Raw genomic sequence first — 57,671 nt, 5'->3', positions numbered from 1 at the left:
TTTCAAACTGAATTACTTTTGAAACTTTTAAATCTTTCAAATAAGGAGCGTTCATTACGTCTTCTAATTTACTCAGAGCGGCATTTTTAAACAACATTAATTCAGGGATGTCATGAGAGCTTGAAACAGCATCATTGCCCGAAGTAGGTAATTCTAACATATGTATTAATACTATCTCGCCATTATTTTTTCTTGCTATTTGAGCGGCTACTTTTAAAGCATATTCGGCACTATTTGAAAAATCGGTAGGTACTAAAATTTTTTTCATTTTAAGGATATATTGATTTAATATTTTTATAACATAAAGGTATGAAAATTAATTATATAAATCAATGATTTTATTTATTTAAAAAATTATGTATATTTGCACCGTTATTTGTATGAGAATTTAGATAATGAGGGAAGCACTGCTTCCCTCTTTTTATAGAATTATGAGTTTTAAAGATAAAGTAAAAGTTCTTTTAGATGAAGCCTTAACCCAGAAGCCATCTATGTTTTTGATTGATTTAGTTGTGACAGAAGACAACAAAATTTCCATAACTTTAGATGATGATAACGGTGTAATTCTTCAAGATTGTATGGATATAAGCCGTACAATTGAACATAAATTAGATGAAGAAGAACTGATTTATTCAATTGATGTAGCCTCAGCTGGAGTTTCTACACCTTTAAAATTTATCAGACAATATAAAAAAAATGTAGGTAGAAATATAAAAGTTACTACTAAGGAATTAGAGAAAATAGAAGCCCAATTAACTAATGCTGATGATAAAAAAATCACTTTAGAATGGCAATCAAGAGAGCCAAAAAAAATTGGTAAAGGAAAAGAAACAGTTAACAATAAAAAAGAAATTGCTTATTCAGAAATTAAAGAAGCAATTGTTTTAATATCATTTTAATTATTTAGAATCAACATGGAGAATATTGCATTAATCGATTCGTTTTCAGAATTTAAAGACGACAAACTCATAGATAGAGTAACGTTAATGGCTATTTTAGAAGATGTTTTTAGAAACGCATTAAAGAAAAAATACGGATCAGATGACAACTTTGATATAATCATAAATCCTGATAAAGGAGATATGGAAATTTGGAGAAATAGAGTTGTTGTAGCAGATGGAGAAGTAGAAGATGAGAATTCTGAAATATCATTATCTGAAGCAAGAAGAATTGAACCAGATTTTGAAGTTGGTGAAGATGTTTCTGAAGAAGTAAAATTAATTCAATTAGGTAGAAGAGCTATTTTAGCTTTGCGTCAAAACCTAATTTCAAAAATACATGAACATGACAATACAAATCTTTACAAACAATTTAAAGATTTAATTGGAGATATTTATACAGCTGAAGTACATCATGTACGTCCAAAAGTTGTAATTTTGATGGATGATGAAGGGAATGAAATTGTTCTTCCAAAAGAAAAACAAATTCCAAGTGATTATTTCAAAAAAGGAGATAATGTAAGAGGAGTTATTGAAAGTGTTGAATTAAAAGGAAACAAACCTCAAATTATTATGTCTAGAACAGCACCATTGTTCTTGGAAAAATTATTTGAACAAGAAATTCCTGAAGTATTTGACGGATTAATTTCTGTTAAAAATGTAGTTCGTATACCAGGAGAAAAAGCAAAAGTTGCCGTAGATTCTTATGATGACAGAATTGATCCAGTTGGAGCTTGTGTTGGTATGAAAGGTTCTCGTATTCATGGAATCGTTAGAGAATTAGGAAATGAAAATATTGATGTAATCAATTACACAACAAATACACAATTATATATTACAAGAGCATTAAGTCCTGCAAAAGTTTCTTCTATTAAAATTAATGAAGAAAAGAAAACGGCAGAAGTGTTCTTAAAAGTAGAAGAAGTTTCAAAAGCAATCGGTCGTGGAGGACACAACATTAGATTGGCTGGGCAACTTACGGGATACGAATTAGATGTAATTAGAGAAGGCTTAACGGAAGAAGAAGATGATGTTGAATTAAGAGAATTCTCTGATGAAATTGAAGAATGGGTAATTGAAGAGTTTGAAAAAATTGGATTAGATACTGCTAAAAGTATTTTAGATCAAGATGTAGCTGACTTAGTTAGAAGAACAGACCTTGAAGAAGAAACCGTTTTAGAAGTAGTTAAAATTTTAAAAGAAGAATTTGATAGATAGTTTTCAATAACTATTAACCAAAAAAAGATTAAAAAAAGATTATATTTACAATAATATAGTTTAGAAGAAATAGTAAATTAATTTATGTCTGAAGAAAGAGCAATACGAATAAACAAAGTTTTAAGAGAATTAAATATTTCCTTAGAAAGAGCAGTGGACTACTTAAAAGAGAAGGATCATAACATTGATGCAAGTCCTAATGCAAAAATTTCTCAAGCGGAATACGATATTTTATGCGGTCAATTTTCTGCTGATAAAGGAAAGAAAGTAGCTTCTCTTGAGGTTGGTGAAGAAAAGCGTAAAGAAAAAGAAGCCCTTAAAAAGCAACTCGAAAAAGAACTTGAAGAAAAAAGATTGCTAGAAGAAAAGCAGAAACAAGAAGTTGTGAAAGCTAGAGCAGAACTTTCAGGACCAAAAACTATTGGAAAAATAGATTTGAATCCAAAAAAAGCAGACAAATCTCAAGAAAAAACGGAAGCACCTAAGACAGAAACTCCAAAAGAAGAAGTTGTTTCTCAAACTAAAGAAACTTCTAAAGAAGAGGTTAAAGTTGCTTCAGAACAACCTAAAAAAGAGAAAAATATTTCTGCAGTTGAAAAAACTGAAGTAGTTTCAAAAGAAAATAAAAAAGAGGAATCAAAAGGAACTTCTGAAGAGGTTGAAGAAGAAAAAGTTGAAACACAATATCAAAAATTAGCAGGAGCTACTTTTACAGGAAAAACAATTGATTTATCACAATTCAACAAACCTAAAAAGAAAGACCCTCGTAAAGAAGTTAAAAAAGCAGGTGATGTTAAAGCAGCTGGAACTCCAGGTGCAAACAATGCTAATAAAAATAAACGTCGTAGAATCGCTAAACCAGGAACATCTACTACACCTGGTGTAAACAACACCGGTGGAAAGAAAGAGTTTGTAAGAGGCGGTGGTGGTTTCAATAAAGGAGGAAAGAAACCTGTTGTTCAAAAGGTTGAACCTACTGAAGAAGATGTTAAAAATCAAATTAAAGAAACTCTAGAAAGACTTCAAGGTAGAGGTAAAGGAGGAAAATCCAAAGCTGCAAAATACCGTAGAGATAAAAGAGATTCACATCGTCAACGTTCAGAAGACGAGCAACAAGCACTTCAAGAAGGAAGTAAAACTATTAAAGTAACAGAATTTGTTACTGTAGGAGAAGTTGCAACAATGATGGATGTGCCAATTACAAAAGTAATCGGAACTTGTATGACGCTTGGTATCATGGTAACTCAAAACCAACGTTTAGATGCTGAAACTTTAACCATTGTTGCTGATGAATTTGGATATGAAGTTGAATTTATTTCTGCTGAAATTGAAGAAAATTTAGAAGTTGTTGAAGATAAACCAGAAGATTTAAAACCACGTTCTCCAATTGTTACTGTAATGGGACACGTAGATCACGGTAAAACATCTTTACTGGATTATATCCGTGAAGCCAATGTAATCGCTGGAGAATCTGGAGGAATTACGCAACATATTGGTGCTTACGGAGTAACTTTAGAAGGTGGTCAAAAAATTGCTTTCTTAGATACACCTGGTCACGAAGCCTTTACAGCTATGCGTGCTCGTGGTGCTCAAATTACTGATATTGCAATTATTGTAATTGCTGCCGATGATGATATTATGCCTCAAACAAAAGAAGCAATTAGTCACGCTCAAGCAGCTGGTGTACCAATGATTTTCGCTATTAATAAAATTGATAGAGAAGCAGCAAATCCAGAAAAAATAAAAGAAAAATTAGCAGCTATGAACTTGTTAGTTGAAGATTGGGGTGGAAAATACCAATCTCATGATATTTCAGCTAAAAAAGGTACTGGTGTAAAAGAACTGCTTGAAAAAGTATTACTAGAAGCCGAAGTTTTAGAGTTAACAGCTAACCCAGATAAACCAGCAGTTGGTACTGTTGTTGAAGCACAATTAGATAAAGGTAGAGGATATGTTTCTACTATTTTAGTACAAGCAGGTACATTACGCGTTGGAGATTATATGTTGGCTGGTAAAAATCATGGAAAGATTAAAGCAATGCATGATGAAAGAGGTAATGTAATTACTGAAGCTGGTCCATCAACTCCTGTGTCTATATTAGGTTTAGATGGAGCACCAACAGCAGGTGATAAGTTTAATGTATATGAAGACGAAAGAGAAGCAAAACAAATTGCAGCAAAACGTACTCAATTACAAAGGGAACAATCTGTTCGTACTCAAAAGCATATTACACTTGCCGAAATCGGTCGTCGTATCGCATTAGGTCAGTTTAAAGAATTAAATATTATCCTTAAAGGAGATGTGGATGGTTCTGTTGAAGCACTTTCCGATTCATTTTCTAAATTATCTTCAGAAGAAATACAAGTAAATATTATACATAAAGGTGTTGGAGCAATTACTGAATCTGACGTATTGTTAGCTTCTGCTTCTGACGCAATTATTATCGGATTTAATGTTCGTCCACAAGGAAACGCGAAACAATTAGCTGAAAAAGAAGAAATCGATATCCGTAACTACTCAATTATTTATGATGCAATTGATGATTTACGTGATGCTATGGAAGGTATGCTTTCTCCAGAATTAAAAGAAGAAATTACAGGTACTGCCGAAATTAGAGAAATATTTAAAGTTTCTAAAGTAGGATCTATTGCAGGTTGTATGGTTACTGATGGTAAAGTATACAGAAATTCTAAAATTCGTCTTATTAGAGAAGGTGTTGTAATTTACACTGGTGAATTAGCTACATTAAAACGTTTCAAAGATGATGTTAAAGAAGTAGCAAAAGGATACGATTGTGGTATGCAAATTAAAGGATATAATGATATTCAAGAATTAGATATCATTGAAGCTTTCCAAGAAGTTGAAGTTAAGAAGAAACTGAAAAAATAATTTCACTTTAACATATAAAAAAATCCTAAGTTTGTAGCTTGGGATTTTTTTGTTTTTAGGAGTTTTGTTTTTTAAAAATCATATTTCAAGCCACCATAAATATTCCTGCCAGGAGCATTTATACCGGAAGCAAAAACTCTATATTGAGTGTCTAAAATATTTTCTATTCCAGCAAATAATGTTGCTTTTGGTAAGATGGTAAAAGCTGTTTTTAAATTATAAGTTTCCCAAGCTGGCATTCCTCCATTTGGAGCATATTGCTCATTATCTTCACCATTTAAAAAATATTCATCAATTGGTTTTTTGCCATTGTATAAAACATAACCTTCAATTGTTCCCCATTTTTTGGTATAATTCAAGCCTAATTTTCCGTAATAAGGTGGAATGTGATCTAATGGAGTTCTACTTTCTTCACTTGTTATTCTACCTAATGTGTAATTAAAATTAGCGGTGTATTGCAAACTTGAAACTAAATACCCTTTTATATTTGTAGAAAAACCAGTTACAAAAGCTCTTCCTTTATTTTGATTAGCTAAAACTTGACTTTCACTTCCGTTATAAATAATTGTAGATTGATTATTGTACAGATAATCATCCGTAACAATAGCATCAATAAAACGAGTAAAATAATAAGTATTTTCAATTTGAAAACGTTTGTTATTTGATTTTATAACCATTCCCAAATCAGTAGTAATTGTTTTTTCAGGTTTTAAATCTGCATTGGGAACAATTACAAAACCACCACCAGATTCAAATATTTTAGCTAAGTCATCAATATTTGGAACTCTAAATCCTGTGCTTATGTTTGTTTTTAAATCAATATTTTTTGAAGGTTTGTGAACCAATCCAGCAGTTCCACTATAAGTAAAATTCTTTTGGTTAATGTCATTAAATGGAAGAGGAAAAAAGGAATCATCTGAAATGTTACTATTTAGAATAGTATAACCAGCTCTTGCACCAATATTGAAAGTAGTCATTTTGGAAAACATAGAATTATAAGAAACATATAAATCATTTCTCATCATATTATTTTTTCCGTTGGGATAACGAGTGTCGATTGTTTCAATTTCTCCGGTATTGATATTGTTAGAAAAAGCAGATGAATTTAGATTCTCTAAATAGCTTTCAACTCCATAAAATAAATCGCTTTTTGAAAATTCTTTATGCAAATCAACACTTATTGAGTACATATTTACTTTTTCAGTTCTGTTTTGTAAGTTATAATTACCAAACCTTCTATTATGACGACTTTCTTCTATATTTTGATAAGCAAAATCCACTTTTAAATCACTTTCTAAAAATGCTTTTTGTTTACTCAAACTATAAATAGTTAAAAGTCTTTTTTGTGGACCATAGAACCATTCAGCATTTTTTAAACCATTTGTTGAGGCATCGGTTAATCTATCATATCGAGGAATATCTGTACTATTTGAAAATTGAAAATTTAAGTCATGTTCAAAACCTTTTTGACTCTTATAAGCCAATTTTTGCATGAAATTATATTGCTTAAATCCAGATTGTTTTTGAAGATGCTTGTCTGAGTTTTCAACTAAAACATCAACTCCATTTGTAGTTTCAGCATAAAATGGTCTTTCGCCAAAAAAATCTCCATTATGGTTTTTCTTTTTTCCCATTTTTAAATCTCCAAAATCATTATAGGAAAATGAAGTTAAAGAAGCCCAGTTTTCTTTTGCAAAATTAAAATCAAAATGTCCCGATTTTTCCTCGTTAACAGAAGAGTATCTTGTTGAAATTGTACCGCTAAAAGTTGATGTTTTTGCAGATAAAAATTTTGCTTTTTTTGTTGTCATGTTAATAGTTCCACCTAAAGCATCACTTCCAAAAAGCGTTGAAGTTGGGCCATAAAAAATGTCTACGTTTTCAAGTAGATTTTCATCAATTGTAATTACATTTTGCAAATGACCTGATCTAAAAATAAGGTTATTCATTCTAATTCCGTCAACTAAAAGCAGAACCCTGCTAGCTTCAAAACCTCTAATTGTTGGACTTCCACCTCCTTGTTGCGACTTTTGAACCACTAATGTTCCAGAATTGGATAATAAATCAGCTGTATTTTGAAAATTTTGAAACTCAATTTGTTTTAAATTGATGGACTCAACTTGTATTGGTAAAACTTCTTTTTTCTTGGGAACTCTAACCGAAGAAAGGATCACTTCTTCAAGTTGATTAATTTTTGTAGTATCTTTTGTTGTTTGTGAAAAAGAAATCGTACCTAATAATAGGAAGGTAAAACAAAATAATAATTTCATATTTATTTGTTAGGTTTTATCAATAAAGCCAAAGGATATTTCTTTTTAATTTCAATCAATGCATTTTCGGCTTCAATTCTGGTTTTGAAACTTCCTACCCAAACCTTAAATGTTGGATTATTATAGATTATTGTGCCGTCAATTTCCTTAAAAGCACTTTTAAATTCATTTAAATTTTTTAGAGCTTCATCTTTTTTGCCATTAAAAATCTGAATTTTATACAAATCATTTATGGTAATTCCGGTGTTAATCCTTCTTTTCTCTTTTAATAAAGCGTCAATTTTTGGATCTTGTTCAATTGTTTGAGAAAAAGTTTTATTTGATATAAAGCTGAATATCAGTGTTAAAAAAAGCAATTTGTAAATGGTTAATTTCTTCATAATGAATATTGTTTAATGCAAAATTACATTTTAAATGGATTTGTTAAAGTTAATATTTTATTTAGAACAAATATAAATTACATTTTATGGTAAAATTAAGGTTTTGATAATAATTCTATTATTGTATTTTTGTCGGAGTTTTAAAAAAGGTGTGAGATTTATTAAGCACATTTATATCTAAAACTATACCAATTATAGTCGATAATCATTTTAAATATGAAAAAGGTGGGTAACCATAAATCGTTTTCTAGGATTTTCTTCAGTTTAGCTTTAACGCTATCCTTGTCATTAGTTTCTTATTCTCAAGATGCAGCTCCTGCGGAAACATCTGCTGTTGTTGAAGCACCTGCTGGTGGAGGTAATGCTGTAAAAGGAAAAGAATTATTCAATGCAAATTGTGCTGCATGCCACAAATTAGACGGCAAATCTACAGGTCCAGCTCTTCGCGATGTGGCTAGTAAGTATGATAGAGAATGGATTTACAAATGGGTTCATAATAGTGCTGATTTAATTAAGTCTGGTGATGCATTAGCAATAAAAGTCTTCGAAGAAAATGGAAAAGTGCCAATGACGGCATTTCCTCAATTATCAAATGCTGATATTGATGATATTTTAGCCTATACTTCTGAAGTTAAAGCTGAAGTTCCAGTGGTAACTAATGCAGAAGGTGGAGCAGCAAGTTCTGATTCAGGAATTTCTAACAACATTATATTAGGAGCTTTGGCATTAGTGTTGATGATGTTAGTTGTGATGTTGTTTTTAGTAAGTAATGTACTTAATAAAATAGCAAAAGCTAACGGTATTGAAGTAGCTACTAAAGAAAAATCATTACCAATTTGGAAAGCATTCGCTAAAAACCAATTTTTAATGGTTGTTTCTGCGATCATGTTCTTATTAGTTAGTGCTTATTTTATGTATGGATACTTTATGCAAATTGGAGTTGATCAAGGGTATGAGCCAATTCAGCCTATTCATTATTCACACAAAATTCATGCTGGTGATAATGGAATTGATTGTAAATATTGTCACTCAGCTGCAAGAGTTAGTAAACATTCAAATATCCCTTCATTAAATGTTTGTATGAATTGTCATAAAAATATTTCTGAAGTAGCTGAAACTACTGCTACAGAAGAGCATTCAAAAGCTTTCTATGATGAACAAATTGATAAATTATACACTGCTGTTGGTTGGGATAAAGCTACACAATCATATACAGGAAAAACAAGTCCAGTAAAATGGGTTCGTATTCATAATTTACCAGATTTTGTATATTTCAATCACTCACAACACGTTTCTGTAGCAGGTATTGAATGTCAAACTTGTCATGGTCCAGTAGAAGAAATGGAAATAATGAGACAACATTCACCATTAACAATGGGTTGGTGTATCAACTGTCACAGAGAAACAAATGTGAAAGTAGAAGACAACGAATATTACAAAAAAATACACGAAGAATTATCTAAAAAATATGGTGTTAAGCAATTAACAGCAGCGCAAATGGGTGGTTTAGAATGTGGTAAATGTCACTATTAATAATAATTTAAGAAGCTAATATTTATATACAATGGCATCAAACAAAAAATACTGGAAAAGTGTTGAAGAGCTAGACGAAAACAGCTCTATTGTTGAGACGCTAAGAAGCAACGAGTTTGTGGAGCAAATCCCTGTTGATGAATTTTTAGGAGATAAAGATAATTTGTCTTCTTCATCAACTTCTCGTCGTGACTTTTTGAAATACGTTGGATTTAGTACTGCAGCTGCTTCATTAGCTGCGTGTGAAGGTCCAGTTGTAAAGTCAATTCCTTATGTACTTCAACCAGAACAAATTATTCCAGGAGTTGCTGATTACTATGCAACAACTATTGCTGATGGTTTTGATTTTGCTAATATCTTAATCAAAACCCGTGAAGGTCGTCCAATTAAAGTTGAAAACAATAAGTTAGAAGGAGCAAGATCTGGTGCAAATGCTAGAGTTCATGCTTCTGTTCTTTCATTATATGATAGTCTTCGTTTAAAGCAACCAAAGATTGATCAAAAAGATGCTGATTGGAGTCAAGTTAACGCTAAAATCAAATCAAGCCTTGAAGATGCAAAGGCAAAAGGGGAAAGTGTAGTTGTTTTAACTAACTCTACTGCAAGTCCTTCTACAGATGCTTTATTAGCTGATTTTATGGTTAAGTATCCAAATGCTAAGCAAGTCGTTTATGATGCGGTTTCTGAATCTAATGCACTTGATGCTTTTCAAACTGTTTATGGTGTAAGAGGATTGGCTAATTATGACTTTTCTAAATCTGATGTTATTGTATCTATTGGTGCGGATTTCTTAGGTGATTGGCAAGGTGGTGGATTTGATGCTAGTTATGCTAAAGGTAGAATTCCTAAAAACGGAAAAATGTCTAAGCATATCCAAATAGAGGCAAATATGTCTTTAGCTGGTGCAAAAGCTGATAAAAGAATTCCTTTGACTGTTTTTAATCAAAGACAAGCCTTAATTAAAATATATAATTTAATAGTTGGAGCAACAGTAGGGACTCCAAAAATTGATAAATATGAAGCTGATGTTTTAAAAGCAGCTCAACAATTAAAAGCAGCAGGTTCAAAAGGTGTTCTTGTGTGTGGAATTGATGATGTTGATGCTCAATTGTTAACATTGGCGATAAACAATCAGTTGTCTTCAGAGGCATTTAATACAACAAATGCTATATTAACAAGAAAAGGTAACGCTAAAGATGTTAGCCAATTAGTTTCTGATTTAAAAGCAGGAAAAGTTCACACAATCTTAATGAGTGGTGTAAATCCTGTTTATACTTTACCAAATTCAAAAGATTTTGTTGAAGGTCTTAAAAAAACAAAATTATCTGTTGCATTTTCAATGAAAGAAGATGAAACAGCATTAGTTTCAAATATAGCAGCTGCAACTCCACATTATTTAGAGTCTTGGGGAGATGTAACTTTAACAAGAGGAAATTATAGTATTCAACAACCAACTATTAATCCTTTATTTGATACTAAACAATTTCAAGAAGTATTGTTGTCTTTAACAGATAATACTACATCATATTACGATTATTTAAAGGCTTATGCATCAGTTGGTTTAAATGGAAAATCATGGAATCAAGCGGTTCATGATGGTTTTGCAACGAGTGAAGTAAGTGCTTTAACGGCAACTTCTACTGACTATACTGCTTCTGCAGTTAAGCTTGCACAAGTAAAATCTAATGCTTTAGACTTAGTATTGTATACTAAAGTAGGATTAGGTGATGGTCAACAAGCAAACAATCCATGGTTGCAAGAATTTCCAGATCCGATTACAAGAGTTTCATGGGATAATTATGTTACAGTATCTAAGAAAGATGCTGAAAAATATAAATTAGAGAATTGGAATGTTGCTAATGGAGGTCTTAACGGAAGTTATGCTGATATTAAAGTTGGAAATAACACTCTAAAAAATGTACCAGTAATCATTCAACCAGGTCAAGCGGTTGGTACAATTGCATTAGCATTTGGATATGGTAAAAAAGAATCAATGAAAGCAGAAATGCAAGTAGGTGTTAATGCTTATGAGCTATATGCTAATTTGAACGCTAACCAATCTGCAACAATTTCTAAAGCTAGTGGTGAACATGAATTTGCATGTGTTCAATTACAAAAAACATTAATGGGTAGAGGTGATATCATCAAAGAAACTACATTAAGCACTTTTGTAAAAGAATATGAAAATTCTGAAATTTGGAATCCAACTCCAATGGTTTCTTTAGATCATAAAGAAGTTCCTGCTAAATCTGTAGATTTATGGGAGTCATTTGATAGGTCAACAGGTCATCATTTCAATTTGTCAATTGATTTAAATGCTTGTACTGGATGTGGAGCATGTGTAATTGCATGTCACGCAGAAAACAATGTGCCAGTTGTAGGTAAATCTGAAGTTAGAAGAAGTAGAGATATGCACTGGTTGCGTATTGATAGATATTATTCTCACGAAGAAACTTTTGCTGATGATGTTGAATTAAAAGAAAATGCACACGGATTAACAGATGTAATAGGTACTTTAAGCGATATGGAAGATCCTTCAGAGAATCCACAAATTGCTTTCCAACCAATCATGTGTCAACACTGTAATCACGCACCATGTGAAACAGTTTGTCCTGTTGCTGCAACTTCACACAGTAGACAAGGTCAAAACCATATGGCTTATAACAGATGTGTAGGTACTCGTTACTGTGCTAACAACTGTCCATATAAAGTAAGACGTTTTAACTGGTTCTTATACAATAAAAACAGTGAGTTTGATTATCACATGAATAATGATTTAGGACGTATGGTTCTTAATCCAGATGTGAATGTTCGTTCTCGTGGAGTTATGGAGAAATGTTCAATGTGTATTCAAATGACACAAAAAACTATTCTTGATGCAAAACGTGATGGAAGACAAATCAAAGACGGAGAATTTCAAACGGCTTGTTCCGCAGCTTGTTCAAGTGGAGCAATGATTTTTGGAGACGTTAACGATAAGGAATCTCAAGTAGCTAAATTAGCAGAAGATAAAAGAATGTATCATTTACTAGAGCATATTGGAACTAAGCCAAATGTGTTTTATCATGTGAAAGTTACAAACGATAAAGAAAAAATTTAATTAACAGAAACAATATAAAGGATTATGTCGTCTCATTACGAAGCACCCATTAGAAGACCTTTAGTAGTAGGAAATAAATCTTACCACGATGTTACAGTAGATGTTGCTAGACCTGTTGAAGGTAGAGCAAATAAACAATGGTGGACAGTTTTTACAATCGCACTTATTGCATTCCTTTGGGGATTAGGTTGTATGACTTACACTATAACTACAGGTATAGGTACTTGGGGATTAAACAAAACAATTGGTTGGGCATGGGATATCACTAACTTCGTTTGGTGGGTTGGTATCGGTCACGCTGGAACCTTAATTTCTGCAGTATTATTATTATTCCGTCAAAAATGGAGAATGGCAATTAACCGTTCTGCTGAAGCAATGACGATTTTCTCTGTAATGCAAGCAGGTTTATTCCCAATCATTCACATGGGTCGTCCATGGTTAGGTTACTGGGTACTGCCTATTCCAAATCAATTTGGGTCATTATGGGTTAACTTTAACTCTCCATTATTATGGGACGTATTTGCAATTTCAACGTATCTTTCAGTTTCATTGGTTTTCTGGTGGACTGGTTTACTTCCTGATTTTGCTATGTTAAGAGACAGAGCTGTAACTCCTTTTACTAAAAAGATCTATTCAGTAGTATCTTTTGGATGGAGTGGTAGAGCAAAAGATTGGCAACGTTTTGAAGAAGTTTCATTAGTATTAGCTGGTTTAGCTACTCCTCTTGTACTTTCTGTACACACGATTGTATCTTTTGACTTCGCAACATCTGTAGTTCCAGGTTGGCATACAACTATCTTGCCTCCTTATTTCGTTGCAGGAGCAATTTTCTCAGGATTTGCAATGGTAAATACTTTACTTATCATCATGAGAAAAGTGTCTAACTTAGAAGAATATATTACAGTTCAACATATTGAATTAATGAATATTGTAATCATGATTACTGGTTCTATTGTAGGAACAGCTTATATTACAGAGTTATTCATCGCTTGGTATTCAGGTGTTGAATATGAACAATATGCTTTCCTAAATAGAGCAACTGGACCTTACTGGTGGTCATACTGGTTGATGATGACTTGTAACGTTTTCTCTCCACAGTTTATGTGGTCTAAAAAATTAAGAACAAGTATTACTTTCTCTTTTATAATTTCAATTGTTGTAAATATTGGAATGTGGTTTGAGCGTTTCGTAATTATCGTTACCTCATTGCATAGAGATTATTTGCCATCATCATGGACAATGTTCCAACCAACATTTGTTGATGCAGGAATATTTATTGGAACTATCGGATTCTTCTTTGTATTGTTTTTATTATATTCTAGAAGTTTCCCAGTAATTGCTCAAGCAGAAGTTAAAACAATATTGAAATCTTCTGGAGATAATTTCAAAAGAGCAAGAGCACAACACGATCATAATTCAGATAATCATTAATAATATCATGAGTAATAAAGTTATACACGCTATATACAATGATGATGATGTATTATTAGATGCAGTTCACAAGACTAGATCTGCACATCATCACATAGAAGAGGTTTATACACCTTTTCCAGTCCATGGACTAGATAAAGCTATGGGATTAGCACCAACAAGAATTGCAATTGCATCGTTCCTTTATGGATTAGTTGGTTTGTCTGTTGCAACTACATTGATGAATTTTATAATGATTCAAGATTGGCCACAAGATATAGGAGGTAAACCAAGTTTTAGTTATTTGCAAAACATGCCTGCCTTTGTGCCAATTATGTTTGAATTAACAGTGTTTTTTGCAGCTCACTTAATGGTTATTACTTTTTACATGAGAAGTAAATTATGGCCATTTAAACAAGCGGAAAATCCTGATGTAAGAACAACAGATGATCATTTTTTAATGGAAGTTGGTGTTCATGGAAATGAAGAAGAATTAGTTTCTTTCTTTATGTCAACTGGAGCCGTTGAAGTTTTAGTAATAGAAAAGCATTAATACACGATATGAAAAGCTTATATAAAATAGTAGCAATAGTAAGTTTGTCAATTTTGACAACATCTTGCTTTGATAAGTCTAAACCAAATTATCAATTTTTTCCTAATATGTATGAGTCTGTTGGGTATGAAACTTATTCAGAAACTGATGCTTTTAAAAATGGAAAAGAAGGACAATTAGTTCCTGAAGGAGCTATTAAAAGAGGTTTTATTCCTTACGAAATACCTAATACTCCAGAAGGATATAACGAAGCTAAAGCAAATTTAAAATCACCTCTAGATTCATTATCAGCTAATCCTGAAAATGGAAAACAATTATACACTGTATACTGTGCGATTTGTCACGGTGATAAAGGAGATGGAAAAGGAAAATTAGTTGAAAGAGAAAAATTTCTTGGAGTTCCTAGTTATAAAGATAGAGAAATTACAGAAGGAAGTATTTTTCACGTAGAAACTTACGGATTAAACGCAATGGGTTCACATGCAAATCAACTTTCTCAAGAGGAAAGATGGCAAGTAGCGGGTTACGTTTTAAAATTGAGATCAGAATTATAATTGTAAAACACTTTTTTGAAAATAAAAGATATGTACACTTTTTCAAGTAAATTAAAAACTTTTTCATTTATTCTTATTGCATTAGGAATAATAGGAATTGCTTATGGATTCTTATCTGTACCAAAATCCACTGAAGAGGTTGAAAAGATGTTGACCGAAAGCCATCATGATGGACACGGAGAAGCTTCTAAAGACGCTCATTCAACTCATGATGCACATGCAGCTCACGATGCAAAAGACGTTCACGCTGATGCCGAACATAAAGAACATGTTGAACATGTTTATCATCAGTTGCAAAACAAACCATGGTCAGCATTTTATGTAGCATGTATTTTCTTTTTTCTTTTAACAATGGGTGTTTTGGCATTTTATGCTATCCAAATTGCTTCTCAAGCAGGTTGGTCTCCAGTATTGTTTAGAGTTATGGAAGGTATAACAGGTTATTTATTACCAGGTTCAATTATATTCTTTATTTTATTATTGCTTTCAGGTTTTCATGTAAACCATCTTTTTGTTTGGATGGATCCGGAAGTAGTAAAAGAAGACCACTTAATTCAAGGAAAATCAGGATTCTTAAATGTACCTTTCTTTTTAATAAGAGCTGTAATTTTTATTGGAGGTTGGAATTTATATAGACATTTTTCTAGAAAATATTCTTTAGCTCAAGATGAGTCTAATGATAATTCAAATTACAAAAAATTATTTAAGGCTTCTGCTGCATTTTTAGTATTCTTCATTGTTACTGAATCTATTATGTCATGGGATTGGATTATGTCTGTTGATCCACACTGGTACAGTACTTTATTTGGTTGGTATGTTTTTGCAAGTTTCTTTGTAAGTGGAATTACTGTTTTAACAATGATTACTATTTACTTAAAATCAATAGGCCTGTTACCAGAAGTAAACAAGAGTCACATACAAGATTTAGCTAAATTCATGTTTGCATTTAGTATCTTTTGGACATACTTATGGTTCTCACAATTTATGTTGATTTGGTATGCAGATATACCTGAAGAAGTAACATATTTTGTCACAAGAATTGAACATTATAACTTGCCTTTCTTTGGTATGTTAGCCTTAAACTTCATCTTCCCTATTTTAATTCTTATGAATGCTGACTTTAAGCGTTTAACTTGGATTGTAATTGGTGCAGGTGCAGTAATATTATTTGGTCACTATTTAGATTTCTTTAATATGATTATGCCAGCTACTGTTGGAGATCAATGGTTTATTGGAGCATCAGAGATAGGGTCAATACTTTTCTTTACTGGGTTATTTATTTTAGTAGTATTTTCAGCTCTAACAAAAGCTCCTTTAATTGCTAAAAAGTATCCTTTGATGGAAGAAAGTAAACATTTTCATTATTAATATTTAAAGAGATAAACAAATGACGAGTTTATTGGTATTTTTTGTTTTAGTTTTAATTGGAATTGCTGTTTGGCAATTAACTAAAATATTTGATTTAACTCAAGTTGGTGAAACTTCAGATAATTCTGGTGTAGCAACTGATAAGGATAATAGTGTTAATGGTTATTTAATGTTTGGATTTTTAGGATTCATTTACATATTTACTATTTATTCACTTATTGCTTGGGGAGATTTTGTATTAGGAACTCCAGCATCTGAACATGGTGTGGAAGTTGACAATTTGATGGAAATTTCAATGTGGTTAATCTTCTTTGTTCAAACAGTTACTCAATTTTTATTGCATTATTATGCATTTAAATATAGAGGTAAAGAAGGACAAAAAGCTCTTTATTTTGCCGATAATAATAAATTAGAAGCGATTTGGACAATCATTCCTGTGATCGTTTTAGCAGTTTTAATTTTATACGGATTGTATACATGGAATCAAATCATGTATTATGATGAAGATGAAGATGTAATGTATGTAGAATTATATGCTAAACAATTTGGTTGGGAAGCACGTTATGCCGGTGAAGATAATACACTTGGTAAAGCAAACGTAAGATATATTGAAGGAATCAATACAACTGGTTTAGATTTAGAAGATCCAAATGCACAAGATGATAAAGTAGTTACTGAATTACACTTGCCAAAAGGTAAAAAAGTAGTGTTCAAAATACGTTCTCAAGATGTACTTCACTCAGCTTATATGCCTCATTTTAGAGCACAGATGAACTGTGTGCCTGGTATGGTTACTCAATTTGCTTTTGTTCCAACAGTTACTACTGCTGAAATGAGACAAAACGAAGCAATCATGGCTAAAGTTGATAAAATTAACAAAATCAGAGCTAATAAAAGTAAAGATTTAGTAGCTAAAGGAGATTCAGCTTTAGATCCTTATACTTTTGATTATCTTTTGTTATGTAATAAAATTTGTGGGGCTTCTCACTACAACATGCAAATGAAAATTGTAGTTGATACTCCAAGCGATTTCAAAAAATGGTTAGCTGATAAGCCAACTGTAACTGCTCAATGGAAAGAAGCGAATACTCCAGCTGCAGAAAAAATTAAAGAAGAAATAATAGAAACGATAATAGATACTACAAAAGTAGTAGCTCAAGTAGAAAAATAATATAGAAGATTTCAAATAATACAATTATGTCACACGAACACGGTCATCATAAAGAAACTTTTATTACTAAATATATTTTTAGTATAGATCACAAGATGATTGCTAAGCAATATCTAATCACGGGTCTATTAATGGGAATTGTAGGGGTAGTTTTATCACTTTTTTTCCGTATGCAAATCGCATGGCCAGAAGAATCTTTTGAAATTTTTAAAATCTTTTTAGGAGATAACTTTGCTCCAGGTGGAGTAATGAGAAATGATATTTATTTAGCATTAGTTACGATTCATGGTACTATAATGGTATTTTTCGTATTAACAGCTGGACTAAGTGGTACTTTTAGTAACTTATTAATTCCACTACAAATTGGAGCTAGAGATATGGCTTCAGGATTTATGAACATGCTTTCATATTGGATGTTCTTTATTTCTTGTATAGTGATGTTGTGTTCGTTGTTTGTTGAAACAGGACCAGCTTCTGCAGGTTGGACAATTTATCCACCTTTAAGTGCATTACCACAAGCAATTCCAGGTTCAGGATTAGGTATGACTTTATGGTTGGTTTCTATGGCAATATTCATTGCTTCATCTTTAATGGGTTCTTTAAATTATATAGTAACTGTTATTAATTTAAGAACTAAAGGAATGTCAATGACAAGATTGCCACTAACAATTTGGGCTTTCTTTGTTACAGCCATTATTGGTGTGGTTTCATTCCCAGTTTTATTCTCAGCAGCTTTATTACTTATTTTTGATAGAAGTTTTGGAACATCATTCTTTTTGTCTGATATATTTATTAGTGGAGAAGTTTTACATTACCAAGGAGGTTCACCAGTATTGTTTGAACACTTATTCTGGTTCTTAGGTCACCCTGAAGTATATATTGTTATTTTGCCAGCAATGGGACTTGTTTCTGAAATTATTGCAACAAACTCACGTAAACCAATTTTTGGATATAGAGCGATGATTGCTTCTATTATAGCAATTGCTTTCTTATCAACTATTGTTTGGGGTCACCATATGTTTATCTCAGGAATGAATCCATTCTTAGGTTCGGTGTTTACTTTTACTACTTTATTAATTGCAATTCCATCTGCTGTAAAAGCATTTAACTGGATTACAACGTTGTGGAAAGGTAACTTACAAATGAATCCAGCGATGTTGTTTTCAATAGGTTTCGTATCAACATTCATCACTGGTGGTTTAACAGGAATTATTCTTGGAGATAGTACATTAGATATTAACGTTCACGATACGTATTTTGTAATTGCTCACTTCCACTTAGTAATGGGTATTTCTGCACTTTACGGTTTCTTTGCTGGTGTTTATCACTGGTTCCCTAGAATGTTTGGTAGAATGTTGGATAAAAACTTAGGATACGTTCACTTTTGGGTAACTGCAGTTTGTGCTTATGGAGTTTTCTTCCCAATGCACTTCATTGGAATGGCAGGATTACCAAGACGTTATTATAGTAACACAGCATTCCCATTGTTTGATGAATTAGCTGATGTTAACGTATTAATTACAATATTCGCAATTGTTGGAGCTGCTTTCCAAATACCTTTCTTTTGGAACTTCTTCTACAGTATATTCAAAGGTAAGAAAGCACCATTGAATCCATGGAAATCAAATACACTTGAATGGACTGCACCAGTAGAACATATTCATGGAAACTGGCCAGGTGAAATTCCTGAAGTATATCGTTGGCCATATGATTACAACAAACCAGGTCATGATGTTGACTTTGTTCCTCAAACCGTTCCTATGAAAGATGGTGAAGAAGAATTACATCACTAAGATCTAAAAAATATAATATTAAAACCTTTCCAAACGGAAAGGTTTTTTTGTGTAACTTTATTTATATTTGCTATATGAACGAGAACCTTGATCCAACAAATTCTAATTACAATCACGAAGAACTTGACCTTGAAAAAAAGTTAAGACCTCTTTCGTTTGATGATTTTACAGGTCAAGAACAAGTTTTAGAAAACCTGCAAATTTTTGTTAAAGCAGCCAATCTTCGTGGTGAAGCACTTGATCACACCTTATTTCATGGACCACCAGGTTTAGGAAAAACTACTTTAGCCAACATCTTAGCAAATGAACTTGGAGTTGGAATTAAAATTACTTCTGGTCCAGTTTTAGACAAACCCGGAGATTTAGCTGGTTTACTTACAAACCTTGAAGAAAGAGATGTTCTTTTTATTGATGAAATTCACCGTTTAAGTCCAATTGTAGAAGAATATTTGTATTCAGCAATGGAAGACTTCAGAATAGACATCATGATTGAATCAGGGCCAAATGCACGTTCAGTTCAACTAAACTTAAATCCTTTTACACTAGTAGGAGCAACAACACGTTCGGGATTACTTACTGCTCCAATGAGAGCTCGTTTTGGGATTCAAAGTCGTTTGCAATATTATAATACCGAACTATTAACAACAATTGTTCAACGTAGTTCAGCTATTTTAAATATGCCAATTACTATGGAGGCAGCTATAGAAATTGCTGGTAGAAGTAGAGGAACACCACGTATAGCTAATGCCTTATTACGTAGGGTTAGAGATTTTGCTCAAATAAAAGGAAATGGTAGCATTGATATTGAAATAGCTCGTTTTGCTCTTAAAGCACTTCATGTAGATGCTCATGGTTTAGACGAAATGGACAATAAAATCCTAACAACTATTATTGATAAATTCAAAGGTGGTCCAGTTGGTCTTTCAACTTTAGCAACTGCTGTTTCTGAAAGTAGTGAAACAGTCGAAGAAGTTTATGAACCTTTTTTGATTCAAGAAGGATTTATAATGCGAACCCCAAGAGGTAGAGAAGTTACTGATAAAGCGTACAAACATTTGGGAAAAATTAGAAATAATATCCAAGGAGGTTTGTTTTAATATCTAAAGCAATACTAATCAATATGAATTTACCTAATAAAATCCCTGAAGTTTCTTTTTTTAGGTTCATAAATCATGCAAATAATATTTTAAAAAATCCTTTGCCATTTCATGCAGAAAATTTTAAAAAATTTGGAAATATTTTTCGTTTAAATGTTGGTTTAGGTAAATCTGTTTTATTTTGTAGGGATGCCTCTTTATTGCAACATGCTCTTCAGAAAAACCAAAAAAATTATACCAAATCTCAAATTCAAACTAGAGATTTAGCAAAATATGTTGGAAAAGGACTTTTGACTGCTGAAGGTGAACATTGGCAAAAACAGCGCAAATTAATTCAACCAGCATTTCATAAAAGTCAGCTTAACCTTTTGTTAGACACTATTCAAAAAACAATTTTAATAGAATTAAAAAATATCAAGACAGGTAATCCAATTGACATTTTTCCCATTTTTAATGATTTAGCTTTTCAAACTGTTGTCAAATCTATTTTTAATATCAATATTTCTGATTCAGATATTGCTTCATTACAACATACCACTGAAGCTACTCAAAAAATGTTGGTGCAAGAATTAAGACAACCTTTTTTTGTTTGGTGGTTTAATTTATCTGGAAAGACGAAAAAACATCTAGATTTAACACAAAATTCAAGGGCTATACTAAAAAGATTGGTTGAAGAAAGAAAACAAAGCAACAATAAACATGATGATTTATTGGATATGTTATTAAATGCGAGGTATGAAGACGGTTCAAGTATGGATGAAAATCAATTGGTGGATGAAATTTTAATATTATTTGCGGCTGGTCATGAAACTACTTCAAATGCATTGACATTTACTTGCGAATTGCTAGCTAGAAATCCAGATGCTCAATTAAAAATTTTAAATGAAATTAAAGTAATAAAGGAAGCATCAGACGACATAATGTATTGGATAAAAAATGCTAATTATACAAAATTAGTTATTGAAGAATCCATGCGATTGTATCCACCAGCTTATTTTATTGATAGAGTAAACAAAGAAAAAGAAGATTTCAACGGAATGGTTTTGCCAAAAGGTTCTAATTTATTGTTTTCAGTTTATGAAATTCATCGTCATCCAGATTTTTGGAACAACCCTGATGCTTTCTTACCTGAACGCTTTTTAGATGAAACCATTAAATTTTCTAAAAATTATTACCCTTTTGGAGCTGGACCAAGAATGTGTATTGGCAATAATTTTGCTATGTATGAAATGATTTTGGCTATTATTGCATTGGTTGAAAAATTTGAAATTATTGAAAAAAAAGAAGCTATTCAAATAAAACCACTCATTACGTTGAAACCTCACGAAGCAATTTTGGAATTTAAAAAAAGAAAATGAACGCTAAAGAAAAATACACAAAGATTATAAAAGAAGAAGCTAAGCGATTAGGGTTTTTATCTTGTGGGATCTCAAAAGCAGGTTTTCTAGAGAAAGAAGCACCAAGATTGGAAAACTGGTTGAATAACAACAGAAACGGTCAAATGAGTTATATGGAAAATCATTTCGACAAACGTTTAAATCCAACTTTATTAGTCGATGATGCAAAAAGCGTTATTTCATTACTCCTAAATTATTATCCGTCAGAATTTCAAAATCCAGATTCATATAAAATTTCAAAGTATGCATATGGGCAAGATTATCATTTTGTAATTAAACAAAAATTAAAAGAATTATTGCATTTCATTCAAACAGAAATTGGAGAAGTTTCTGGAAGAGCTTTTGTAGATTCTGCACCTGTTTTAGATAAAGCTTGGGCAGCCAAAAGCGGTTTAGGTTGGGTAGGAAAGAACACTAATTTAATTTCAAAAAAAGTTGGTTCTTTTTATTTTATTGCCGAATTAATTGTTGATTTAGAATTAGAATATGATGTTTCAACTACAGATCATTGTGGTTCTTGCACTGCATGTATAGATGCTTGTCCAACAGAAGCAATTGTTGAACCTTATATTGTTGATGGAAGCAAATGTATTTCGTATTTTACCATTGAGTTAAAAGATAATTTGCCAACAGAATTGAAAGATAAATTTGATGATTGGGCTTTTGGTTGTGATGTTTGTCAAGACGTTTGTCCGTGGAACAAGTTTTCTAAATCTCATAACGAACCTTTATTAAAGCCTAATGATAGTATTCTGAATTTTTCTAAAAAAGATTGGGAAGAAATTACAACAGAAACTTTTAATCAAGTTTTTAAAAACTCTGCAGTCAAAAGAACTAAAATAGAAGGTTTTAAAAGGAATGTCAATTTTTTAAAATAATAACTATTCTATTTATTATCTTTGACTTTTATAGTTAAATGCAATGAAAAACAACTTATTTCTATATTTATTTATAACTTCTTCAACGTTTTTATTTGGTCAAAACCTTCCAAATGATTGTGTGAATTTTATTCAAGCGTGTGATAATCAAAGTATTTCCTATAATGTTTCAGGAGCTGGTATTCAGGAAATTATACCTCAGTCATGCAGCAGTCAAGAAAACAATTCACTTTGGCTTCGTGTAACGATTGAGCAAGGTGGAACTTTAGGATTTACTTTAATTCCAAATAGCACGAGTATTAATGAGGATTATGATTTTTGGGTTTTTGGTCCTAATTCTAACTGTGGTAATTTAGGAAGTCCAATTAGATGTTCTACTACAAACCCAGCAGGAGCTGGACAAGCAAATAATCATACAGGTTTAAATGCAACTTCTACAGATACTTCTGAAGGGCCAGGACCTGATGGTGATAGTTTTTTAAAACAACTTGATGTTTTAGCTGGACAAAGTTATTTTATAGTTATTGATAGGCCAATTGGAAGTTCTCCTTTTAGTTTAAATTGGACAGGTACTGCTACTATTGCCAATCCTTTTTCAATCCAAAACTTTGATGCTTTTGAAGATATTGTTTTATGTGACGATGGAGCAGATAATTTAGAACCTTATGATTTTTCAGTGCTAACAGCACCTTATTTAGGAAGTGTTGTTGGTTATACAATTTCTTATTTTAATTCAAATCAAAATGCTTCATTAAATACAAATGAAATTTTAGGCCTAAATAATGTTTCTCAAGGAACTTATTTTGCAAGAATTCAACACACTTCGTCATCATGTTTTGTAGTAATGCCTGTTAAAATTGTTTTTAATAGTTTGCAACCTCTTCAGATTGTGAGTTGTGATGAAACACCTGATGGAATATTTAATTTTGATACTACAAACTTAGAAGTAGATTTGTTAAATGGCTTAACGGGTTTCGACCTGTCCTATACTGACGAAAACGGTATGGCTTTACCTAGTCCTTTACCGAATCCTTTTATAACTTCAGAACAAATCATTAATGTTACATTGACAAGTAACACAACTAATTCATGTACTTTTAATACAACTATTGAATTTATAATTAATAATAAACCGCAATTTTTTCCTGTTTCATCAATCTTAACTGAGTTATGTAATCAAAATGACCCACAACAACAAGTTGAGTCTGCAGCTTTTGATACTTCAAGTTTTCAAGCAACAATTTTAAATGGACAAACAGGAATGTTAGTAGAATATTACGATGAAAATAATGTACAATTGAGTAGTCCATTGCCAAATCCTTTTACAACTTCAAGTCAAAACATTTCCGTTAAGATTATAAATGCAAATGACCCAACATGTTTTACTACAGGAATTGTTTCTTTTAATGTTCTTTCGGTACCAGATATTAATGAACAAGGAACTGAAAGATTTGTCTGTGCTAATTTGCCAAATTACTTTGTAAACTTAAATGCAGGTTTAATTAATACAAATCAAGTAGCTGATTTTACTTACCAATGGTTTTTAGATAATAATGTCATTGCTGGAGCAAATTCATATAATTTACAAGTTAATGAAGCAGGAACTTATTCTGTCAAGGTAACTAATTCAAATAATTGTGAAAATACTAGGGCAATTGAAGTAAAAGAATCTAATATTGCTACAATAGATAATGTTGAAGTTTATGATTTAACAGATAATAATACATTGATCATAGCTTCTTCTGGAGTTGGAAATTATTTATATAGTTTAGATAACGTTTCTTATCAAGAATCTAATGTTTTTAATAATGTTTCTCCTGGAATTTATACAGTTTATGTTAAAGATATAAATGGTTGTGGAATTGCAGAAAATGAAATAAATGTATTAGGTGCTCCTAAATATTTTACTCCAAATGGAGATAGTTATAATGACTATTGGAATATCAAAGGAGTTGATGCGAAACTTAATTCAAAAACTATTATCAGAATTTTTAATCGCTATGGAAAATTGTTGGCAGAAATAAATCCATTAAGCCAAGGTTGGAACGGGATTTATAACAATAATCAATTGCCAGCAGACGATTATTGGTACACAATCGAACTAAATAATGGACGAATTGTAAAAGGGCATTTCTCGTTGTTGAGATAAGATTTTTTTAAGTAAAAGAACTTCATTAAAATTTTTTTCTTTCAATCCTTATTTTAACTTTGTAGGTTCATATATAATCTGTTATATGCACAAAGATACAAAACGAAGAGAAGCCCTTTTATACCATGCAAAACCAACACCTGGAAAGATTCAGGTTGTTCCAACAAAAAAATATGCTTCACAAAGAGATTTGTCGTTAGCTTATTCACCTGGAGTTGCAGAACCTTGTCTGGAAATTGCCAAAGATGTAAACAATGTTTATAAATACACTGCTAAAGGAAATTTAGTGGCTGTTATTTCAAATGGTACGGCTGTTTTAGGACTTGGAGATATTGGTCCAGAAGCTTCTAAACCAGTAATGGAAGGAAAAGCTTTGTTGTTTAAAATTTTTTCGGATATAGATGTCTTTGATATTGAAGTTGGTACAAAGGATATTGAAGAATTTATTGCTACAGTAAAAAATATAGCTCCTACTTTCGGAGGAATAAACCTGGAAGACATCAAAGCTCCAGAATCGTTTGAAATTGAAAGACGATTAGTAGAAGAACTGAATATTCCTGTAATGCATGATGATCAACATGGAACAGCGATTATTTCATCAGCTGCTTTGTTGAATGCATTAGAATTAGCAGATAAAAAAATTGAAGAGGTAAAAGTTGTAGTTTCTGGTGCTGGTTCTGCTGCACTAGCTTGTGCAAATTTATATGTGCTTCTAGGAATTAAATTAGAAAACATAGTAATGTTTGATAAAGATGGTGTTTTATCATCAGATAGAACAGATTTGTCAGAATTACAAAAGAGATATTCTTACGAAAAAAAAGGAACAACTCTATCAGATTCTTTAGTTGGAGCAGATGTGTTCTTGGGACTTTCAGCAGGTAATATTTTAACTTCTGAAATGTTGTTAACAATGAATGCAAATCCAATTGTTTTTGCAATGGCAAACCCTGTTCCAGAGATTGATTACAATGTGGCGATTAATACACGTAAGGATATCATCATGGCTACGGGTCGTTCTGATCATCCTAATCAAGTTAATAATGTGCTTGGTTTTCCTTATATTTTTAGAGGTGCTTTAGATGTGAGAGCTACAAAAATTAACGAAGCTATGAAAATGGCAGCCGTTAAAGCTTTGGCTGAATTGGCAAAAACTCCAGTGCCTGAGCAAGTGAATATTGCTTATGGTGAAACAAAATTAAATTTTGGTAGGGATTATATTATTCCAAAACCATTTGATCCAAGATTGATTGCGGTTGTGGCTCCAGCAGTGGCAAAAGCAGCTATGGAATCTGGTGTAGCTCAAATTGAAATAACAGATTGGGAAAAATATGAAGAAGAGTTATTAGAACGTTTAGGTTCTGATAATAAAATGATTAGATTGTTAATCAACAGAGCAAAAACAGATCCAAAACGAATAATATTTGCAGAAGCAGACCATTTAGACGTTTTAAAAGCAGCTCAAATTGTTTTAGAAGAAGGTATTGGTACTCCTATTTTGTTAGGGAATAAAGAGATTATTCAAGAGTTAATGTTGGAAATAGGTTTTGAGGGTGATATTAAAATTATTGATCCAAAAACTAGTGAAGAAGATGAAAGAAGACACAAATACGCTAAAACATTCTGGAAGACACGTCAAAGAAGAGGAATTACATTATTAGATGCTGAAAAATGGATGCGTGAGCGAAATTATTTTGCTGCAATGATGGTGAATGAAGGTGAAGCTGATGCAATGGTTACAGGTTATTCAAGAAGTTATCCTTCTGTAGTGAAACCAATAATGGAATTAATTGATAAAGGTCCTGGAGTTACAAGAATTGCTACTACAAATATGATGATGACTTCTCGTGGACCGATATTTTTATCAGATACAGCCATTAACGTAAATCCATCAGCTGAAGATTTAGCCAAAATTGCTCTAATGACAGCAAAAACGGTTAGAATGTTCGGAATGGAACCAGTAATTGCAATGGTTTCATTTTCTAATTTTGGTTCTTCACACAATGAAAGTTCTAAAAAAATTAGGGAAGCTGTAGACTATCTGCATAAATATTATCCTGATTTAATTGTTGATGGAGAAATACAAACAGATTTTGCATTAAACTCAGAAATGTTAAAAAGCAAATTTCCTTTTTCTAAATTAGTAAATAAAAAAGTAAATACGTTAATTTACCCTAATTTAGATGCTGCAAATATTACCTATAAAATGCTTAAAGAATTAAATAAAGCTGATTCCATTGGTCCAATCATGATGGGATTAGATAAGCCAGTTCATATTTTTCAATTGGGCGCAAGCGTAGAAGAAATGGTTAACATGGCTGCAGTTGCAGTTGTTGATGCTCAAGAAAAAGAACGAAAAATTAAGAAAATTAAAGTCAATAAATAGAAATAGTTTACCATAATGATAACCCATATCCAAGGAAAATTAGTTGAAAAAACACCAACAGAAGTTGTAATTGATTGTAATGGAGTTGGATATAATATTAATATTTCATTGCATACGTTTTCATTATTACCAGATTCTGAAAGCTTAAAATTGTATACTTTTTTACAAGTCAAAGAAGATTCTCATAGTCTATATGGTTTTGTCGAAAAACAAGAAAGAGAATTATTTAAGTTATTAATTTCTGTTTCTGGTATTGGAGCTAATATTGCTAGAACTATGCTTTCTTCACTTTCACCAACAAATATTATACAAGCTATTGCTTCAAACGATGTGACTACAGTACAGTCCATAAAAGGAATTGGAGCAAAAACAGCTCAAAGGGTTATTTTAGATTTAAAAGATAAAGTGTTAAAAATATATAGTTTAGATGAAGTTTCAACATCTAATTACAATACAAATAAAGAAGAAGCGTTATCTGCTTTGGAGGTTTTAGGATTTGTTAGAAAGAATGCAGAAAAAGTGATTGATAAAATCATTAATGAGAATCCTAACGCATCCGTTGAGAACATCATCAAACAAGCATTAAAAAATTTATAATTACTTGGAAAAGAATAATTTATCGTATAACTTATTTAAGTTCGTAGCAACAGTTTTCATAACACTAATTGCTCCTTTTGCGTTTGCACAAGAAATTGAAAATGATTCAATAAAACCAGGATATAGTCAGGGAAGTTTAGTTATACCAAATCCTAGCAGTATTTTGGAAGCCTATACATATGATCCAATAACTGATAGATACATTTATTCTAATACTTTTGACGGTTTCAATATCAATTATCCAATAATACTTACTCCACAACAATACGAAGAATTGGTTTTAAGAGAATCAATGCGTGAATATTACAAGCAAAAATTAAGTGCTGTTGATGGAAAAAAAGAAGGTTCTGAAGAAGCTAAAAGAGATTTGTTGCCAAGATATTACGTTAATTCAAAATTATTTGAAACTATTTTTGGAGGAAATACTATTGATGTAAAACCAACTGGTTCTGTTGAAATGGATTTAGGAATGCGTTTTACAAAACAAGATAACCCAGCTCTTTCTCCAAGAAATAGAAAAAACTTCACTTTTGATTTTAATCAAAGAATTAGTATGGGTTTACAAGGTAAGGTTGGAACTCGTTTAAATGTGAATGTGAACTACGATACACAATCTACTTTTGCCTTTCAAAATTTAATTAAATTAGAATACACTCCTACTGAAGATGATATAATTCAAAAAATTGAAGTAGGAAATGTTAGTTTGCCTATAAACAGTACACTTATCCGTGGTGCTCAAAGTCTATTTGGTGTTAAAGCACAATTGCAATTTGGAAAAACTACAGTAACAGGAGTTTTCTCTGAGCAAAAATCACAAACAAAAACAGTAAACGCTGAAGGTGGTGCTACAATTCAAGATTTTAGTTTATTTGCTCAAGAATATGATAATGATAGACATTATTTCTTGTCTCAATATTTTAGAAATAACTATAATAATGCCTTGAGGAATTATCCTTATATAGATAGTAGGATTCAAATTACTCGAATAGAAGTTTGGATTACAAACAGACAAAACCGAATTAACACTCAAGATAACAATTTAAGAAACATTATAGGTCTTCAAGATTTAGGAGAAGCTCAGTTAACTAATATTCCAGATTCAGAAATTGTTGGTTTAAACCCGCTTCCTGCAGGTTTCTTTAATGTAATTCCAAACACACCTTCTGATAACGGGAACAATAAATTCGACCCTACAAATATTGGAGGAGCTGGTTCGTTGTTAAATAATGGAATTAGAGATATAGCTACAGCAGGTAATGGGTTTAATGTTGCTGGAGTAACAGAAGGGCAAGATTATGTTAAATTAGAAAATGCTAGAAAACTAACCGCAAATGAGTTTACCTATCATCCTCAATTAGGTTATATATCATTAAACCAAAGGTTGTCAAATGATGAAGTTTTAGCTGTTTCATATCAATATACAATTGGTGATGAAGTGTATCAAGTAGGTGAATTTGGTACAGATGGTGTTGATGCAACTCAAGTAGATAACTCAACAGGTATAGCAACTCCTTCTTCTCAGAGTTTGATTTTGAAAATGCTAAAAGGAACTTTGGTTAATGTAAACAAACCGGCTTGGGACTTAATGATGAAGAATATTTATCAAATTCCTGGGGGTTATCAACTAGAGAGTGAAGATTTTAAATTTAACATTTTATACACAGATCCTTCTCCATTAAATTACATTACTCCAGTTGGAAGTACTCCTTTTCCTGATGAGGATAATCCAAATTTAAATCTACCTTATACTATAACAAGCACTCCTTTAATTAAAGTTTTTAATTTAGATAAATTAAACTATACCAACGACCCACAACAAGGAGGTGATGGTTTTTTTGATTTTATTCCTGGAATTACAGTTGACGCACAATATGGTAGAATTATTTTTACAAATGTAGAACCTTTTGGAGAATTACTTTTTGATAAATTACGCTTGAGTCCTTCTGAAGATTACGATGGTGGAATATACAATGCCAACCAAACTAAGTATGTTTTTAGAAATTTATATAAGCAAACTCAAGCCGCTGCCTTACAAGAAAGTGAAAAAAATAAATTCCAATTAAAAGGAAGATACAAGTCAACTTCGGGAGACGGAATTCCAATTGGAGCATTCAATGTTCCACAAGGTTCTGTTGTTGTAACTGCTGGAGGAAGAGTTTTAGTTGAAGGAATTGATTATACTGTAAATTATCAATTAGGTAGAGTGTATATTACTGATACTTCTTTGTTAGCTTCAAATACTCCTATTCAGGTATCATTAGAAAATAATGCCGTTTTTGGGCAACAAACAAGACGTTTTTGGGGGTTAAATGTGGAGCATCAATTCAATGAAAATTTCCTTATTGGCGGTACAATTTTGAATATGTCGGAAAGACCTTTTACCCAAAAAACAGATTATAATCAAGATGCTGTAAATAACACAATTTTTGGATTAAATGCCAATTATGCAACTGAAGTACCTTTCTTAACAAGATTAGCAAATAAATTACCAAATATTGATACTGATGTGCCGTCCAATTTATCTTTTAGAGGTGAAATTGCATATTTAAAACCCGGAGCGTCAAAGACATCTAATTTTAACGGTGAATCAACGGTATATATTGATGATTTTGAAGGTTCACAAACTACCATTGATATGCGTTCAGCTTCTGCTTGGAGTTTAGCAAGTGCACCAATAGGTTATGGTGGTGAATTATTGGAAGGAGATTTGGAGTATGGTTACAAAAGAGCAAAAATGTCATGGTATTCTATCGATCCAGTTTTTTATACACAAGCACCTGCAGGAATTTCAAACACTGATTTGTCAACAAATAGAACTAGAAGAATCTTTAGTAGAGAGTTATATCCTGAAACAGATATTGCTCAAGGACAAACTCAAGTAGTTTCAACTTTAGATTTAACCTATTATCCAAAAGAACGTGGGCCATATAATTTTAACTCTCAGACCACAAACAATACTTTGCCAGCTGGTTCTGAACCAAACAATTGGGGAGGTATTATGAGAAGTATTAATTCAACAAACTTTGAGCAATCAAATGTTGAATATATTCAGTTTTGGGTATTAGATCCATATTATAATGAACAAGGGGTTATAGATAACTCAGGTCTTAATCATGGTAAGCTTGTTTTTAATCTAGGTGAAATTTCAGAAGATGTCTTAAAGGATGGAAGAAAATTGTATGAAAATGGTCTTCCAGAAGCAGGTGCAGTAACAGCAACTAATACTACAGCATGGGGAAAAACACCAGCATCTCAATCTTTAATTTATGCTTTTGATACTAATGAAGGTAATAGAGAAGCACAAGATTTAGGTTTAAACGGCTTGTCGGATGCGGAAGAAGCTACAAAATATCCAACTTTTGCAGGGAATCCAGATCCTGCAGCAGATAATTATCAATTTTATTTAAGTGCAACAGGTGGAGTTTTAGATAGATATAGAAACTATAATGGAACTCAGGGTAATTCACCTGTTAATGTTAGTGATACCGATAGAGGTAGTACTACCTTTCCAGATGTTGAAGATATCAATAGAGATAATACGATGAATACTATCAATGCGTATTATAAATTTGAAGTTGATATCAATTCTAACCCTCAAGTAGGACAAAATTATGTGGTTGATACACGTTTAGTTACTGATATAGATTTACCCGATGGAACACAAGGAAAATCGAGATGGGTTCAATATAAAATTCCAATTCAAGAATTAGCAATACCTGCTAATGCTCAACCAGATGCCAATTCAATATCTGATTTACGTTCTGTTCGTTTCATGAGAATGTTTTTAACTGGATTTAGTAGCGATGTAACCTTACGTTTTGGAGCTTTAGATTTAGTTAGAGGTGACTGGAGAAGATATACTAATTCCTTAGATGATACAGATCTTGATCCTTCAGATGATAATACAGGTTTTGATGTAGTTGCAGTAAATGTTCAAGAAAATGGTAATCGCTCACCAATTCCTTATGTGGCACCTCCAGGTGTTGAAAGAGAGCAGTTATATAACAACAATACGATTATCAATCAAAATGAACAATCTCTTTCTTTAAGAGTTTATGATCCTATTTCTGGTAATTATGTAGACGGTTTGCAACCTAATGATTCAAGAGCTGTTTTTAAGAATGTTAATGTAGATATGCGACAGTTTAAAAAAATGCGTATGTTTTTACATGCTGAAGCATTGCCAATTCCAGAATCGAGTCCATTACAAGATGATGAAATGGTAGCTTTTATTCGTTTTGGAAATGACTTCACTCAAAACTTCTATCAAGTCGAAATGCCTCTAAAAGTTTCTTCTCAAAACGCTAGAAGTGCAGAAGATGTATGGTTGGCAGATAATGAAATTAATGTTCCTTTAGCATTATTGACTAAATTAAAGGTTTTGGCTTTAAAAGAAGATCCTGAAAATTTAAGTAATCCAATTTTTTCTGAAGACAATGGAATCATTTATGTTGAAGAAGAGGATTTAGGTTCGTCTGATAGCAGATTAACAATAGGTATAAAAGGTAATCCAAACTTTGGTTTAGTGAGAACTTTAATGATTGGAGTTAAAAATAAAAATGGTACACAACCTATTAGAGGTGAAGTTTGGTTCAATGAATTGCGTATGTCAGAAATGGACAATGAAGGTGGTTATGCTGCTGTAGCAAATCTTGATGCAAATATGGCTGATTTTGCTACTATTTCAACTACAGGTAGACTAAGTACAATCGGTTTTGGTTCATTAGAACAAGGTCCAAATGAAAGAAGTAGAGAAGATGTTAAACAATATGACATTGTTACCAATTTTAATTTAGGACAACTATTGCCTAAAAAATGGGGAATTAATTTACCTTTTAATTATGCAATTGGTGAAGAAGTAATTACTCCTAAATATGATCCTTTTTACCAAGATATTGAATTAGATCAATTGCTTGCTGTGACAGAAGATCAAGCAGAAAAAGATAATATCGAGCAAAGAGCAATCGATTATACTAAAAGACAAAGTATTAATTTTATTGGTGTAAGAAAAGATAGAGCTCCCGATCAAAAACAACGAATTTATGATCCAGAAAACTTAACACTTTCTTACTCTTATAACGAAACACAGCAACATAATTTTGAAATTGAGAGCCTAACAGATAAACAGGTGAAAGCAACAGTGGACTATGCATACTCATTTAAACCTTCAACCATTGAACCTTTCAAAAAAACAAAAATGTTGTCAAAAAGTTATTACAAAGCTCTACAAGATTTTAACTTTAATTTCTTGCCAACAAGCATCGCTTTTAGTTCTAATATTTTAAGACAACACAATAAACAACAATTTAGACAAGTTGACGATGTTCCAGGACTAGAACTTGATCCTCTATATAGACGTAATTTTTTCTTCAACTATAATTATGGTTTTAATTACAAATTGACAAAATCGCTTTCATTTGTTTATAATGCCAATTCTAATAACTTAGTCCAAAATTATTTGGGAGAAAACAATGTGCCAATTGACTCTTTTTCTATTTGGGATGACTTTTGGGATGCTGGAACTCCAAATCAACACAATCAACAGTTGGTAGTGAACTACGAATTACCTATAAATAAATTACCATATTTAGGCTTTGTTAAATCAAATTATTCATACACTTCTGATTATAATTGGACTCGTTCTTCAAGTGCTTTTTCAACAGTAGAAACTTTAGAAGGGGATTTTTACCAATTAGGAAATACTATTCAAAATGCCAATTCACATAAGTTGAATACTTCACTTGATATGACAGCTTTCTATAAGATGTTAGGAATTGGAGTTAAAAAAACACCAAAAGCTAATCCAGTTGCTCCTCCAAAACCAGGAGAAAAAATTGTTGCTAAGCCTAAAAATGTAGCTACTGGAGATCAGAACCCATTTGTAAAAGGTTTAATAGGGGTATTAACTAGTGTAAAAAATATTCAAGTTAATTATACCGAAAATAACGGTACCGTTCTGCCAGGATTTTTACCAGGTGTAGGTTTTTTTGGAACAACAAGACCAACAGTTGGATTTGTTTTAGGTAGCCAGTCAGATATTAGATATGAAGCGGCTAAAAATGGATATTTGACTAATTTCCCCGATTTTAATCAGAATTTTACCCAAGTAGAAAACAGACAATTAAATTTTACAGCTCAAATGGAAGTTTTTAAAGATTTCAAAATTGATTTAAGTGCTGATAGAACGTTGTCTGAAAATTTCTCTGAGCAATATGATGTGTCAGATGGAGTTTATAACCCAAGATCACCTTATAATTTCGGAAATTATAATATTTCAACAATTTTAATTAAAACGGCTTTTACTGAAAGTAGTGAAGCTTTTTCTCAAGCTTTTCAAGATTTCAGAGATAATAGAATAATAATTGCCAATCGTTTGGCAGAAGCATATTATGGAGCTGGAAACGTAGTTGACTCTGATGGAGATGGTTACCCGGATGGTTTTGGTAAAAATAGCCAACAAGTATTATTGCCATCTTTCCTTGCTGCTTATTCTGGTCAAAATGCTAGTAAAGTTTCAACAAACGACTTTAAATCAATTCCACTTCCAAATTGGAACATCAAGTATACTGGTTTAATGAATTACAAGTTCTTCAAAGACAAGTTTAAACGTTTTTCAATTCAACACGGATATAGAGCAAGTTATGGTATAAATGCATTTAGATCAAACCTGAATCCTGAAGTAACAGATCAAAACGGTAATATTTATGCTGAAAGAATTATATCAAATGTTAATTTAGCAGAACAATTCAACCCTCTTATGCGTTTTGATTTTGAAACTAAAAATTCTTTAAAATTCCTTGTGGAAATGAAAAAAGATAGAACTTTAAATATGAGTTTTGACAATAATCTTTTAACAGAAGTAAAAGGAAATGAATATACATTTGGTGTTGGATACAGAATCAAAGATGTAACAATAAGTTCGAGATTAGCTGATACACCTACAGGTGTTATTAAAAGTGATGTGAATCTAAAAGCAGATTTCTCTATTCGACAAAATGAAACTATTGTTAGGTATTTAGATTATGATAATAATCAATTATCTGGTGGTCAAAACTTAATGTCTATTAAATTTACAGCAGATTACTCTTTCTCTAAAAACTTTACAGCTATATTTTATTACGATCACCAATTTTCAAAAGCAGTTATTTCAACAGCATTTCCACTCACAACCGTTAGAGCTGGATTTACATTGAGATATAATTTTGGAAATTAAATTCAAAAAAATCGAAATTATTATTTATAAAAATTTATTTTTGCTTAAAAATTAAAACAAATGAACTTTCCAGAAAATTTAAAATACACAAAAGACCACGAATGGGTTAGCATTGATGGTGATGTTGTAACTGTAGGTATTACAGAATTCGCTCAAAAAGAATTAGGTGATATTGTTTATGTTGAAGTTGAAACATTAGACCAAACATTAGATAAAGACGAAGTGTTTGGAACTGTTGAAGCTGTTAAAACGGTTTCAGACTTATTTTTACCTATTTCAGGTGAGATTATTGAGTTTAATGATTCATTAGAAAGTGAACCTGAAAAAGTAAATAGTGATCCTTATGGTGAAGGATGGATGGTTAAAGTTAAAATATCTGATCCTTCACAATTAGAAGAATTACTAAACAGCAACGAATATAAAGAATTAGTTGGGTCGTAAATATTACATCGGATTAACTACGGTTTGGGTTGTTTTAATTACAATTCTTAGCTTAGTTAGTTTTGAAAAAAACACCATTAATTCAATTCATAATAGCGATAAATTAGTTCATTTTTTCTTTTATTTCATATTGACAACTTTGTTGTTAAAGAGTATTAAGCAAAATGCAAAGTCTAAATATTTGATAGTTATTGCTTTGTGTCTGTTTTATGGCATAATTATTGAAGTATTACAAGAAAATTTTACATCAAGTAGGAAAGGTGACTTTTATGATGTTTTAGCTAATTCAACAGGTATAATTTGTGCTGTTATGTTAAATAAATATATTGTAAAAAGGATTTCCTCTAGTAAAATTTAAAAAGTTTAAAATTATTATTTATATTCGTACTCTAAAATAAAATAACCATGCAACCAAAAAAGAATCCTAACGTTGATGCAAAACGAAATAGTTTGTTGTATTTCCAAATTGGATTGGCAGCAATTACTGTTTTAACGTACATTGCTATTGAAGTAAAAACTCCAGATCCAGTTATTATAGTTGAAAAACCAAAAATTGTAGATAATTTTATCGATGAGGAAATTATTCCTTTAACGATGCAAGTGCAAAAAGCACCACCACCACCACCACCAGCACCAGAAGTAATTCAGATTGTTGAAGATAAAGTGGTTATCGAAGATAAAAAAATTGAAACTACTGAAGTTAATGAGAAAGAAGAGGTAAAAGTAGTTAAAGCAGCTGCAGTTGGTGAAGTTACTGGAACAGTTGAAGACGTTGATTTAGATGTTCCTTTTGCAGTTTTAGAGGATGTACCTTTGTTTCCAGGTTGTGAAAAAGTACCAAGAAGCCAACAAAAAGAATGCTTCATGGAACAAATGAACAAACATATTAAAAAACATTTTGATTATCCATCAAGAGCTAGAGAAGATAATGTTCAAGGAAGAATTACAGTTTTGTTTGTCATTGATAAAACAGGTAATGTAACAAACCTAAGAATAAAGGGTCTTAATAAAAAAGGTGGAGAATTACTTGAGGCAGAAGCTGAAAGAATTATTAAAAAATTACCTAAGTTTACTCCAGGTAAACAAAGAGGAAAACCGGTTGGTGTAAGTTATGCTCAGCCAATTGTTTTCAGACTAGAAAATAATTAATTTATTAAAATTAATAAAAAGCTCAATCTATATGATTGGGCTTTTTTTTGGCATATAATTTGTAAGTTAATAAATAATTAACTTTTAAAACAAATTATTATGAAACCAAATGTTAAAATGATAGACAGATCTAAAAATAGTTTTATCTATTTTCAGTTAGGATTAATTGCCGTAATGGTAACAGTATTATTTGTTTTAGAATTAAATTTTAAGACAGAAAGTTTTAAAGACGCTTCTTCACTTAGAATTGAATTGCCAGATGATGAGCCTTTTAGATATGTTGGAGTAATAGAAAAACCTAAATCTGAACCAAGAAAAGTAATTCAAACAAAACCAATTGTAAAACCAGTTGTTCAACCAAAAGTGATTGATCAATTTGTTGAAACTAAAACTGAAGTTGATGATAATCTTATAAAAGATTTAGACCATCAAGATTCTAACACAGCAGTAAATGACTCAGATAATAACTCAAGTGATAATTTAGTTGATTCTAATTCTGGAAGTGCTGCTGATAAAGAAAAAGTTTTTGTAGTGGTTGAGTTTTTGCCAAGATTTCCAAGTTGTATTAATGTTTCAAAAGAAAATCAAAAAGCTTGTTTTGACGAACAGTTACAAAAAGCAATTTTTAAACACCTTGAGTATCCAAAGAAAGATTTGAATAATGGGAAAGAAGGAACTGTATTTGTTCAATTTATAGTTGATGAAAAAGGAAACTTTACTTCAATAAAAACTCCAGAAAATAATAGAGCAACAAATGATATGAGATTAGCCGTTGAAAGTGCAGTTAAAAAATTACCAAAAATTATTCCTGCAAGACAAGGTGAAAATGATGTGAAAGTAACTTATACTATTCCAATATCATTTAAGATTAGTAAATAATATTCCTAAAATCCCTTTTTTAAAAGGGATTTTTTTATTTTTATAGCCAATTACTATTTGGTTTATGAATATCAAACAATTTCTCGATTCCACTTATCTAAAAACAGCTCAACAAGCTACTGTTTCTAAGAACGAAAATATCGAAATTAATAAAAATAGCATCCAAGAAGCAATTGATTTTGGATTCAAATTAATTATGATTCGTCCAGAAGTTGTTTTTATGGCAAAAAAAATGATTTCAGATGCCAATTCTAAAGTTACTATTGGAACTGTAATCGATTTTCCATTAGGTCAAAAAACACTTGAATATAAATTAAATGAAGCGCAAAATGCAATTGATGATGGTGCAGATGATTTAGATTTTGTGGTTAATTATGAAGCTTATAAAGAAGGTAAAATAGATTTAATAAAAAATGAAGTATTAAAATGTACTGCTTTAGGTTTGCAAAACAACAAAATTGTAAAATGGATTATTGAAGTAGCTGCTTTAAACGATTCTCAAATAATCGGATTATGTACGTTAATCAAGAATGTTGTTGTTTCAAACTTTAAAGAAAGTCAATATGAAAATGTTTTTGTAAAATCTTCAACTGGCTTTTATCAAACTCAAAATAATTTGCCAAATGGTGCCACAATTCATGCAATTCAAATAATGCTTGAAAATTCATTTCCTTTGCCAGTTAAAGCTGCTGGTGGAGTAAGAAATTACGAAGAAGCAATGACTATGATAAAATTAGGTGTAAAACGTATTGGAACTTCTTCTGCTAAAGTAATTGTTGAAGGTAACGAGGCTAAAAATGAGTATTAAAAAAATTAAAATGAATTATAAAAGTATATTTTTTCTGTTGTTGTTTGTCCAAATTTCCTTTTCACAGCAAAATAATAATGAAGATTACCCCGAATTTAAAAACTGTGAAAGCAGTCAAGCTTTAAGTAAAAAAGATTGTTTTTATCAAAATTTACAACAGCATATATTGTCTAATTTTAAAATTCCTGAATCTGCAAACGCTTATAATGGAAACGTTTATGCACTTTTTGAAGTAGATACTGTTGGAAAATTTAAAGTCTTGTATACAGAAGCTTATTCTGAAGATTTAAAAAATGAAACAAAGCGCGTTTTTGATATGTTGGAAAAAGTAAAACCAGCTACTTATCAAGGAAGAAAAACATATGCAAAATATACGATTACAATTCCAATTCCTCTTGATTCTACTTTCGTAAATACAAATGTTCAAGAAAAAACAGTTGTCAAAAAGGAAAAAACTGAAAAATTTGCTGAGCTTACAGAATATGATGACATAAAACTACAAGAATATAAAAATAGTATTTATAAAGGGAATAATAATTTGCCTTTCACTCATGCTAATTATGCATTGTTTGATCAGAATTTAAACCTTGTAGGAAGTAATAATCATACTGCTTCAAAACCTTATTCGTATGCTGAAGTTGCAAGATATTATAACTTTGATGCGGAATACGAAAAAATAAAAAAGGATAAGAAATCATGGTGGGGAAAAAAATTATGGAATGAAAACCTTGTTGCCATTCAAGGAGAAGGTTATTGGTTTACTATAAATCCAATTTTAAATCTTAATGTAGGAAAAGATTTTGGAAGTGATAACAATTATACTTACGTCAATACAAGAGGTGTTTCGGTCAACGGACAATTAGGAGAACAACTTAGTTTTTCAACTCAAATTTATGAATCTCAAGGATTATTTGCAGATTATTATAATGAATATGCTAATAGTATTAAACCTTCAGGTGGAAATCCAGCCATAATTCCTGGAATTGGTATTGCAAAAGAGTTCAAAGAAAATGCTTATGATTTTCCATTAGCAGAAGCAAACATAAAATATACACCAAACAAGTTTGTAGATTTGCAATTAGGTTATAGTCGTAATTTTACAGGTGATGGTTATCGTTCATTACTTCAAGGTGATGGAACAAGTCCTTATCCATTTTTTAAAATCAACACTACATTTTGGAAAATTAAATATACCAACACATATATGTGGTTGAAAGATGTTCGTCCAGAAGTAACTATTGATAGAACTTATACAACCAAATTCATGGCAAATCATTATTTGAGTTGGAATGTTTCTAAAAGAATGAATATTGGTTTCTTTGAAAGTGTAGTTTGGGGAAATGATAATGATAGAGGTTTTGATGTTAATTTTGTGAATCCAATTATCTTCTATAGGGCTGTTGAGTTTTCGTCTTCATCAAGATCTGGAAATGCTTTGTTAGGATTAACGACTAAATACAAATTCAATAACAGTATCAATTTTTATGCTCAATTCTTATTGGATGAGTTTTCAATAGGAGATGTGAAAGCGAGAGATAAAAGTTGGAGAAATAAATTTGCTTATCAAGTAGGAGCTAAATATTATAATGCTTTCGGAGTTGACAATCTAACGTTACAATTAGAATACAATAGAATTAGGCCTTATGTTTATGCACACAGCAATGTAATTACAAATTATGGTCACAACAATCAAAGTATGGGTCATAATTGGGGAGCTAATGCAAGTGAATTAGTTGCAATTGCGAGATTCAACAAAGGAAGATATTTTGCTCAAGCTAAAATTAATTACGGAATTCAAGGTTTAGATTATAATGATGGTGTTAATATCAATAATTATGGAGGTAATATTTATCTAAATTATGATGATAATCGTCCTTTTGATAATGGGGTTGTAGTTGGACAAGGAAATAAAACAACATTAATTATTGCTGATTTTCAAGCCGGTTATATTGTAAATCCATCATCTAATATGAAAGTTTTTGCTAATTTAATGTTTAGAGATTATAAACCAACAACTGAAGATTTAATCACTAAAGCTTCAACAACAACTTGGTTTTCTGCTGGTATAAAAACTGATTTGTTTAATTGGTATTTTGATTATTAATAGGTTGTTATTTTCAATAAATTAACTTAGTGTTGAAATCAGTTGTTAAATCAATTGGTTTTGTACTTCTAATAATAAACTAATTACTATCTTTGCACTCGATTTAAAAATGCTAAAAATTTTATTTTGAGTTCACCTGATCCATCAATTTCAAATCCTTCATTATTTAATGTTTTTACGGCAATAACAAAAGCTCGTTTGACCATTAGTGTAATGTTTTCTACTTTGGCTGGATATGCTTTAGGAGTTGATCAATGGAATATCGAAGCATTTAAGGTTTTATTGCTATTGTCAGTTGGAGGTTATTGCATGGTTGGTGCTTCTAATGTATTCAATCAAATAATTGAGAAAGATTTAGATGCTTTAATGGATAGAACTAAGAATCGACCATTACCAGCAGGTTTAATTTCAAAACGAAATGCTTTTATCTTAGGTTGTGTTTTAACTATTTTAGGATTGGCAATTTTATATTCTGTAAATGAAAAAACAGCTCTTTTTGGTGCTATTTCGATTTTTATGTATGTGAGTCTATATACTCCATTAAAAACAATAACACCTTTGTCTGTTTTTGTAGGAGCATTTCCCGGAGCAATTCCTTATATGTTGGGTTGGGTTGCTGCAACAGGAACTTTTGGTATCGAAGCTGGAACTCTTTTTATCATTCAATTTTTTTGGCAATTTCCACATTTTTGGGCAATAGGTTGGTTCTTGTTTGATGATTACAAAAAAGCAGGTTTCTTTATGTTGCCAACTGGAAAAAGAGATAAGAAAACAGCATTACAAGTTATACTTTATACAATTTGGACCATATTGGCCTCTTTAATTCCGGTTTTAGGATATACAGGTAAATTTCAAATTTCAATTGGTAGTGCAATTATTATATTTGTACTTGGATTGTGGATGTTGTTTTATGCTTTTAAATTATACAATAAAATGGATGCGCTTGCTGCAAGAAAGCTTATGCTTGTAAGTGTTTCTTATATAACTTTGTTGCAAATTATTTATGTAATTGATAAGTTTTTTTAAAATTTAGATTATGATGACATTAGAAGAACAAGAAGTAAGAAAGGGCAGAACATATAAAATGTTGTTGCTTTTTGGCATGATTAGTATTTTTATGATTTTCGCAGGACTATCAAGTGCTTATGTGGTTAGTAAATCAAGACCAGATTGGTTAAAAGATTTTCAATTGCCAAGTGCATTTATATATAGTACAATTGTAATATTAGTTAGTAGTTTGACTTTTTATAGCGCAAACAAAGCTATGAAAGCAAATAATAGAAAGCTAACAACAATATTATTGTTAACGACTTTAGCTTTAGGTATCGCATTTATTTTATTGCAATTTGAAGGGTTTTCTCAAGTTGTGGCCAATGGGTATTTTTTTACTGGAAGTGAGAGTAATGTCACCACCTCATTTTTGTATATTGCAGTAATTGTGCATATCGCCCATTTAATTGGAGGTATTATTTCGTTATTAATCGTAATTTATAATCATTTTAAACAAAAATACAATCCCTCTCAAACCCTTGGTATTGAGCTTAGTGCAATGTATTGGCACTTTATGGATTTTATTTGGATTTATCTGTTTTTATTTTTCTACTTTTACAAATAGAAAAAAAACAATAAATTTGAGCACTTTTTTAACATTAAATTAATTTATGGAAGCAACAGTTACTTCACATGAACACGCTTTAGACGGAGGACCAGGACCAATGGGAGCAACCTATGGAAAATTGATGATGTGGTTTTTCATCGTTTCAGATGCACTTACATTTTCAGGATTCCTTGCAGCTTACGGTTTTTCAAGATTTAAATTTATGGAAACTTGGCCTATTGCAGACGAAGTTTTCACACACTTTCCATTTATGCATGGAGTAGAAGCTCCAATGTATTATGTGGCATTGATGACATTTATTTTGATTTTTTCTTCTGTAACAATGGTGTTGGCAGTTGACGCTGGTCATCAGTTAAATAAAGGTAAAGTTGCCTTTTATATGCTTTTAACAATCGTTGGTGGTTTTATTTTCTTAGGTTCACAAGCTTGGGAATGGAAAAACTTCATTAAAGGTGAGTTTGGAGCAGTAGAAACAAAAGGAGGCTCTATTCTACAATTTGTAGACAAAGAAGGACATAGAGTTGCATTGGCTGATTTTGCAGCAAGTTTACCTGAAGAAAGAGAATTGTTAGAAAGAAGTAAAGGAACTTGGTTTATGTCAGAAGGTTCTTTACCAACTTATTCAGTTAATGAAGTTATAGAGGGTTTTAAAAATCATCCTGATATTTTAGTTAGAACAGAACAAATTGTAGATAAGCGTAAAGTAGTGCTTTCAAGAGAAGAGTCTGTGAAGAGATTAGCTTCTGCTCAATATGTTGTAGAAGGAGCCAATCTAATAAGAAATGAATATGGTCAAAAATTATTCGCAAATTTCTTTTTCTTCATTACTGGATTTCACGGTTTTCACGTTTTCACTGGGGTATTAATCAATATCATTATTTTCTTTAATGTTTTATTAGGAACGTATGAAAGAAGAGGAAGTTATGAAATGGTGGAAAAAGTAGGATTGTATTGGCACTTTGTAGATTTAGTTTGGGTATTTGTATTCACATTCTTCTATTTAGTATAATAAAAAATAAAGCATAGTAATTATGGCACACGCACACGAATCTAACACAAAAAGAATTTGGTTTGTATTTGGACTACTTTCTGTAATAACAATCATAGAAGTGGCTTTTGGTATTTTTAAACCAGATTTTCTTTTTAGAACTGACTTTTTGAGAATGAATTTATTAAATTGGTTGTTTATCATTCTTACAATTGTAAAAGCATATTACATCGTTTGGGCATTTATGCACTTAGAAGGTGAAAAAAGAAGTTTACGAAATTCAATTGTTGCACCATTAGTATTTTTAGTTTTATACTTATGTTTTATCCTATTGGTGGAAGGAGATTATGTCTACGAGGTCTTTAAAAGTGGAACAATAAAATGGAATTTTTAACATTTTAATTTATAAATTAAATCCCGATAAACATCGGGATTTTTTTATCTTTGTACTCTTCAAAAATAGCATGTCAAATGGGAAAGAAAATAATTTTAGTCATACTCTTTATATTGCCTTTAGTCGTGTATATGTTTTTTGCTACAGGTGTAAATAAATTTGTAAACCTACCAACAATAACCAAAAATATCAATGAGCTTCCCAATTGGAATTCACTATCTAATCATGAAGTTCAACTTAAAGAAAAAATTACAATTCTAGGTTTTTTAGGAGATGATGTGCTTACCGAAAAAGGGAATTTATTTAATTTAAATCAAAAAATATATAACAAAAACAAGGAATTTAAAGATTTTCAAATTGTTATGGTTGCTCCAACCGGAACTGAAAAAGACATTCAATCCATAATTACAGAGCTAGGTACAATTTCAGATTTATCAGGTTGGAATTTTGTTTTTTCTTCTCACGATTCTATTTCCCAATTTCATAAAAGTTTAAAACTTACTGAAGCATTAAATCCAGCAATTGGTACTACAAGTGTTTATATCATTGATAAAGATTTAAATCTAAGAGGTAGAAAAGGTAAAAATTTAAAAGGTGAAGAAGAATATAAAGAAGGCTATAACACGATCTCAGCAGCTGATTTGCATAATAATATGAGTGATGATGTTAAAGTTATTTTAGCAGAATATCGATTGGCTCTGAAACGTAATAATAAAAGAAAAATCTAATGAAGAATAAATCATACATCGGAATTTCGTTCATTATCTTAATATTTGGAATTTGGGCAGTACCTAAAATTGTAGCCAAATTCCAAAAATCTGATTTAGTTGAAATTGGTCCAGTTCCTGAATTTTCTTTAACGAATCAAGACAATAAAACCATTACTGATAAAGATTATTTAGGAAAAGTGTATGTGGTTGAGTTTTTCTTTACTACTTGTCCAACTATTTGTCCAAAGATGAACCAAAACATGTTGGAAATTCAAGATGAATTTTACGGTAAACCTGATTTCGGAATTGCATCTATAACAATAGACCCAGATAATGACACAGTTGAAGTTTTAAAACAACACGCTCAAGATTTAGGAGTTAAACATTATAATTGGCATTTATTAAGAGGAGACAAAGAATATGTGTTTAATTTAGCCGAAAAAAGATTCAAATTAAATGCTGGTGAAGACAAAAATCAACCCGGAGGACTTTATCATTCAGGTATGTTTGCTTTAATTGACAAAGAAGGTAATATAAGAAGTAGAAAAGACGATTTTAACAATCCAATCTATTTCTACGATGGATTAGAATCAGCTGGTGTAAAAGCTATAAAAGAAGATATTAAAAAGTTGTTGGAAGAATAAATAAAAAAAATTGAAAATAAGATAAATGGAAAATAACCATGAGACTAGATATAATAAGCTAATTATTGCTTTGTCTGTTGTAATACCTTTAGCAGTTGCAATATTGTTTGGAGTTAATTTGCGTAAAATGGGTTTTGATGTAGAGCCTCTTTCTTTTTTACCTCCAATTTATGCTGCCATAAACGGTTTTACAGCAATTTTATTAGTTGCAGCAGTTGTTGCTGTAAAAAATGGCAGAAGAGTTTTACACGAACGTTTAATGAAGTTGGCAATTTTTTGCTCAGTTTTGTTTTTGGTAATGTATGTAGCTTATCACATGACATCAGATTCAACAAAATATGGAGGTGATTTAGGATTTATATATTATCCAATCTTAATTTCTCATATTGTTTTGTCCGTTGTAATTATTCCTTTGGTCTTGATAACATATGTGCGCGCTTTAGCACAACGCTTTGATCGACATAAAAAAATTGCTAAAATCACGTTTCCAATCTGGTTATACGTTGCTGTTACTGGAGTTGTGGTTTATTTAATGATTTCTCCTTATTATGCAAATTAAACAACAAAGAACAAAGAATAAAGAAAATAGATTTCACCTAAAGTGGATTTTTTTTCTATGTTCTATGTTCTATCCTCTATTTTCTTACTCCCAATGTGCCATGTGTAGAGCAGCTTTAGAAAGTAACGAAAACACTGTTCAAGCAGAAGCAGTCAATGACGGAATAGTTTTTTTAATGGTGATTCCTTATATCTTAGTAGCTTTAGTTGGATTTGCCGTTTATAAATTGAAGTATTCGAAGAAATAAATAATTTATTCCAACCCATCAATCTTAATATTCATTTTTCCAGAAGTTGTGATGAATGCAATTATGGCTTTATTGGTTAATTCTACTTTTTCAAAATTAAAATCATCCAAAGAGCCATTTACAAAAACACCTTTCATCGGAGAATAATTATTCAAATACGGTTCCATATTTTTCTTGCCTTCATCTAAATTTTCTTGAATAGAATAACGACAACTTTCTTTTATTTTATTTAGAATTGTGCCTTGCAATAACCAATTAGCCGATTTTAACAGAACACTTTTAGTATCTAAAACATAATTTAATTCATCAAAATAAATTTCTTTAGAAAGTGCATTGAAGTTAGGATAACCTGACAAATAAATAGTTCCAGTTAAACTTCCAGTTAAACTTAAAGCAATAATTATTTTTTTGTCTTTTTGCCAAATCTCTACATTTTGTACGGTAACTTTTCTACTTCCAGAAGCAAATTCTTGTCCTTTGAAGTTTTTGGTAATTATTTTTGAAGCGCTTTGATACGTTGAAACAGCTGCTACTGAAACAGTAACTTTTTCTGGCATTTTTGAAACAGGTTTTAAAGCAATTTTAGTAGCATCATAAGTATATTTAGGCTCCATTCCAACCATAGTTTGCATATCACATTTTAAACCCATGTCCATAGTAATTTTTCCGTTTTTTAAGAAAGCATCAGTTACATAAAGCTCTATCGGAATTAACTTAAACCAAGTTTCATAAGCATCACTGCTTAAAAAAGGTTTGCTTATTACACCTAAAGTTTCTAAAACTTGCGGTTTAAAATCGCACGATTTATCAATGGCATCATCAATCATTTTTGAAACCTTAGATTTAAAAATAGACAAGGTTGGATTAATGATATAAGTAATCGGAATTTTTTTTCCAGCTACTAAAATACTTGGACTTTCATTCCAGTTGAAATCTTTTATTTTGGAATTTGTTGTTAATTTCCAGTTTACTAAATGGGCTTTGCTCTCTAAGATTATAGTTCCATCTAAGTTAATTTGACGTGTATCATTCAGGCCTAAATACTCAGTTCCATATTTGAATTTTGACCATATTTTTAATGGAATTTCAGAAGTAATAATACCATTTTTTTCGGTTAATTTTATTTTTCCTGTTTTCCAAATCTTCATTTCGGTTTTATCATCTTCTAAATTATTGTCTTCATAAATCAAACCGGATAAATTTTTATTCAATTGATTTTCGATTTCATTCACGGATATTTCAACAGGCAAAGCAATAAAAGAGGTTTTGTTTTTATAAACCATTGGAGTATCATCAGAAGGCAAAGGTTTTAATGCTTCAATTTTTTTTGTGGTAGCACAAGATGCTAAAAAGGAAACAATGAAAAGTATAGCTAATAAACCAACGAAGTATTTCATGTGAATGTAATATTTTGATGTAAAATTAAAATTTTAATTGTTTCGTGTAACATTTTATGAAAAATTTGGTCTTATAGGAGAATTCAGAATGTAATTAATACAAAATGATAACAAAAAAAATTATACTTTTTCTCTTGTTGGTTGGAATTCAAGTTTCAGCTCAAGAAAAAAAATGGACACTTGAAGAATGTGTGGATTATGCTATAAAAAACAATATTTCCATCAAACAATCAGAGTTGGATTTAAAAACTTCAGATGTTGAAAAAATGGAAGCTATTGGTGGTTTTTTACCAACTTTAAATGCAAATGCAAATTATAGTATGAATACTGGAGCAAGTATTAACCCAGTAACAAATCAATTTCAAAATCAAACGTTTAAATCTTTTTCTGCATCTGCAAATTCAAATATTACATTGTTTAATGGTTTAGCAAATTGGAAAACCATGCAGCGTTCAAAACTGAATCAAATTGCAAATACGTACCGTTTGGACAAAATGAAAGATGATATTGCTCTTTCAGTAGCTAATTCTTACTTACAAATTTTGTTCAATAAAGAACAACTGAAAGTTTTAATTAGTCAAAATTCAATTACTAAAGATAATTTAAAAAGAACCCAACAATTAATTGATGCTGGTTCTTTGCCAGCTGGAGATATTTTTGAACTTCAAGCAACAGATGCAACCCAACAACAGCAAATTATTAGTACCGAAAACACACTTTTAATTTCTAAAATTGCTCTTTGTCAAATGTTGTTGATTGAAGATTATGCAACGTTTGATATTTCTGATGATGTTATAGATATTCCTTTAACAGATTTGAGTAATGAAACACCACAAACTATTTTAGTAAAAGCAAAAGAATCTGTTAATGATATTAAAGTTGCACTTTCAAATGTTGATATTGCTAAAAAAGATTTGTCAATTTCTCGTTCTTCTTATTTGCCAACTTTATCTGGTTTTGTAGGGTACAACACACGTTGGTCAGAAAGTACACCTTTTAATTTTGCAGATCAATTGTCATTATTTGATGGTACAGCTATTGGGTTACAATTAAATGTTCCAATTTTAAATGGTTTTGCAACAAGAGGTAGAGTGCAAAGAGCAAAAATAAATCAAGAACGTACAGAATATCAATTGAAACAAGCAGAATTAGATTTAGAAAGTAATGTTTATCAAGCTTACAATGATGTAATTAACGCAAAAAAAAGCTATGAAGCTGCTCAAAAAACATTGGAGGCTCGCAAACAAGCTTTTGGTTTTTCTAAAGAAAGATATGAAGTAGGTTTGTTAAATACCTTTGATTTTTCTCAATCATCAATTGCTTTAGACAATGCACAATCAGAAGTACTAAGAACTAAATACGATTACATTTTTAGAACTAAAATTTTAGAGTTCTATTTTGGAATACCATTAATAAAAAAACAATAAATCATGTCAAAAAAAACCATTTTTATAGTATTAGGAATAATTGTAGCAGTTGTTGCTGGAATAATGATCTTTGGAAAAGGAGGAAACGATGATACTAAAATTGTAGAAGTTGCCAAAGCAAATAAAATGACAATTGTTGAAACTGTTTCTGCAACAGGAAAAATTCAACCAGAAGTTGAAGTTAAAATTTCATCTGAAGTGTCAGGTGAAGTTATTGAGTTACCTGTAAAAGAAGGTCAACAAGTTAAAAAAGGAGATTTATTGGTGAAAATAAATCCAGATATTTATGTTTCTGGCGTAAATAGAACAGCTGCAACGGTATCTAACTCTAGAGCGGGTTTAACACAAGCTGAAGCTCAAGTTAAAGAAGCAAAAGCAAATTATGATAGAAATAAAACTTTGTTTGATAAAGGAGTAATTTCAAAATCAGAATGGGACAGAATAGTTTCTGCTTATGAAGTAGCAGTAGCAGCAAAACAATCCGCTTATTACAATGTACAAAGTGCAAGTGCCACATTAACTGAAGCAAGAGACAACTTAGGAAGAACTACCATTTATGCTCCAGCTGACGGAACAATTTCATTGCTTTCTATTGAATTAGGAGAACGAGTTTTAGGGACACAACAAATGACTGGTACTGAAATACTTCGTATTGCAAATCTAAACAATATGGAAGTTGAAGTAGATGTGAATGAGAATGATATCGTTAAAGTAAGTATTGGTGATAAAGCCGATATTGAAGTAGATGCTTATTTGAAAAGAAAGTTTAAAGGAACTGTTACAAGTATTTCAAATTCTGCAAGTTCTGCTTTAACAGCTGATCAAGTAACAAACTTTAAAGTAAAAGTGAGAATTGAAAAAGAGTCTTACCAAGATTTATTAAAAGACAAACCAGATAATTATTCTCCTTTTAGACCAGGAATGACTGCTACAGTTGATATTATTACAAAAACAAACAAGGATGTAATTGCTGTACCAATTAGTGCTGTTGTTATCAAAGACGATACTACTTCTGTTAAAAAAGACATTGTAGCTGAATTAGAAAAAGAAGAGCAAGAGAAAAAAGGAACAGCTCCAAAATCAGATCAAAAATTTGAATGTGTTTTTGTGAAAGTTGGAGATAAAGCTAAACTTAGAGTTATTAAAACTGGAATTCAAGATGATACTAATATCGAAATTATTTCAGGATTAAAAGCTGGTGAAGAAATTATTGTTGGACCATATACAACAGTTTCAAAAGACTTAATGTCTAATGATAAAGTTAGATTGGAAAATGAAAATGACAAAAAAGATAAAAAATAAATAGAGTTTGATAACTTTTCAAAAGGCATTTCTTAATTGAAGTGTCTTTTTTTGTTGGTATAAATTACTTTTATTGAATCTAAAAGATTGTATTTTTGCATATAAATAAATATTATGGCATTACTTTTAAATATTGAAACAGCTACTAAAAACTGTTCCGTTTCACTGGCTATAGATGGGAAGACCATTGCTTGTAAAGAAATTGCAGAACAAAACTTTTCTCATGCAGAAAAACTTCATGTTTTTGTGGATGAATTGCTAAAAGAGAACAATTTAAATTATAAAGATCTAAATGGTGTTGCGGTTGGTCAAGGACCAGGTTCTTACACAGGATTACGAATTGGAGTTTCGTCGGCAAAAGGTTTTTGTTATGCCTTGGGTATTCCAATGATTGCCATTGATACTCTTGAGGTATTAGCTAGAAAAATAACTATTGCAGAAGGTTTAATTATTCCAATGATAGATGCAAGACGAATGGAAGTATATTCAGCTATTTTCGAGATAGATTATACAAAAACAAGAAATGTTGAAGCAGTAATCATTGATGCTAATTCATTTTCAGAAATAGGTAAAAAAATTCACCTTGTTGGAGATGGAATTGCTAAGTTTAAAGAAGTTTTGACCGATGAAAAATTCATTTATCACGATGATGTAGTTTATCCATCAGCTAATGAAATGAGTTATTTGTCATTTGAAAAGTTCAAAAAAAGCGACTTTGTAGATGTCGCTTATTTTGAACCTTTTTATTTGAAAGATTTTATGATTAGTAAGTAAATTATTTCACAACTTTCTTTATTTCCACTTGATGAGGATAAGGAATTTCAATTCCCGCTTCATCAAAGGCTAATTTACAAGCCTCAATTACTTCGGCTCTCACGGTCCAGTAATCTTCAGCTTTGGACCAAGGTCTTATCGCAAAATCAACAGAACTATTGTTTAAAGTTTTAACAAAAACACTAGGAGCTGGTTCTTTTAATATTAAAGGATGATTGTTTAATATATCAAAAACAACTTCTTTTACTTGTTTGAAATTTGAACCATAATCAACACCAATTTCTATATCAACACGTAAGTTTCCATTCACCGTAAAGTTTACAATTTTATCATTAGATAAAGCTGCATTTGGAATAATGGCTAATTTGTTTTCAGGAAGTGTAATGTATGTAGAAAACATTTTAATTTCTTTTACTGTACCTACTAAACCTTGTGCTTCAATTACATCTCCAACTCTAAAAGGTTTAAGTAAAATAATTAAAACACCACCTGCAAAATTGGAAAGTGAACCTTGTAATGCTAAACCAACTGCCAAACCAGCAGCACCAAGAATTGCTACAAAAGAACTAGTTCCTATTCCTAATTGGGTAATTACGGTAACTAATACTAAAATACGCAAAGCCCAAAAAACAAGGTTTCCAATAAACAATATTAGTGTAGCTTCAATGTCTCGTTTTCGCATTAATCTTTTAATAAGCTTTGTAATAATACTTGTTGCCCAAAGACCAACAAATAAAATGATTATAGCCGAGATTAATTTTGGGGAATATTCTAAAATATAATTTTTAATGTATTCAAAATAGGTTGCAATTTCTTTTTCAGTCATAATTATTTTTAATTTTTAACAAAGATAAACTTTAGGATAAAAAACCCAAAAATAGCTATCAAGAATGTCTTGGGATTAATAATAGTTTAACATTTAGATAAAAAAAATGCCTTTAAATTTATAAAGGCATTTTTTTGTATTTTAAGTCAATTTTTATTCAACTTCAAATGTGATTTTTAAATTTACTCTAAACTCAGTAACTTCATTGTTCTTTATTGCGGCACTTTGGTCTTTAACATATACTGATCTAATGTTTTTTAAAGATTTTCCTGCATGTGCTACTGCTTTTTTGGTTGCATCTTCCCAACTTTTTTCTGAACTAGATAAAACCTCTATAACTTTTAATACTGCCATTTTGTTTTTAATTTAAATTAGTAAAGGCTAAATTTACGAAAAATCCGAATTAATATCAAGTTAATTTCTTATTATGTTTTTTAATCTATTCATAACTTCGCCTTTACATTTACATAATAATCAATATAGATATTTGCAATGGTCTTAAGACAACTCATGAAATGTAAAGTTTTTGTCAACTTATTTCTTGATATAGCTGCCTTGGCCAGGCAGCTTTTTTTTAACGTTATAATTATCTTTAGATAACATTCGGTTAACATTGGAGTAAGTTCTTTGCAGCGACAAAAACTTACAACACATCATGAGAAAATTACTTCTAATTACAAGCTTCGGTTTGTTATTAACCTCATTTGTATATTCCCAAGAAGAGAATATTAAAACAACAAACTTTGGGAAAGGAATACTAAATATTGTTGGAAAAGACAGTACTTGGAGTATGAATTTCTCTGCTCGAATGCAAATACTTTCTACGGCTGCGTGGACTGTTGTTGATGATGAACTTACCAATCCTTCACAAGATTTTTTGCTTAGACGATCAAGGCTAAAGTTTGATGGATTTGCTTACTCTCCAAAATTATCTTATAAATTAGAAATAGGATTATCAAACAATGATATCTCTGGAGGTTCTGAATTTACAGGAAATACACCAAGATATGTCTATGACGCTGTGGTTATGTGGAACTTCTACAAAAACCTTGAGTTATGGGCTGGACAAACTAAATTACCTGGAAATGTCGAGCGTGTTATTTCTTCTGGAAACATGCAGTTGGTTGATCGTTCCTTGTTGAATAAAGAATTCAATATTGATAGAGATATGGGGATTCAGTTAAGAAATCACTTTACAATTGGTAAAGAGTTTTTAATTAGACAAAAAATTGCTATTTCTCAAGGTGAAGGACGAAATGTTACTACAGGAAATTTAGGAGGCCATCAATATACTACAAGACTAGAGTTTCTTCCTTTTGGAGAGTTTACAAAAGATGGAGATTATTCTGGTGGTGATTTAAAGAGGGAAGCTACACCAAAATTATCTGTTGCTACAACTTATGATTATAACAATAAAGCCGTTAAAACAAAAAGTAATCAAGGTGATTGGATGTTTACTGATTTTGGATTTCATGAAACCGATGTTAAAACTTTTTTTGTTGATGCAATGTTTAAATATAGAGGGTTTTCATTTATGGGAGAATTTGCAGATAGAACGGCTTCAGACCCATTTGCAAAAAACATGGATGGTAGTCTAACTGGAGATGTTGTTCAAGTTGGACAATCATATAATTTGCAAACGGGTTATTTGTTCAAGAATAATTATGAAATTGCTACTCGATTTACACAAGTTAAATTTGATAAAGTTATAACAGGAGAAGATTTACAGAAACAATTTACTTTGGGTGTTTCAAAATACATTGTTGGTCATAAACTAAAAATACAATCTGATATAAGTTATTTAGGTATTGAAAATGCTAATGACGAAATTATGTGGAGATTACAAATGGACTTACATTTTTAGTATATTTGATAACATTAAGTTAACATATTAGTCGATAATTAAATAGAATTTTGCAAAAATTTAAAAAACAAATAATTAAATAAAGATGGAACAAGTTTACGTTATAATGCTTATTGCTTTAGCCCTTTTAGCTACTATTGACTTGATGGTTGGAGTAAGTAATGACGCAGTAAATTTTTTAAATTCTGCCATAGGATCAAAAGCAGTATCATTTAAAACGATAATGATTGTTGCTAGTATTGGAGTTGCAATTGGAGCTTTATACTCAAATGGAATGATGGAAATTGCCCGAAGTGGAATTTTTACACCAAGTATGTTTAGTTTTAATGATGTAATTATGATTTTCCTCGCAGTAATGATTACAGATGTATTATTACTCGATGTTTTTAATACACTAGGTTTGCCAACATCAACCACTGTATCAATAATATTTTCATTGTTAGGTGCATCAGTTTTTATAGCTATATCAAAAATTTATTTTTCTGATGGTGATTTTGATACATTAGGTGCTTATATAAATACTAAAAAAGCTTCTGAAATTGTTTATAGTATTCTTTTATCTGTTTTGTTGTCTTTTGCTTTAGGTTCAATTGTGCAGTATATTTCTAGGCTTTTATTTACTTTTCATATTGACAAAAGATACAAGTATTTTGGAGCAATTTTTGGAGGAATAGCACTAACGGCAATTTCATTTTTTATCTTAATTAAAGGTTTGAAATCTGTAACTTTCATTACAAGTGAAACAAAAGACTTTATAAAAGGTAATCAATTATTGATTATTGGATATTGTTTTGTTTTTTGGACAATTGTCTCTCAAGTAGTGATGAGTGTTTTAAAATATAATATCTTTAAACTTATTATTATTGCTGGAACGTTTGGTTTAGCTCTTGCCTTTGCAGGAAATGATTTAGTAAATTTTATTGGAGTACCAATTGCCGCTTTTCAATCTTATGAAATGTATTCTGTTGCTGGTCAAACTTTAGGAGCAAAAGAATTTATGATGGTTGGTTTAGAAGGAGAAAATCTTCCAGCACCTTTTATTTTTCTTGCTTTAGCAGGTTCAATAATGGTTTTCACACTTTGGACTTCTAAAAAAGCTAAAAATGTTTTGGAAACAGAGCAAAATTTATCTCGTCAAGGTGAAGGTTCAGAAAAATACAATGCAAATACAATGTCAAGAGGAATTGTTAGAGGTGCAATGTATGTTGGTAATGCAATCAATTTTATTTTACCAAAATCTGTTCAATTTAAAATTGACCAACAATTCATTTTACCAGAATACAAAGGAAAAAGAAGTGAACAACCTATGTTTGATATGGTTAGAGCTTCTGTAAACTTAATTGTTGCAGCCGTTTTAATTTCTATTGGAACATCAATGAAATTGCCACTTTCAACAACCTATGTAACTTTCATGGTTGCAATGGGAACCTCTTTTGCTGATAGAGCTTGGGATAGAGAAAGTGCAGTTTATAGAATTGCAGGTGTTTTAAATGTAATAGGTGGTTGGTTTTTTACCGCAATTGCAGCATTTCTTGCATCTGGAGTAATCGCTTATTTATTATACATTGGAGAAGCTTTTGCATTCTTTGCATTTATGATTATTGTTGCAATTTTCTTCTATAGAAGTAACCAACTTCATAAAAAGAAAGTTAAAGAAGAAGAATTAGTAAGAAGTTTAAAACGTGAAGATATCGTAACTATTCACGAAGTAATAAATGAAAGTTCAGATCAAATTGCAAACATTGTAAAAAAATCTAATGGAGTTTACAGTGGTGTTGTGAGTGGTTTGAGTTTACAAGATTTGCCTACTTTAAAGGATAGTAAAAAATCAGTTAAAAAACTTGAAAAACAAGTTGATGAACTAAAAAGCAACGTGTATTATTTTATTAAAAATTTAGATGAAACTTCTGTTGAAGCAAGTAAATTCTACATTTTAATATTAGGACACTTACAGGATATGACACAATCTTTAAGTTACATTGCACAAAATAGTCATTCGCATATTGATAATAATCATAAACAATTAAAATTTAATCAAACTAGAGATTTAAAAAGTGTTGAATTACATATTTTAGAATTATTTAAAGATATTGAAAGCATATTTGATAGTAAAGACTTTGATAATATTGATAAAGTATTGGCTAAAAAAGAAGATGTTTTAGATAGGATTTCAGATTTAATTCAAAAACAAATTGAAAGAATTAGAACAACTGAAAATAGTCCAAAAAACAGTAAATTGTATTTCGGATTATTATTAGAAACTAATGATTTGATAAAAGCAACAATGAATCTTTTAGAATTATTTAAAGAGTTCAACGAGTATGCTAATAAAAAGAAATAAAACAAATAAAAAGAGCCAATGAAAATTGGCTCTTTTTATTTGTTGTTAAAACTATATTCAATTAAGCATTTATAGCTTCCACAATTATAGCTTCATCTTTCAGCATGTCTTTTAACATGTTTTCTATACCATTTTTCAAAGTAAAAGTAGAAGAAGGACAGCCACTACAAGCTCCTTGTAAAATTACTTTTACGCGTTTTTCTTTTTCATCATAAGAATCAAACATAATATTTCCACCATCACTTTGAACGGCAGGTTTTACATATTCTTCAAGAATATTGATAATTTGTTGAGAGGTAACATCAAGTTTGTCAAAATAATCTTCTTGTTGTTTTTGATGGGATTCCGTTTTTGTAATTAAGCTTTCATCAATGATTGTGTTTCCAGTTTCTATATATTCTTTAATAAAGGTGCGAAGTTCTAAAGTGATTTCTTCCCATTCTTTAATCTCATATTTAGTAATCGAAATATAATTTTCATCAAAGAAAATTTCTTTTACAAACGGAAAACGAAATAATTCTTTAGCTAAAGGTGAAGCTTTTGTTTCATCAATATTCTTACACTCTAAAGCTGTTTTAGTTAGTAGAGTATTACTCACAAATTTCATCACATTTGGATTAGGTGTCGTTTCTGAATAGATACTAACAGGAATTTTCTTGTTGTTGCTTTCATTAGCGATAACAATTTCACCACCATTTATAATGAAATTTTGAATTTGTTCGGCTACTTCATCTTGAACATCTTCCCATTCCACAATTGAATATTTTTCAATAGCGATAAAATTTCCAGATATATATATCGTTTTTACAAATGGAAGATAGAACAGTTGTTTAGCTAAAGGTGACGTGCTAGTTTCATCAATATTTTTATATTCAAAATTCTGATTTTGTGTGATAAAATCCTCTAATTCAAACTTTATAATATCTTTATTAGATGTGGTTTTTATAGTGATTTTTTGCATTGTTTAGTTATATTTTTTGCAAATTTAGTAAACTTATTTGCATTCTTTGTTTATATTTGGTTTTTAAAACAAATATTTTTTCGAGAATAAGTCCCTTTTATGATGAAAAAAACTACAATAATGTTACTGTTGTTTTCAACTTGCTTTGGTTTTTCACAAGGAATAACAGTTTCGCAAGCAAGTCCAGGAACTGGTTTCGGTTCCGTTCAATATATAGTTGAAAATATATTAATTAATTCTTCTTGTGCACAAGTGTCGAATTTTCAGACACAAGGTCTTTGTGGTGTTGGAAGTTTTGGTTACACAGGTTCAAATTTTGATTTCGCAGGAGGTATGATATTGAGAAATGGTATTGTTAATAATTCTGCGGGTCAATATACAGGTACTAATTTAACTTCTGTTTGTTCAGATGTTGGAGATGCTGATTTATTAGCCATAAGTCAAGCAAATGGTAATACTGGAACAATTACTGATGTTACTTTTGTTAAATTTGACTTCACTCCTTTAACTGACAGCTTTAGTTTTAATTTCATTTTTGCTTCCAATGAGTACGGAACATATCAATGTAATTATTCTGATGTATTTGCATTTATACTTACAGATTTAACAACGGGAATTTCAACAAATCTTGCTGTAATACCTGGAACAACTACTCCGGTTTCTGTTACTAATATTAGAGATACTGCTTATAATCCAAGTTGTGCTTCTGTAAACCCTACCTTTTTTGATACTTATAATCCAAATATTCCAGTAGTTTCAACGGCTATGAATATGATTGGTTATACTGTTCCTATGACAGCTATGGCTAATGTAATTCCAAACAATCCTTATAGTATAAAACTTGCAATTGGAGATTACGGGCCTTTTGGTCCTGATTCATCATTTGATTCAGCAGTATTTATTGAGGCAGGTAGTTTTAATGTTGGAACAGCTAACCTTACATATCCTGCTGGTGTAGGAGTTTATGATGCTAATATGACTATTGCAAACGGTCTTGCACCGTGTCCTGGTGAAGTTAGAGTTCTAGATACAGGATTAAGTACAGCTAATTATACTTTTGAATGGACTTTTAATGATGGTAGTGGTCCTGTAGTGCTTACTTCAGAAACAGGTCCAACTCTTGCAATCAGTAGTCCGGGAGAATATTGTGTTACAGCAAACAATTCTAGTGGCCCAGGATGTGTTCAGCAAGACTGTGTTGTGGTTGAATACTATCCTGATTTTGTAATCAATGATATGCCAAATGATCTATATAGTTGCGATAATACTTTTGATTTAAGTCAAAATACAGTAACTATTTTAAATGGTTTAGATCCTTTCCAATATGACTTAGAGTTTTTTGCAACA

At 30.9% G+C, this 57,671-nt stretch carries 44 protein-coding genes (1 of these 44 running past the window's edge); 37 read left to right on the top strand and 7 right to left on the bottom strand.

Annotated elements, in window-relative coordinates; genetic code table 11:
- Positions 1–268: the start of a universal stress protein gene (locus tag AABJ49_RS07985; protein ID WP_338377734.1), read on the bottom strand. 557 nt of this gene lie to the left of the window's left edge; the window shows 268 of its 825 coding nt (coding positions 1–268); its start codon is at positions 266–268; the stop codon falls past the left edge of the window.
- 163 nt (positions 269–431) lie between these two features.
- On the opposite strand from AABJ49_RS07985, the gene rimP reads away from it, so the two are divergent.
- The 3 genes from rimP (at position 432) to infB (ending at position 5,045) form a co-directional block, all read left to right on the top strand.
- Positions 432–899 (top strand): ribosome assembly cofactor RimP, encoded by a 468-nt coding sequence (rimP, locus tag AABJ49_RS07980; RefSeq protein WP_338377730.1) that lies wholly within the window; start codon positions 432–434, stop codon positions 897–899.
- A 15-nt stretch (positions 900–914) separates the two neighbouring features.
- Positions 915–2,156, top strand: a complete 1,242-nt coding sequence (gene nusA / locus AABJ49_RS07975; RefSeq protein WP_338377728.1) for a transcription termination factor NusA — start codon at positions 915–917, stop codon at positions 2,154–2,156.
- 84 nt (positions 2,157–2,240) lie between these two features.
- Complete coding sequence (gene infB / locus AABJ49_RS07970; protein WP_338377726.1) at positions 2,241–5,045, top strand: translation initiation factor IF-2; 2,805 nt, start codon at positions 2,241–2,243, stop codon at positions 5,043–5,045.
- Positions 5,046–5,116: 71 nt separating this feature from the next.
- On the opposite strand, the gene AABJ49_RS07965 is transcribed toward infB, so the two are convergent.
- Positions 5,117–7,315 carry a TonB-dependent receptor gene (locus AABJ49_RS07965; RefSeq protein WP_338377724.1) on the bottom strand — a complete coding sequence of 733 codons (2,199 nt, stop codon included), beginning with the start codon at positions 7,313–7,315 and terminating at the stop codon, positions 5,117–5,119.
- Between the two features lie 2 nt (positions 7,316–7,317).
- Complete coding sequence (locus AABJ49_RS07960; RefSeq protein WP_338377723.1) at positions 7,318–7,695, bottom strand: SPOR domain-containing protein; 378 nt, start codon at positions 7,693–7,695, stop codon at positions 7,318–7,320.
- A 216-nt stretch (positions 7,696–7,911) separates the two neighbouring features.
- Here AABJ49_RS07960 and AABJ49_RS07955 point away from each other — a divergent pair, with 216 nt between their 5' ends.
- From AABJ49_RS07955 to AABJ49_RS07820, 28 genes are all read left to right on the top strand, one after another.
- Positions 7,912–9,228: a c-type cytochrome gene (locus AABJ49_RS07955; protein ID WP_338377721.1), complete on the top strand. Its 1,317-nt coding sequence runs from the start codon at positions 7,912–7,914 to the stop codon at positions 9,226–9,228.
- 31 nt (positions 9,229–9,259) lie between these two features.
- On the top strand, positions 9,260–12,328 hold the full coding sequence (locus AABJ49_RS07950; RefSeq protein WP_338377719.1) for a TAT-variant-translocated molybdopterin oxidoreductase: 3,069 nt from the start codon (positions 9,260–9,262) through the stop codon (positions 12,326–12,328).
- Between the two features lie 24 nt (positions 12,329–12,352).
- Positions 12,353–13,759, top strand: a complete 1,407-nt coding sequence (gene nrfD, locus AABJ49_RS07945) for an NrfD/PsrC family molybdoenzyme membrane anchor subunit (protein WP_338377717.1) — start codon at positions 12,353–12,355, stop codon at positions 13,757–13,759.
- A 7-nt stretch (positions 13,760–13,766) separates the two neighbouring features.
- The gene (locus tag AABJ49_RS07940; protein WP_338377716.1) at positions 13,767–14,291 is read left to right on the top strand and encodes a DUF3341 domain-containing protein; all 525 of its coding nucleotides are present in this window, start codon (positions 13,767–13,769) and stop codon (positions 14,289–14,291) included.
- A gap of 8 nt (positions 14,292–14,299) precedes the next feature.
- Entirely contained in the window at positions 14,300–14,845 is a 546-nt protein-coding gene (locus AABJ49_RS07935) for a cytochrome c (RefSeq protein WP_338377714.1), read from the top strand.
- 30 nt (positions 14,846–14,875) lie between these two features.
- Positions 14,876–16,213 carry a quinol:cytochrome C oxidoreductase gene (locus tag AABJ49_RS07930; protein WP_338377712.1) on the top strand — a complete coding sequence of 446 codons (1,338 nt, stop codon included), beginning with the start codon at positions 14,876–14,878 and terminating at the stop codon, positions 16,211–16,213.
- A gap of 19 nt (positions 16,214–16,232) precedes the next feature.
- Positions 16,233–17,384 carry a cytochrome c oxidase subunit II gene (locus tag AABJ49_RS07925; RefSeq protein WP_338377710.1) on the top strand — a complete coding sequence of 384 codons (1,152 nt, stop codon included), beginning with the start codon at positions 16,233–16,235 and terminating at the stop codon, positions 17,382–17,384.
- Positions 17,385–17,410: 26 nt separating this feature from the next.
- Positions 17,411–19,177: a cbb3-type cytochrome c oxidase subunit I gene (locus AABJ49_RS07920; protein WP_338377708.1), complete on the top strand. Its 1,767-nt coding sequence runs from the start codon at positions 17,411–17,413 to the stop codon at positions 19,175–19,177.
- A gap of 74 nt (positions 19,178–19,251) precedes the next feature.
- On the top strand, positions 19,252–20,274 hold the full coding sequence (gene ruvB / locus AABJ49_RS07915; protein WP_338377706.1) for a Holliday junction branch migration DNA helicase RuvB: 1,023 nt from the start codon (positions 19,252–19,254) through the stop codon (positions 20,272–20,274).
- A gap of 23 nt (positions 20,275–20,297) precedes the next feature.
- On the top strand, positions 20,298–21,632 hold the full coding sequence (locus AABJ49_RS07910; RefSeq protein ID WP_338377704.1) for a cytochrome P450: 1,335 nt from the start codon (positions 20,298–20,300) through the stop codon (positions 21,630–21,632).
- Positions 21,629–22,549: a tRNA epoxyqueuosine(34) reductase QueG gene (gene queG / locus AABJ49_RS07905; RefSeq protein ID WP_338377702.1), complete on the top strand. Its 921-nt coding sequence runs from the start codon at positions 21,629–21,631 to the stop codon at positions 22,547–22,549. Before AABJ49_RS07910 ends, queG begins: the two co-directional genes overlap by 4 nt.
- Before the next feature lie 43 nt (positions 22,550–22,592).
- Positions 22,593–24,698, top strand: a complete 2,106-nt coding sequence (locus AABJ49_RS07900; protein ID WP_338377700.1) for a T9SS type B sorting domain-containing protein — start codon at positions 22,593–22,595, stop codon at positions 24,696–24,698.
- 85 nt (positions 24,699–24,783) lie between these two features.
- Positions 24,784–27,081, top strand: coding sequence for an NADP-dependent malic enzyme (locus AABJ49_RS07895; protein ID WP_338377698.1), 2,298 nt, complete (start codon positions 24,784–24,786; stop codon positions 27,079–27,081).
- Positions 27,082–27,096: 15 nt separating this feature from the next.
- Positions 27,097–27,678 carry a Holliday junction branch migration protein RuvA gene (ruvA, locus tag AABJ49_RS07890; RefSeq protein ID WP_338377696.1) on the top strand — a complete coding sequence of 194 codons (582 nt, stop codon included), beginning with the start codon at positions 27,097–27,099 and terminating at the stop codon, positions 27,676–27,678.
- A gap of 58 nt (positions 27,679–27,736) precedes the next feature.
- Positions 27,737–34,891: a cell surface protein SprA gene (gene sprA, locus AABJ49_RS07885; protein ID WP_338377838.1), complete on the top strand. Its 7,155-nt coding sequence runs from the start codon at positions 27,737–27,739 to the stop codon at positions 34,889–34,891.
- Positions 34,892–34,951: 60 nt separating this feature from the next.
- Positions 34,952–35,332, top strand: coding sequence for a glycine cleavage system protein GcvH (gene gcvH / locus AABJ49_RS07880; protein WP_338377694.1), 381 nt, complete (start codon positions 34,952–34,954; stop codon positions 35,330–35,332).
- A 405-nt stretch (positions 35,333–35,737) separates the two neighbouring features.
- Positions 35,738–36,481 carry an energy transducer TonB gene (locus tag AABJ49_RS07875; RefSeq protein WP_338377692.1) on the top strand — a complete coding sequence of 248 codons (744 nt, stop codon included), beginning with the start codon at positions 35,738–35,740 and terminating at the stop codon, positions 36,479–36,481.
- Positions 36,482–36,580: 99 nt separating this feature from the next.
- Positions 36,581–37,360, top strand: a complete 780-nt coding sequence (locus AABJ49_RS07870; protein ID WP_338377690.1) for a TonB family protein — start codon at positions 36,581–36,583, stop codon at positions 37,358–37,360.
- Between the two features lie 64 nt (positions 37,361–37,424).
- A complete protein-coding gene (deoC, locus tag AABJ49_RS07865) occupies positions 37,425–38,168 on the top strand; it encodes a deoxyribose-phosphate aldolase (RefSeq protein ID WP_338377688.1) in 744 nt (247 codons plus the stop codon).
- Entirely contained in the window at positions 38,158–40,272 is a 2,115-nt protein-coding gene (locus AABJ49_RS07860) for a gliding motility protein RemB (protein ID WP_338377686.1), read from the top strand. Before deoC ends, AABJ49_RS07860 begins: the two co-directional genes overlap by 11 nt.
- A gap of 126 nt (positions 40,273–40,398) precedes the next feature.
- On the top strand, positions 40,399–41,298 hold the full coding sequence (gene cyoE / locus AABJ49_RS07855) for a heme o synthase (protein ID WP_338377684.1): 900 nt from the start codon (positions 40,399–40,401) through the stop codon (positions 41,296–41,298).
- Positions 41,299–41,308: 10 nt separating this feature from the next.
- Positions 41,309–41,887, top strand: coding sequence for a cytochrome c oxidase subunit 3 (locus tag AABJ49_RS07850; protein ID WP_338377682.1), 579 nt, complete (start codon positions 41,309–41,311; stop codon positions 41,885–41,887).
- A 46-nt stretch (positions 41,888–41,933) separates the two neighbouring features.
- Entirely contained in the window at positions 41,934–42,899 is a 966-nt protein-coding gene (locus AABJ49_RS07845) for a cytochrome c oxidase subunit 3 (protein ID WP_338377680.1), read from the top strand.
- 22 nt (positions 42,900–42,921) lie between these two features.
- Positions 42,922–43,272 (top strand): cytochrome C oxidase subunit IV family protein, encoded by a 351-nt coding sequence (locus AABJ49_RS07840; RefSeq protein ID WP_338377678.1) that lies wholly within the window; start codon positions 42,922–42,924, stop codon positions 43,270–43,272.
- A 77-nt stretch (positions 43,273–43,349) separates the two neighbouring features.
- The gene (locus tag AABJ49_RS07835; RefSeq protein WP_338377676.1) at positions 43,350–44,000 is read left to right on the top strand and encodes a hypothetical protein; all 651 of its coding nucleotides are present in this window, start codon (positions 43,350–43,352) and stop codon (positions 43,998–44,000) included.
- Positions 44,000–44,626, top strand: a complete 627-nt coding sequence (locus AABJ49_RS07830; protein ID WP_338377674.1) for an SCO family protein — start codon at positions 44,000–44,002, stop codon at positions 44,624–44,626. Before AABJ49_RS07835 ends, AABJ49_RS07830 begins: the two co-directional genes overlap by 1 nt.
- Positions 44,627–44,651: 25 nt before the next feature.
- Positions 44,652–45,185 carry a DUF420 domain-containing protein gene (locus tag AABJ49_RS07825; protein ID WP_338377672.1) on the top strand — a complete coding sequence of 178 codons (534 nt, stop codon included), beginning with the start codon at positions 44,652–44,654 and terminating at the stop codon, positions 45,183–45,185.
- Positions 45,186–45,285: 100 nt separating this feature from the next.
- Positions 45,286–45,432: a hypothetical protein gene (locus AABJ49_RS07820; protein WP_338377670.1), complete on the top strand. Its 147-nt coding sequence runs from the start codon at positions 45,286–45,288 to the stop codon at positions 45,430–45,432.
- Between the two features lie 5 nt (positions 45,433–45,437).
- Here the strand turns inward: AABJ49_RS07820 and AABJ49_RS07815 are convergent, their stop codons facing one another.
- Positions 45,438–46,829, bottom strand: a complete 1,392-nt coding sequence (locus tag AABJ49_RS07815; protein WP_338377668.1) for a DUF4403 family protein — start codon at positions 46,827–46,829, stop codon at positions 45,438–45,440.
- A gap of 104 nt (positions 46,830–46,933) precedes the next feature.
- Between AABJ49_RS07815 and AABJ49_RS07810 the strand changes: the two genes are divergently transcribed.
- The 3 genes from AABJ49_RS07810 (at position 46,934) to tsaB (ending at position 50,332) form a co-directional block, all read left to right on the top strand.
- Positions 46,934–48,256: a TolC family protein gene (locus AABJ49_RS07810; RefSeq protein WP_338377666.1), complete on the top strand. Its 1,323-nt coding sequence runs from the start codon at positions 46,934–46,936 to the stop codon at positions 48,254–48,256.
- 3 nt (positions 48,257–48,259) lie between these two features.
- Positions 48,260–49,558 (top strand): efflux RND transporter periplasmic adaptor subunit, encoded by a 1,299-nt coding sequence (locus AABJ49_RS07805; RefSeq protein ID WP_338377664.1) that lies wholly within the window; start codon positions 48,260–48,262, stop codon positions 49,556–49,558.
- 114 nt (positions 49,559–49,672) lie between these two features.
- Entirely contained in the window at positions 49,673–50,332 is a 660-nt protein-coding gene (tsaB, locus tag AABJ49_RS07800; protein WP_338377662.1) for a tRNA (adenosine(37)-N6)-threonylcarbamoyltransferase complex dimerization subunit type 1 TsaB, read from the top strand.
- A gap of 1 nt (position 50,333) precedes the next feature.
- Here the strand turns inward: tsaB and AABJ49_RS07795 are convergent, their stop codons facing one another.
- Positions 50,334–51,158, bottom strand: a complete 825-nt coding sequence (locus tag AABJ49_RS07795; protein ID WP_338377660.1) for a mechanosensitive ion channel domain-containing protein — start codon at positions 51,156–51,158, stop codon at positions 50,334–50,336.
- Positions 51,159–51,311: 153 nt separating this feature from the next.
- Positions 51,312–51,512 carry a dodecin family protein gene (locus AABJ49_RS07790; RefSeq protein ID WP_338377658.1) on the bottom strand — a complete coding sequence of 67 codons (201 nt, stop codon included), beginning with the start codon at positions 51,510–51,512 and terminating at the stop codon, positions 51,312–51,314.
- A gap of 301 nt (positions 51,513–51,813) precedes the next feature.
- Between AABJ49_RS07790 and AABJ49_RS07785 the strand changes: the two genes are divergently transcribed.
- Positions 51,814–53,022, top strand: coding sequence for a porin (locus tag AABJ49_RS07785; protein ID WP_338377656.1), 1,209 nt, complete (start codon positions 51,814–51,816; stop codon positions 53,020–53,022).
- A gap of 85 nt (positions 53,023–53,107) precedes the next feature.
- Positions 53,108–55,363: an inorganic phosphate transporter gene (locus AABJ49_RS07780; protein ID WP_338377655.1), complete on the top strand. Its 2,256-nt coding sequence runs from the start codon at positions 53,108–53,110 to the stop codon at positions 55,361–55,363.
- A 61-nt stretch (positions 55,364–55,424) separates the two neighbouring features.
- Here AABJ49_RS07780 and AABJ49_RS07775 read toward each other — a convergent pair whose 3' ends face one another.
- Positions 55,425–56,324: a NifU family protein gene (locus AABJ49_RS07775; RefSeq protein WP_338377653.1), complete on the bottom strand. Its 900-nt coding sequence runs from the start codon at positions 56,322–56,324 to the stop codon at positions 55,425–55,427.
- Between the two features lie 99 nt (positions 56,325–56,423).
- Here AABJ49_RS07775 and AABJ49_RS07770 point away from each other — a divergent pair.
- Positions 56,424–57,671: choice-of-anchor L domain-containing protein (locus AABJ49_RS07770; protein WP_338377651.1), on the top strand; the 1,248-nt coding region annotated here is incomplete at its 3' end.

Origin of the sequence: uncultured Flavobacterium sp., assembly GCF_963922255.1 — a bacterium.
Taxonomy (GTDB): Bacteria; Bacteroidota; Bacteroidia; order Flavobacteriales; family Flavobacteriaceae; genus Flavobacterium.
This window is presented reverse-complemented; position numbering and strand designations above follow the sequence as displayed.

What these genes read in the sequence shown, in the direction of transcription:
- AABJ49_RS07930 (WP_338377712.1), top strand. Translation starts at nt 14,876, where the DNA reads ATGTACACTTTTTCAAGTAAATTAAAAACTTTTTCATTTATTCTTATT.
- AABJ49_RS07810 (WP_338377666.1), top strand. Translation starts at nt 46,934, where the DNA reads ATGATAACAAAAAAAATTATACTTTTTCTCTTGTTGGTTGGAATTCAA.
- AABJ49_RS07895 (WP_338377698.1), top strand. Translation starts at nt 24,784, where the DNA reads ATGCACAAAGATACAAAACGAAGAGAAGCCCTTTTATACCATGCAAAA.
- rimP (WP_338377730.1), top strand. Translation starts at nt 432, where the DNA reads ATGAGTTTTAAAGATAAAGTAAAAGTTCTTTTAGATGAAGCCTTAACC.
- AABJ49_RS07785 (WP_338377656.1), top strand. Translation starts at nt 51,814, where the DNA reads ATGAGAAAATTACTTCTAATTACAAGCTTCGGTTTGTTATTAACCTCA.
- AABJ49_RS07815 (WP_338377668.1), bottom strand. Translation starts at nt 46,829, where the DNA reads ATGAAATACTTCGTTGGTTTATTAGCTATACTTTTCATTGTTTCCTTT.
- AABJ49_RS07850 (WP_338377682.1), top strand. Translation starts at nt 41,309, where the DNA reads ATGATGACATTAGAAGAACAAGAAGTAAGAAAGGGCAGAACATATAAA.
- AABJ49_RS07840 (WP_338377678.1), top strand. Translation starts at nt 42,922, where the DNA reads ATGGCACACGCACACGAATCTAACACAAAAAGAATTTGGTTTGTATTT.
- AABJ49_RS07795 (WP_338377660.1), bottom strand. Translation starts at nt 51,158, where the DNA reads ATGACTGAAAAAGAAATTGCAACCTATTTTGAATACATTAAAAATTAT.
- queG (WP_338377702.1), top strand. Translation starts at nt 21,629, where the DNA reads ATGAACGCTAAAGAAAAATACACAAAGATTATAAAAGAAGAAGCTAAG.
- AABJ49_RS07775 (WP_338377653.1), bottom strand. Translation starts at nt 56,324, where the DNA reads ATGCAAAAAATCACTATAAAAACCACATCTAATAAAGATATTATAAAG.
- AABJ49_RS07825 (WP_338377672.1), top strand. Translation starts at nt 44,652, where the DNA reads ATGGAAAATAACCATGAGACTAGATATAATAAGCTAATTATTGCTTTG.
- AABJ49_RS07820 (WP_338377670.1), top strand. Translation starts at nt 45,286, where the DNA reads ATGTGTAGAGCAGCTTTAGAAAGTAACGAAAACACTGTTCAAGCAGAA.
- AABJ49_RS07870 (WP_338377690.1), top strand. Translation starts at nt 36,581, where the DNA reads ATGAAACCAAATGTTAAAATGATAGACAGATCTAAAAATAGTTTTATC.
- AABJ49_RS07805 (WP_338377664.1), top strand. Translation starts at nt 48,260, where the DNA reads ATGTCAAAAAAAACCATTTTTATAGTATTAGGAATAATTGTAGCAGTT.
- deoC (WP_338377688.1), top strand. Translation starts at nt 37,425, where the DNA reads ATGAATATCAAACAATTTCTCGATTCCACTTATCTAAAAACAGCTCAA.
- infB (WP_338377726.1), top strand. Translation starts at nt 2,241, where the DNA reads ATGTCTGAAGAAAGAGCAATACGAATAAACAAAGTTTTAAGAGAATTA.
- nusA (WP_338377728.1), top strand. Translation starts at nt 915, where the DNA reads ATGGAGAATATTGCATTAATCGATTCGTTTTCAGAATTTAAAGACGAC.
- AABJ49_RS07925 (WP_338377710.1), top strand. Translation starts at nt 16,233, where the DNA reads ATGACGAGTTTATTGGTATTTTTTGTTTTAGTTTTAATTGGAATTGCT.
- AABJ49_RS07900 (WP_338377700.1), top strand. Translation starts at nt 22,593, where the DNA reads ATGAAAAACAACTTATTTCTATATTTATTTATAACTTCTTCAACGTTT.
- AABJ49_RS07830 (WP_338377674.1), top strand. Translation starts at nt 44,000, where the DNA reads ATGAAGAATAAATCATACATCGGAATTTCGTTCATTATCTTAATATTT.
- AABJ49_RS07860 (WP_338377686.1), top strand. Translation starts at nt 38,158, where the DNA reads ATGAGTATTAAAAAAATTAAAATGAATTATAAAAGTATATTTTTTCTG.
- AABJ49_RS07875 (WP_338377692.1), top strand. Translation starts at nt 35,738, where the DNA reads ATGCAACCAAAAAAGAATCCTAACGTTGATGCAAAACGAAATAGTTTG.
- tsaB (WP_338377662.1), top strand. Translation starts at nt 49,673, where the DNA reads ATGGCATTACTTTTAAATATTGAAACAGCTACTAAAAACTGTTCCGTT.
- AABJ49_RS07965 (WP_338377724.1), bottom strand. Translation starts at nt 7,315, where the DNA reads ATGAAATTATTATTTTGTTTTACCTTCCTATTATTAGGTACGATTTCT.
- AABJ49_RS07960 (WP_338377723.1), bottom strand. Translation starts at nt 7,695, where the DNA reads ATGAAGAAATTAACCATTTACAAATTGCTTTTTTTAACACTGATATTC.
- AABJ49_RS07955 (WP_338377721.1), top strand. Translation starts at nt 7,912, where the DNA reads ATGAAAAAGGTGGGTAACCATAAATCGTTTTCTAGGATTTTCTTCAGT.
- ruvA (WP_338377696.1), top strand. Translation starts at nt 27,097, where the DNA reads ATGATAACCCATATCCAAGGAAAATTAGTTGAAAAAACACCAACAGAA.
- AABJ49_RS07845 (WP_338377680.1), top strand. Translation starts at nt 41,934, where the DNA reads ATGGAAGCAACAGTTACTTCACATGAACACGCTTTAGACGGAGGACCA.
- AABJ49_RS07950 (WP_338377719.1), top strand. Translation starts at nt 9,260, where the DNA reads ATGGCATCAAACAAAAAATACTGGAAAAGTGTTGAAGAGCTAGACGAA.
- gcvH (WP_338377694.1), top strand. Translation starts at nt 34,952, where the DNA reads ATGAACTTTCCAGAAAATTTAAAATACACAAAAGACCACGAATGGGTT.
- AABJ49_RS07790 (WP_338377658.1), bottom strand. Translation starts at nt 51,512, where the DNA reads ATGGCAGTATTAAAAGTTATAGAGGTTTTATCTAGTTCAGAAAAAAGT.
- AABJ49_RS07780 (WP_338377655.1), top strand. Translation starts at nt 53,108, where the DNA reads ATGGAACAAGTTTACGTTATAATGCTTATTGCTTTAGCCCTTTTAGCT.
- AABJ49_RS07940 (WP_338377716.1), top strand. Translation starts at nt 13,767, where the DNA reads ATGAGTAATAAAGTTATACACGCTATATACAATGATGATGATGTATTA.
- AABJ49_RS07935 (WP_338377714.1), top strand. Translation starts at nt 14,300, where the DNA reads ATGAAAAGCTTATATAAAATAGTAGCAATAGTAAGTTTGTCAATTTTG.
- ruvB (WP_338377706.1), top strand. Translation starts at nt 19,252, where the DNA reads ATGAACGAGAACCTTGATCCAACAAATTCTAATTACAATCACGAAGAA.
- AABJ49_RS07920 (WP_338377708.1), top strand. Translation starts at nt 17,411, where the DNA reads ATGTCACACGAACACGGTCATCATAAAGAAACTTTTATTACTAAATAT.
- nrfD (WP_338377717.1), top strand. Translation starts at nt 12,353, where the DNA reads ATGTCGTCTCATTACGAAGCACCCATTAGAAGACCTTTAGTAGTAGGA.
- AABJ49_RS07835 (WP_338377676.1), top strand. Translation starts at nt 43,350, where the DNA reads ATGGGAAAGAAAATAATTTTAGTCATACTCTTTATATTGCCTTTAGTC.
- AABJ49_RS07910 (WP_338377704.1), top strand. Translation starts at nt 20,298, where the DNA reads ATGAATTTACCTAATAAAATCCCTGAAGTTTCTTTTTTTAGGTTCATA.